Source organism: Paraburkholderia sp. BL18I3N2, assembly GCF_003001875.1.
GTDB classification, from domain to species: domain Bacteria; phylum Pseudomonadota; class Gammaproteobacteria; order Burkholderiales; family Burkholderiaceae; genus Paraburkholderia; species Paraburkholderia phytofirmans.
In genome coordinates, this window is sequence record NZ_PVNC01000005.1 from 1 (window position 1) to 56,825 (window position 56,825).

At 63.0% G+C, this 56,825-nt stretch carries 51 protein-coding genes and 3 pseudogenes (1 of these 54 running past the window's edge); 25 read left to right on the forward strand and 29 right to left on the reverse strand.

Features of this window, described 5'->3' with window-relative positions; genetic code table 11:
- Both B0G75_RS41345 and B0G75_RS15540 read right to left on the reverse strand, forming a co-directional pair.
- Positions 1-308, reverse strand: a pseudogene (locus tag B0G75_RS41345) (EmrB/QacA family drug resistance transporter); the annotation flags it as partial.
- Positions 309-629: 321 nt separating this feature from the next.
- A complete protein-coding gene (locus B0G75_RS15540) occupies positions 630-1,304 on the reverse strand; it encodes an antibiotic biosynthesis monooxygenase (protein WP_106306921.1) in 675 nt (224 codons plus the stop codon).
- Positions 1,305-1,783: 479 nt separating this feature from the next.
- On the opposite strand from B0G75_RS15540, the gene B0G75_RS15545 reads away from it, so the two are divergent.
- Positions 1,784-2,743: a LysR family transcriptional regulator gene (locus B0G75_RS15545; protein WP_106306924.1), complete on the forward strand. Its 960-nt coding sequence runs from the start codon at positions 1,784-1,786 to the stop codon at positions 2,741-2,743.
- Positions 2,744-2,797: 54 nt separating this feature from the next.
- Here the strand turns inward: B0G75_RS15545 and mug are convergent, their stop codons facing one another.
- On the reverse strand, positions 2,798-3,373 hold the full coding sequence (gene mug / locus B0G75_RS15550; RefSeq protein ID WP_106306927.1) for a G/U mismatch-specific DNA glycosylase: 576 nt from the start codon (positions 3,371-3,373) through the stop codon (positions 2,798-2,800).
- Positions 3,374-3,428: 55 nt separating this feature from the next.
- Positions 3,429-4,454 (reverse strand): GlxA family transcriptional regulator, encoded by a 1,026-nt coding sequence (locus B0G75_RS15555; RefSeq protein WP_106306930.1) that lies wholly within the window; start codon positions 4,452-4,454, stop codon positions 3,429-3,431.
- Positions 4,455-4,999: 545 nt separating this feature from the next.
- Between B0G75_RS15555 and B0G75_RS15560 the strand changes: the two genes are divergently transcribed.
- Positions 5,000-7,831, forward strand: coding sequence for a 2-oxoglutarate dehydrogenase E1 component (locus tag B0G75_RS15560; RefSeq protein WP_374956901.1), 2,832 nt, complete (start codon positions 5,000-5,002; stop codon positions 7,829-7,831).
- A 314-nt stretch (positions 7,832-8,145) separates the two neighbouring features.
- The gene (ilvB, locus tag B0G75_RS15565; protein ID WP_181309280.1) at positions 8,146-10,011 is read left to right on the forward strand and encodes a biosynthetic-type acetolactate synthase large subunit; all 1,866 of its coding nucleotides are present in this window, start codon (positions 8,146-8,148) and stop codon (positions 10,009-10,011) included.
- Between the two features lie 156 nt (positions 10,012-10,167).
- Here ilvB and B0G75_RS15570 read toward each other — a convergent pair whose 3' ends face one another.
- The 4 genes from B0G75_RS15570 to B0G75_RS15585 form a co-directional block, all read right to left on the reverse strand.
- Positions 10,168-11,787 carry an intermembrane transport protein PqiB gene (locus tag B0G75_RS15570; RefSeq protein WP_106306940.1) on the reverse strand — a complete coding sequence of 540 codons (1,620 nt, stop codon included), beginning with the start codon at positions 11,785-11,787 and terminating at the stop codon, positions 10,168-10,170.
- A gap of 163 nt (positions 11,788-11,950) precedes the next feature.
- A complete protein-coding gene (locus tag B0G75_RS15575; RefSeq protein WP_106307980.1) occupies positions 11,951-12,904 on the reverse strand; it encodes a DUF2950 domain-containing protein in 954 nt (317 codons plus the stop codon).
- 22 nt (positions 12,905-12,926) lie between these two features.
- A complete protein-coding gene (locus B0G75_RS15580; RefSeq protein ID WP_106306943.1) occupies positions 12,927-14,252 on the reverse strand; it encodes a DUF3300 domain-containing protein in 1,326 nt (441 codons plus the stop codon).
- Between the two features lie 486 nt (positions 14,253-14,738).
- Positions 14,739-15,230 (reverse strand): RidA family protein, encoded by a 492-nt coding sequence (locus tag B0G75_RS15585; protein ID WP_106306946.1) that lies wholly within the window; start codon positions 15,228-15,230, stop codon positions 14,739-14,741.
- 219 nt (positions 15,231-15,449) lie between these two features.
- On the opposite strand from B0G75_RS15585, the gene B0G75_RS15590 reads away from it, so the two are divergent.
- Positions 15,450-15,779, forward strand: a complete 330-nt coding sequence (locus tag B0G75_RS15590; RefSeq protein ID WP_106306949.1) for a hypothetical protein — start codon at positions 15,450-15,452, stop codon at positions 15,777-15,779.
- Between the two features lie 151 nt (positions 15,780-15,930).
- On the opposite strand, the gene B0G75_RS15595 is transcribed toward B0G75_RS15590, so the two are convergent.
- The 5 genes and pseudogenes from B0G75_RS15595 to B0G75_RS15610 form a co-directional block, all read right to left on the reverse strand.
- Complete coding sequence (locus B0G75_RS15595; RefSeq protein WP_258194491.1) at positions 15,931-16,947, reverse strand: aminoacyl--tRNA ligase-related protein; 1,017 nt, start codon at positions 16,945-16,947, stop codon at positions 15,931-15,933.
- A complete protein-coding gene (locus B0G75_RS41350; protein ID WP_258194492.1) occupies positions 16,948-17,073 on the reverse strand; it encodes a hypothetical protein in 126 nt (41 codons plus the stop codon). It abuts the gene before it with no gap.
- 387 nt (positions 17,074-17,460) lie between these two features.
- Positions 17,461-18,210: an aldolase gene (locus tag B0G75_RS15600; protein WP_106306952.1), complete on the reverse strand. Its 750-nt coding sequence runs from the start codon at positions 18,208-18,210 to the stop codon at positions 17,461-17,463.
- An 81-nt stretch (positions 18,211-18,291) separates the two neighbouring features.
- A pseudogene (locus B0G75_RS15605) lies at positions 18,292-18,486 on the reverse strand (amidohydrolase); the annotation flags it as partial.
- 64 nt (positions 18,487-18,550) lie between these two features.
- Positions 18,551-19,885 carry a PLP-dependent aminotransferase family protein gene (locus B0G75_RS15610; RefSeq protein ID WP_106306955.1) on the reverse strand — a complete coding sequence of 445 codons (1,335 nt, stop codon included), beginning with the start codon at positions 19,883-19,885 and terminating at the stop codon, positions 18,551-18,553.
- A gap of 164 nt (positions 19,886-20,049) precedes the next feature.
- Between B0G75_RS15610 and B0G75_RS15615 the strand changes: the two genes are divergently transcribed.
- From B0G75_RS15615 to B0G75_RS15625, 3 genes are all read left to right on the forward strand, one after another.
- Positions 20,050-20,655 (forward strand): DJ-1/PfpI family protein, encoded by a 606-nt coding sequence (locus B0G75_RS15615; protein WP_106306958.1) that lies wholly within the window; start codon positions 20,050-20,052, stop codon positions 20,653-20,655.
- Between the two features lie 566 nt (positions 20,656-21,221).
- Positions 21,222-22,337, forward strand: coding sequence for a glycosyltransferase family 4 protein (locus B0G75_RS15620; RefSeq protein WP_106306960.1), 1,116 nt, complete (start codon positions 21,222-21,224; stop codon positions 22,335-22,337).
- Entirely contained in the window at positions 22,334-23,164 is an 831-nt protein-coding gene (locus B0G75_RS15625) for a polysaccharide deacetylase family protein (RefSeq protein WP_106306963.1), read from the forward strand. The genes B0G75_RS15620 and B0G75_RS15625 overlap by 4 nt, the downstream gene beginning before the upstream one ends.
- Before the next feature lie 83 nt (positions 23,165-23,247).
- Here B0G75_RS15625 and B0G75_RS15630 read toward each other — a convergent pair whose 3' ends face one another.
- On the reverse strand, positions 23,248-24,801 hold the full coding sequence (locus B0G75_RS15630) for a phospholipase D family protein (RefSeq protein WP_106306966.1): 1,554 nt from the start codon (positions 24,799-24,801) through the stop codon (positions 23,248-23,250).
- A 161-nt stretch (positions 24,802-24,962) separates the two neighbouring features.
- Between B0G75_RS15630 and B0G75_RS15635 the strand changes: the two are divergent.
- Positions 24,963-25,396 (forward strand): annotated as a pseudogene (locus tag B0G75_RS15635) (recombination factor protein RarA); the annotation flags it as partial.
- Positions 25,397-25,484: 88 nt separating this feature from the next.
- Here the strand turns inward: B0G75_RS15635 and B0G75_RS15640 are convergent.
- From B0G75_RS15640 to B0G75_RS15665, 6 genes are all read right to left on the reverse strand, one after another.
- Entirely contained in the window at positions 25,485-26,432 is a 948-nt protein-coding gene (locus B0G75_RS15640; RefSeq protein WP_106306969.1) for a TauD/TfdA family dioxygenase, read from the reverse strand.
- Between the two features lie 77 nt (positions 26,433-26,509).
- Positions 26,510-27,883 carry an LLM class flavin-dependent oxidoreductase gene (locus B0G75_RS15645; protein ID WP_106306972.1) on the reverse strand — a complete coding sequence of 458 codons (1,374 nt, stop codon included), beginning with the start codon at positions 27,881-27,883 and terminating at the stop codon, positions 26,510-26,512.
- A 46-nt stretch (positions 27,884-27,929) separates the two neighbouring features.
- On the reverse strand, positions 27,930-28,823 hold the full coding sequence (locus B0G75_RS15650) for an ABC transporter ATP-binding protein (protein ID WP_258194531.1): 894 nt from the start codon (positions 28,821-28,823) through the stop codon (positions 27,930-27,932).
- A gap of 37 nt (positions 28,824-28,860) precedes the next feature.
- Positions 28,861-29,733, reverse strand: coding sequence for an ABC transporter permease (locus B0G75_RS15655; protein ID WP_106306978.1), 873 nt, complete (start codon positions 29,731-29,733; stop codon positions 28,861-28,863).
- 45 nt (positions 29,734-29,778) lie between these two features.
- The gene (locus B0G75_RS15660; RefSeq protein ID WP_106306981.1) at positions 29,779-30,639 is read right to left on the reverse strand and encodes an ABC transporter permease; all 861 of its coding nucleotides are present in this window, start codon (positions 30,637-30,639) and stop codon (positions 29,779-29,781) included.
- An 18-nt stretch (positions 30,640-30,657) separates the two neighbouring features.
- Entirely contained in the window at positions 30,658-31,725 is a 1,068-nt protein-coding gene (locus tag B0G75_RS15665; RefSeq protein ID WP_106306984.1) for an ABC transporter substrate-binding protein, read from the reverse strand.
- Between the two features lie 306 nt (positions 31,726-32,031).
- Between B0G75_RS15665 and B0G75_RS15670 the strand changes: the two genes are divergently transcribed.
- From B0G75_RS15670 to B0G75_RS15710, 9 genes are all read left to right on the forward strand, one after another.
- A complete protein-coding gene (locus tag B0G75_RS15670; protein ID WP_106307983.1) occupies positions 32,032-33,525 on the forward strand; it encodes an MFS transporter in 1,494 nt (497 codons plus the stop codon).
- Complete coding sequence (gene soxC, locus B0G75_RS15675; RefSeq protein WP_106306987.1) at positions 33,525-34,805, forward strand: sulfite dehydrogenase; 1,281 nt, start codon at positions 33,525-33,527, stop codon at positions 34,803-34,805. The genes B0G75_RS15670 and soxC overlap by 1 nt, the downstream gene beginning before the upstream one ends.
- A complete protein-coding gene (locus tag B0G75_RS15680) occupies positions 34,798-35,376 on the forward strand; it encodes a c-type cytochrome (RefSeq protein ID WP_106306990.1) in 579 nt (192 codons plus the stop codon). The genes soxC and B0G75_RS15680 overlap by 8 nt, the downstream gene beginning before the upstream one ends.
- A gap of 184 nt (positions 35,377-35,560) precedes the next feature.
- On the forward strand, positions 35,561-36,469 hold the full coding sequence (locus tag B0G75_RS15685) for a TauD/TfdA family dioxygenase (RefSeq protein ID WP_106307986.1): 909 nt from the start codon (positions 35,561-35,563) through the stop codon (positions 36,467-36,469).
- Positions 36,470-36,517: 48 nt separating this feature from the next.
- A complete protein-coding gene (locus B0G75_RS15690; protein ID WP_106306993.1) occupies positions 36,518-37,570 on the forward strand; it encodes an ABC transporter substrate-binding protein in 1,053 nt (350 codons plus the stop codon).
- 70 nt (positions 37,571-37,640) lie between these two features.
- Positions 37,641-38,471 (forward strand): ABC transporter ATP-binding protein, encoded by an 831-nt coding sequence (locus tag B0G75_RS15695; RefSeq protein WP_106306996.1) that lies wholly within the window; start codon positions 37,641-37,643, stop codon positions 38,469-38,471.
- Positions 38,468-39,346, forward strand: a complete 879-nt coding sequence (locus B0G75_RS15700; RefSeq protein WP_106306998.1) for an ABC transporter permease — start codon at positions 38,468-38,470, stop codon at positions 39,344-39,346. The genes B0G75_RS15695 and B0G75_RS15700 overlap by 4 nt, the downstream gene beginning before the upstream one ends.
- A 307-nt stretch (positions 39,347-39,653) precedes the next feature.
- Positions 39,654-41,060, forward strand: a complete 1,407-nt coding sequence (locus B0G75_RS15705) for a selenium-binding protein SBP56-related protein (RefSeq protein WP_106307001.1) — start codon at positions 39,654-39,656, stop codon at positions 41,058-41,060.
- Positions 41,057-41,737, forward strand: coding sequence for a hypothetical protein (locus tag B0G75_RS15710; RefSeq protein ID WP_106307004.1), 681 nt, complete (start codon positions 41,057-41,059; stop codon positions 41,735-41,737). Before B0G75_RS15705 ends, B0G75_RS15710 begins: the two co-directional genes overlap by 4 nt.
- Before the next feature lie 134 nt (positions 41,738-41,871).
- On the opposite strand, the gene B0G75_RS15715 is transcribed toward B0G75_RS15710, so the two are convergent.
- Positions 41,872-42,321 (reverse strand): ester cyclase, encoded by a 450-nt coding sequence (locus B0G75_RS15715; protein ID WP_106307007.1) that lies wholly within the window; start codon positions 42,319-42,321, stop codon positions 41,872-41,874.
- Positions 42,322-42,707: 386 nt separating this feature from the next.
- Here B0G75_RS15715 and B0G75_RS15720 point away from each other — a divergent pair, with 386 nt between their 5' ends.
- Positions 42,708-43,211: a DUF3455 domain-containing protein gene (locus B0G75_RS15720; protein WP_106307010.1), complete on the forward strand. Its 504-nt coding sequence runs from the start codon at positions 42,708-42,710 to the stop codon at positions 43,209-43,211.
- A gap of 34 nt (positions 43,212-43,245) precedes the next feature.
- Here B0G75_RS15720 and B0G75_RS15725 read toward each other — a convergent pair whose 3' ends face one another.
- The 3 genes from B0G75_RS15725 to B0G75_RS15730 are packed head-to-tail and all read right to left on the reverse strand — an operon-like array spanning position 43,246 to position 44,076.
- Positions 43,246-43,653: a DUF2784 domain-containing protein gene (locus B0G75_RS15725; RefSeq protein ID WP_106307014.1), complete on the reverse strand. Its 408-nt coding sequence runs from the start codon at positions 43,651-43,653 to the stop codon at positions 43,246-43,248.
- A gap of 17 nt (positions 43,654-43,670) precedes the next feature.
- A complete protein-coding gene (locus tag B0G75_RS40690) occupies positions 43,671-43,829 on the reverse strand; it encodes a hypothetical protein (protein WP_166799220.1) in 159 nt (52 codons plus the stop codon).
- Between the two features lie 40 nt (positions 43,830-43,869).
- A complete protein-coding gene (locus B0G75_RS15730; protein WP_106307017.1) occupies positions 43,870-44,076 on the reverse strand; it encodes a hypothetical protein in 207 nt (68 codons plus the stop codon).
- Positions 44,077-44,420: 344 nt separating this feature from the next.
- On the opposite strand from B0G75_RS15730, the gene B0G75_RS15735 reads away from it, so the two are divergent.
- Together B0G75_RS15735 and B0G75_RS15740 are read left to right on the forward strand one after the other, a co-directional pair.
- The gene (locus B0G75_RS15735; RefSeq protein WP_106307020.1) at positions 44,421-45,671 is read left to right on the forward strand and encodes an amidohydrolase family protein; all 1,251 of its coding nucleotides are present in this window, start codon (positions 44,421-44,423) and stop codon (positions 45,669-45,671) included.
- A 52-nt stretch (positions 45,672-45,723) separates the two neighbouring features.
- On the forward strand, positions 45,724-47,094 hold the full coding sequence (locus B0G75_RS15740; protein WP_106307023.1) for an MFS transporter: 1,371 nt from the start codon (positions 45,724-45,726) through the stop codon (positions 47,092-47,094).
- 114 nt (positions 47,095-47,208) lie between these two features.
- Here the strand turns inward: B0G75_RS15740 and B0G75_RS15745 are convergent, their stop codons facing one another.
- Positions 47,209-48,666 (reverse strand): NCS1 family nucleobase:cation symporter-1, encoded by a 1,458-nt coding sequence (locus B0G75_RS15745; protein ID WP_106307026.1) that lies wholly within the window; start codon positions 48,664-48,666, stop codon positions 47,209-47,211.
- A 237-nt stretch (positions 48,667-48,903) separates the two neighbouring features.
- On the opposite strand from B0G75_RS15745, the gene B0G75_RS15750 reads away from it, so the two are divergent.
- The 4 genes from B0G75_RS15750 (at position 48,904) to B0G75_RS15765 (ending at position 52,366) form a co-directional block, all read left to right on the forward strand.
- A complete protein-coding gene (locus B0G75_RS15750; RefSeq protein ID WP_258194494.1) occupies positions 48,904-49,455 on the forward strand; it encodes a FecR family protein in 552 nt (183 codons plus the stop codon).
- Positions 49,452-50,066: an OmpA family protein gene (locus tag B0G75_RS15755; protein WP_258194495.1), complete on the forward strand. Its 615-nt coding sequence runs from the start codon at positions 49,452-49,454 to the stop codon at positions 50,064-50,066. Before B0G75_RS15750 ends, B0G75_RS15755 begins: the two co-directional genes overlap by 4 nt.
- 37 nt (positions 50,067-50,103) lie before the next feature.
- Positions 50,104-51,588 (forward strand): CHASE2 domain-containing protein, encoded by a 1,485-nt coding sequence (locus tag B0G75_RS15760; protein ID WP_258194496.1) that lies wholly within the window; start codon positions 50,104-50,106, stop codon positions 51,586-51,588.
- Between the two features lie 334 nt (positions 51,589-51,922).
- Positions 51,923-52,366 (forward strand): hypothetical protein, encoded by a 444-nt coding sequence (locus B0G75_RS15765; protein ID WP_106307032.1) that lies wholly within the window; start codon positions 51,923-51,925, stop codon positions 52,364-52,366.
- Between the two features lie 27 nt (positions 52,367-52,393).
- On the opposite strand, the gene B0G75_RS15770 is transcribed toward B0G75_RS15765, so the two are convergent.
- Both B0G75_RS15770 and B0G75_RS15775 read right to left on the reverse strand, forming a co-directional pair.
- A complete protein-coding gene (locus tag B0G75_RS15770; RefSeq protein ID WP_258194498.1) occupies positions 52,394-52,822 on the reverse strand; it encodes an NUDIX hydrolase in 429 nt (142 codons plus the stop codon).
- Positions 52,823-53,063: 241 nt separating this feature from the next.
- Entirely contained in the window at positions 53,064-53,303 is a 240-nt protein-coding gene (locus B0G75_RS15775) for a hypothetical protein (protein ID WP_106307038.1), read from the reverse strand.
- Between the two features lie 209 nt (positions 53,304-53,512).
- Between B0G75_RS15775 and B0G75_RS41355 the strand changes: the two genes are divergently transcribed.
- Positions 53,513-53,836, forward strand: a complete 324-nt coding sequence (locus tag B0G75_RS41355) for a hypothetical protein (RefSeq protein WP_106307994.1) — start codon at positions 53,513-53,515, stop codon at positions 53,834-53,836.
- Between the two features lie 24 nt (positions 53,837-53,860).
- On the opposite strand, the gene B0G75_RS15785 is transcribed toward B0G75_RS41355, so the two are convergent.
- Positions 53,861-54,553 carry an NnrU family protein gene (locus B0G75_RS15785; RefSeq protein WP_106307041.1) on the reverse strand — a complete coding sequence of 231 codons (693 nt, stop codon included), beginning with the start codon at positions 54,551-54,553 and terminating at the stop codon, positions 53,861-53,863.
- A gap of 245 nt (positions 54,554-54,798) precedes the next feature.
- Positions 54,799-56,825, reverse strand: partial view of a catalase/peroxidase HPI gene (katG, locus tag B0G75_RS15790; RefSeq protein WP_106307043.1) — the 3' portion only. The gene runs 235 nt beyond the window's last position; 2,027 of the gene's 2,262 nt are visible here — the last part of the coding sequence; its start codon lies off the right edge, out of view; the stop codon is at positions 54,799-54,801.

The window sequence follows — 56,825 nt, forward strand, 5'->3', positions numbered from 1 at the left end:
ACGCCGAACCACGGCGCGAATACCATCGTGGCGACGTTGGTCGCCTCGAAGAGGGCGGTCAGCCATGTCCCGTCGTCACGTCCGATCGAGAACGCACCGCGAATGTCAGCGAGTGCAACAGCGGTGACCTGTTCGTTCAATATGGCGAGCAGTGACGCCAGCAGCATGCCGAGCAGGCCGATTGCAAGGCGCAGTGGCAATGTCGCTTCGGTCGGCGTTTGCTGTAATGGAGGCGTTGAAACCGGCGCCGACGACGGCGCGAGCTTCACTTCTCCTGTTCCAGTTATCGGTGCGTTGACGGTGTTCATAAAGGTCCGGCTACCCGTGTTTAATGCGGCATTTCGTGGGGAAATCTCCGTGTCGCGCCCGGCGCTCGCAAAGCATTGCTGCCGCGCATTGGGTTGATGAAATTCTAGGAGTAGGACCGGCTTTCTAAAAGCCGACACAGGTCGCGTATCAGGCCATTTCGTGCGCAAATCAGGCCAACGTCACTGTCGTTATGAAGACAGGGACAACGCGCTCACCCCAGGCAATGAATCTGCTCTTTAGGCAGAACAGCTTTTCATCAACCTGGGGCGGCGCGAGCAATCGCCTTGTTACGGGAATGCCGATATCGCGTTACGGCCGGCTCACGCCTTGGGCTGCACCGCTGCAAAGTATTGAGGCGCCTCTCGGCGATCGAACATTCCGTACTCCCGGACAATGCGGATGTGCCGTAGGCGCACAGACTTCGGCAGGGTCGTATTGCGCTCGAAGGCCTCAGCGGCCGCGAGGTCGTCCCACGTCGCTACCGCGATCACGTCGCCCGGTGTCATCAACGCGTCGAATGCGTCCCAGGCGACGAGGCCGGGTGCCTTCGTATCGAGTCCAAGCGCCTCGGCAACCGCTTGCGCACCTGCCAGCTTGGCCCAGTCCGGCGCGTACTGCGCGTCGAGTAGCGTGACCGCTTTGCCAAGTCCCGTTTCGGTTGCATCGAGGCGTTGCTCGACCAGCGTCTGCCCGGCAGGTACGCGTGTATCGGCGACGGTCTGGCCAATGCGCAGGCGATAGTCGGCAAACACGCGATCGCGCGCCGCCTGCTGCACCTTGTGATGGTTCGTCGTCACTCGCCAGCGTATCAGCGACTTCTCATCGCGCCAGCTCGATAGCGAAAGCAGCCATCCCTGGCGTGTCAGACTCGCGTAGCGGGTGTTGTCGACGAAACCTTCGATCGCTTCGAGTTCCGGACGCAGCATCTTGGCCATGCCGAGATAGGCGTCGAATTGTTCGGATAACGGATTGACTTCGAGCATTGCAGAAAACATGGATTCCTTGGTCTGGTTGGGGACGCCTGGTCGGGTGGCGGGACACGGAATCGCAGCGATGCAGTCGATTCATCAGCATGTGACTGTCGCGCGATGGCTGAGTTGATTGTCGGAGATGCAAAGGGCTTGTTGAAGCCCCAGCAGGCCGCGTATTGGGCCATTCAATGCGCGAATTCAGCCAGCCTCATCGCGGATAACCAGCCGCCGCGCCGATCCGGAAAAAGTCATTTTCCGTCTGCTCAACAGAGCCAATGCCGCTGAGATGGAATATCGCAAAGGCCGCTTCGTTTGCTGGTTTAGAGCGTTCGAAATCGGGCCATTTGTAGTCTTCTTCGAGTCAAGCGCGCAAAGAGAGCGTCACCATGCAAGGCATGGCGCTTAACATCGCGGCATCTTCCTGGCGCCGGATGGCGCGACGTCCCCGTGACGAGGGCGCAGGTCTATCGGCAAGCTGCAAACAGATTGAAGTTGGAATCAAGATGGACAGATTACGCGAGATGGAGGTGTTCGTAGCCATCGTCGACGGAGGCAGTTTCACTAGTGCGTCGGACAAGCTGGGCATGTCCGCTCCCGCGGTGTCGCGGGCGCTCACCTCGCTCGAAGCCCGTTTGGGTGCGCAGCTGCTTGCGCGAACAACCCGTTCAGTCCGGCCGACCGAGGCGGGTATGTCATACCTCGATGCCTGCCGCAAGGTGCTGGATGCCGTCACGGACGCCGAAGCCGATGTCGCGGCGTGTCAGGACAATCCGGTAGGCACGCTGACCATTTCCGCGCCGGTGCTGTTTGGCCAGCGCTTCATCGCTCCGTTAATCGATGCGTATGCCCAGCGTTATCCGGACGTCAGCATTAACGCGGTGTATGTCGATCGCACCACGCGACTTCTCGAGGAGGGCGTGGATGTCGCCATCCGGATCGGCCACCTGGGCGATTCGTCGATCTATGCCATTCCGTTGGGCTTTGTACGGCGTCGAACCTACGCGGCACCGGCTTATCTCGCGGCGCACGGCGAACCCGTTCATCCGAGGGAACTCGCCGATCACCACTGCGTGTCACTCACGGGCGTGACGAATCCTCTCGAATGGACGTTTTATGAAAACGGTTCGCGGCTTTCGGTCCGGGTTCAACCGCGAATGATCGTCAACCTGGCACCCGCGGCCGTGATGGCCGCCGTCGATCGCGTGGGAATCACGCAACTGTTTTCCTACCAGGCGGCCCCCGAGGTACTCAATGGAACGCTGCTGCCGGTCTTGACGGCATTCGAACCCGAGTCGACGCCTGTCAACTTACTGCATGTAGAGCGGCGCGGCGCGAGCGGTAAGATTCGGGCCTTCGTGGAGTTTGTGACCGAGACGTTGCGCAGAAACGTGCATCTTCAACAACACATGGAAACCGCGATAGCTGTGAATGAGACTTCTGGAATTTTGCGTTCGGTGAAATAGGGGGTGCCGAGGGTGCGAGTCTTTTCATGCGGGCTCGTCGATACTGCGAGTCGTTCAAGGGGACCCAGTCAAACCATTCGACCCGGCCGGCACGACGGCAAGACGAAGTTCACGGTAGGCAGCCACCAGCGCATCGAGGCTGAACGAGCGGTTCAGGCCGCTCGGATTGGGCAGCACCCATGCGCGTGCGCCGCCGAATGTGGCGGACTGCGGCCCCCACTCGATGTCGCGGCTGCCGGACATTGCGCCAAGCGCCATCTTGCCGAGGAAGGCCACGCATTGCGGCGCATAGCCTTCGATCTTCCGCTCGAACTCCGTAGCGGCCGCCTTGAATTCCCATGAGGACAGTTGGTCCGCCCGCGCGGTCGGACGCGAGACTACCGTTGTGAGACCACAACCGTGCTGGAGAAGCGTGTAGTCGTCGTTGGGCCCGATCTGTTCGGGAGTAAAACCCGCCAGATGAATGGTTCGCCAGAACCGATTACCTCGACCGGCAAAATGGCGGCCCGTCGACGCCGCTTGCATGCCCGGATTGATACCGCAAAATACAACGGATAATCCCGGCTCAAGCAGATCAGGAAGAGATTGGGGCAAATCGGCGCGAGTCACGGGTTGTGTAAGTCTGTTCATTACATAAAGTGCGTTCGAGGCGCCGGGTGGCAACCAGCCTGCGTAGATCCGCCACCTAGTCGACCATTTCCAGTTCCGCTGTTTCGACTTGCTCTTCCACGTCGGCCGATGTCCACTGCTTACCGGCCGTGCCACGGAATCGTTGGCGATACTGTCTGGGCGTGACGTTGAGCCGCCGGAAGAAAGTGCCTCGCATATGCGTGGCGCTGTGAAAACCACAATTGAACGCCACGGTCTTCAGAGGCGCATCGGTTTCCTCGAGCAATTTCCTCGCGGTGTCGACGCGAACCTGTTCGACAAACGCCGAGGGCGTCACCTTCGCATACTTCGCGAATAACCGCGAGAAAGTACGGCGGCTGACCGACACGGCGCTGGCAAGCTGTTCGATCGACAACGCTTCGGTTATGTGCTCGGTCACGTAGCGGAGCACCTTGCCGACGATCGGATCCTGCTCCTTCCGCACGCCGACGTAAGGACTGTATTGAGATTGTCCGCCTTCGCGCTGGATGTAGACCACCAGACGTTTCGCAACCCGCACCGCCAGTTCGTGCCCCCAGTCTTCGGCTACGAGCGAAAGACACAGGTCGATGCCCGCCGTCACACCGGCGGAGGTAAAGAGGCGTCCATCACGGATGAAGATCCGGTCGGGCTGCACGGACGCCTGCGGAAACTCGTCCGCGAGGCGGCTTGCATCCGCCCAGTGCGTCGTCACTTCCCTGCCGTCGAGCAGGCCCGCGTGTGCGAGCACGAATGCGCCGTTGCAAACGGAACCGAACCGGCTTGCGCCGCCTGCCTGGTCTTGCAGCCACTTCAGAAACTCGGGCCGCGGCTGGACGTTAGGCAAGCGCGGTCCGCCTGCCACCAGCAGCAAGTCGAATGGCGTGTCGAAGTCCGTATAGCCATGGGGAACCGTGAGTTGCATCCCGTTGGAGCAGGTCACGGTACCGGCCTCGTTTCCTACGAGAACGACCTCGTATTTCTGATGCTCGGGCAAAAATGTGTTTGCTTCGGCGAATACGTCCAGAGGGCCAGCGACATCCAGCGCCTGCACATCATCGAATACAACAATGGCGACTTTCATGGCGTGACCCTCGTTCCTTGTTGCTGGCGTTCATGCCCGCGTCCCTCGAGCGGACCGGTCGGCCCACCGCTCGCGATTCCGCACGCGCCCGGTAAGCGGCTTGCCCGCCCGCTCGCGACACAGGTGTCTCTTCGCTGGAGTCACTATAGGGGCGAAGCGCCACGGGATAAATGCGCTACCCCGAAAATCACTTGTTACACCAGGTAGGGGTATTCAAACCGGGAAATACTGCTAGAGAGGCGCGCGGACACGCTCGTTGGCTATCGCGCATGGCGCCATCGGCTGCGTGGCCCAAATCTCACCTCCATTGGCCAGCGAAAGCACCAACGATGCACCCAGTCGCTGCCCCGACTACCTATGCTTGTTCTCATCAATGCGGCTGGGAACGTAGAGCCCGGGCGCACCAGAGAATCTGTCGCCGGCGAAATGCAAGTCCGTCCCTGGCCCCTGGTTGCGCGCCGGACTGGCCAGGATGAGGCTACAGCCGCCTCACACATGTCACGGTCGAAGTTCAGACCATGACGCGAATGGAGGACAGATTCAACATGTTGATGGGAAAAATTCAAAGCTCTTTTCTGTTCGGGGGCAACGCGCCCTACGTCGAGGAGCAATACGAACTCTACCTGGCCGACCCGGCATCGGTCGCGGATGAGTGGCGCGCGTATTTCGATGCGTTGCGCGAAACCCCCGCTATCGACGGCAGCGACCGCGACGACGAGCCGCACGCGCCGGTCGTTTCCACCTTCGTCGAGCTGGCCAGGCGCTCGCGCGCCACGCAGATCACGCTCGATGACGGCCTCGCGATCGCCAGAAAACAGGTGGCCGTGCAGTCGCTGATTGCAGCGTATCGCATGATCGGCACGCGCAAGGCGAAACTGGACCCGCTGCTGTGGACACCACCGAAGGCTTCGATCGAACTCACGCCGGCGTTCTACGGCCTCTCGGCAGCCGACATGTCCACGCGATTCAGCACGGCCGACACGTTTCTTTTCGACGAAGACGCCACGCTGCAGGACATCGTGGCGGCACTGGAGCAGACTTACACGGGCACGCTCGGCGCTGAGTTCATGCATCTGACCGATGCCGGCGAGCGCCGCTGGTGGCAGATGCAACTCGAGTCGACACGCGCGAAACCTTCGTTCTCGGTAGCGGAGAAACACCGCTTTCTCGAACGTCTGACGGCTGCTGAGGGACTGGAGAAATACCTGCACACGCGCTATGTCGGGCAAAAGCGTTTCTCGCTGGAAGGCGGCGAATCGTTGATCGTGTTGCTGGACGAACTCGTTAGCTATGGCGCATCGAAGAAGGTCGCCACGGTGGTAATGGGCATGGCGCACCGTGGGCGTTTGAATGTGCTGGTGAACATCGTCGGCAAGCCTTTGCGCGCGCTCTTCGACGAGTTCGAGGGCAAGAGCGGCGACCCTCTGCCGGCCGGCGACGTCAAGTATCACAAGGGCTACAGCAGCGTCACGCAGACGGACGACGGGCCCGTCGATGTCGTGCTTGCATTCAATCCCTCGCACCTTGAAATCGTCAACCCGGTCGTGCAGGGCATGGCTCGCGCCAAAGGAGACGCTTCGCACGAGGGCGACGGTAGCGGTGTGCTGCCCGTCGAAATTCACGGCGATGCGGCAATGTCCGGGCAAGGCGTCGTGATGGAGACGTTGAGCCTGTCGTACACCCGCGGGCACGGCACGGGCGGAACCGTCCACGTGGTCGTCAACAATCAGATCGGCTTTACGACTTCGGATCCGCGCGATACGCGCTCGTCGTTCTACACCACCGACATCGCGAAGATGATCGAGGCGCCGGTTCTGCACGTCAACGCCGACGACCCGGAAGCAGTGGCCATGGCGGTGCGCCTCGCGCTCGACTATCGCACGACGTTCAGGCGCAGCGTGGTGATCGATCTCGTCTGTTTCCGCAGGCACGGGCATCAGGAACAGGACACGCCCGCCATCACCCAGCCTCTCATGTACCGCGCGATTGCCAGCCACCCGGGCGTGAGGACTGTGTATGCCCAACAGTTGATCAAGGAAGGCGTGGTGACGCCGGATCAGGTCAAGGATTGCTTCGAAGCGCAGCGCGAAAGCCTCGAGCACGCGAGAGAGAGCAACGCGGTCGAGGAAGCCGTCCAGCCGGACGAAATACCCGCATGGCCGAAGTTTCTCGAGGACTATGCCGGCCCGGTCCAGTACGGGCCTCCGTTGCCGGCCCAGGTGCGTGCGCTGGCGCAGCAGGTCTCGACCGTTCCGGATGGTTATGAGCTGCATCCGCTGGTCGGCAAGATGATCGCCGCACGCCGCGAGATGGCCGCGGGAAACAAGCCGCTCGACTGGGGCATGGGCGAGCACATGGCATTCGCCTCGTTGCTGGGCGCCGGGATCGATGTCCGCCTGAGCGGGCAGGATAGCGCGCGGGGCACCTTCAATCACCGTCACGCCGTTCTGCACAACCAGACGCGCGCGAGCCGGTCGGAGGGCGTCTACATTCCGCTGGAGCATATCGGCGAGGGGCAAGGCCGGTTCACCGTGACGAACTCCATTCTGTCGGAGGCGGCCGTGCTGGCCTTCGAGTATGGCTATTCGACGGTGAACCGCAATGCGCTCGTCGTGTGGGAGGCGCAGTTCGGGGACTTCGCGAATGGTGCGCAGGTCGTGATCGATCAGTTCATCGCAGCGGGCGCCGCGAAGTGGGGGCAACTCAGCGGGTTGACGCTGTTCCTGCCGCACGGACAGGACGGGCAGGGGCCGGAACATGCGTCCGCGAGGCTCGAGCGATATCTGCAGCTTTGCGCGCAGGACAACATGCGGGTAGTCCAACCGACCACGCCTGCGCAACTGTTCCACTTGCTGAGGATGCAAGCGGCTGTCTTCGATCGCCGGCCGCTCGTCGTGATGACGCCCAAGTCGCTGTTGCGTCATCCGGAAGCCGTCAGCACGCTCGACGATCTGGCCACGGGTGCGTTCCGCGAGATCCTGGTGGATACGCAGGCCGAGGCATCGCGGGCGTCGAGCGTGGAGCGCGTGATCGTGTCTTCTGGCAAGGTCTATTTCGATCTGCTGGAACATCGCCGCGCGTCGGGTGTTGCTGGTACGCCGCTCATCCGCGTCGAACAGTTGTATCCGTTTCCGTCCCGGCAGCTCGCCGCGGTGTTCGCGCGCTATCCGAATCTGAAGACGGTGGTCTGGTGTCAGGAGGAGTCGCGCAACCAGGGCGCGTGGAGCTTCGTCGAACCGCAGTTGCGCGAGATCGTGCCTTCTGCCGCGCAACTGCGATATGCGGGGCCGGCGGCTTCCGCGTCGACCGCACCCGGTTATCACGCGGTCCACGCGGCGAGGCAGGCAGCGCTGATTTCGAGTGCATTCACGGACTGACGGCGCGTGCGTAGTGCGGTGATGCCGGCGCATCACCGCAATGGCTCAAATCCGGCGTATCCTGGCCTGATACAAGCTCTTTTACGCGTGTGCGCAGCCTCGATCATTGTCAGAATGATAAAAGCCGTTTCTCACGATACTTCCAGACGCACATCAAAAAAGTGCTGGATGGGCTGCGCTTTGTACGGAGAACCCGTCGGAGCAATCGCCCATAAGCTGGCAAGGAACATACGCTGTTCTCGAGTTGGAAGGGGAAATCATCCTTAGATTTTGGCCGCTGATGTTCTCAGCGTCCGTTTCCATGCGAGCCAGCCATGACCCAAAACCCAAACGTTGCTTTAAACGCTCTCCTGAAACCGCCGGCTGCCGGCGAATCGATGTCGGGCGCCGACATCATCCTGCGCGTGCTCAGCGAGCAGGGCGTCGATACCGTATTCGGCTATAGCGGCGGCGCAATTTTGCCGACGTACGACGCTGTGTTTCGTTTCAACGAGATGCACGCGCAAACGCCCGAGCGCCAGATCAAACTCGTCGTGCCCGCCAATGAACAGGCCGCCGGCTTCATGGCCGCCGGCTACGCGCGGGCGAGCGGAAAGGTCGGTGTCTTCATGGTGACGTCGGGCCCCGGCGCGACGAACGCGGTGACGCCGATCGCCGACTGCAACGGTGATTCGATCCCCGTTGTCCTCATATGCGGGCAGGTGCCCCGTGCCATGATCGGCACGGATGCTTTCCAGGAAGCGCCCGTCTTCAACATCATGTCGGCGTGCGCGAAGCAGGTGTTTCTGGTCACCGACCCGGCAAAGCTCGAACAGACGCTGCGCACCGCATTCGAAGTCGCGCGCACCGGCCGTCCGGGTCCGGTCGTCGTGGATGTGCCCAAGGATATCCAGAACTGGACTGGCACTTACCAGGGGCAAGGTACGCTGGAGTTTAGAGGCTATTCCGACCGTCTTCGAATGGTGGCAAAAGGCGCCCGTCTCCACGAGGACAAGCGCACCGATTTCTTCGGTCTGCTGGCGCAAAGCAAACGGCCGCTGCTGTATGCCGGCGGCGGCATTATCACGGCCGGCGCGACCGCTGAGCTGCGCCGGTTCGCCGAGCGCTTCGGAATCCCCGTGGTGACCACGTTGATGGGTCTCGGCGCGATATCCGTGAAACACGAACTGGGCCTCGGCATGCTCGGCATGCACGGCGCTGCGTGTGCGAACTACGCGGTGGAAGATTGTGACTTCCTGATCGCGGTGGGCGCCCGCTTCGACGACCGGGTTGCCGGTGGCCGCCCTGACGCATTCGCGCCCGGAGCGCGGCATGTCGCGCATATCGACATCGACGAGGCGGAAATCAACAAGGTGAAGCGGGCGCATTGGGCGCACGTAGGCGACGCGAAGGAAACCTTGCTGTCACTGATGAAACACGGCCCCGCCGCGCAACCGCGTTTGGACTGGCTCGATCGTATCAAGGAACTGAAGCGGGTTTACGGTATGAACTACGACCGGAATAGTCCGGTAATTCAGCCGCAATTCGTCGTCGAAAAGCTCAGTGACCTGACCGGCGGGCGAGCTATCGTCACCACGGGCGTCGGCCAGCATCAGATGTGGGCTGCGCAATTTTTCGACTTCGTCGAGCCGCGCAGCTTCCTGACTTCGGGCAGCATGGGGACCATGGGTTTCGGGCTGCCCGCGGCTATCGGTGCTCAACTGGCGCGGCCGGATGCCCTTGTGATCGACATCGATGGCGACGGCAGCATCCGCATGAATATTGGCGACCTGGAAACGGCCACCACTTATGGCGTGCCGATCAAAGTTCTGTTGCTGAACAATCTCGGTGACGGGATGATCCGGCAATGGCAGCGTCTCTTTTACGAGGGCCGCTTGTGCGTGAGCGACAAGTCGCTGCATCGCAAGGATTTTGTCATGGCGGCACAGGCCGACGGGTTCGAGTTTGCGCGTCGCGTTGCAACCCTGAGCGAACTCGAGGACCAGCTTAAGGCCTTCATCGAATTTGACGGGCCGGCTTTCCTCGAAGTCATGGTCGACGAGAACGCCGATGTGTTTCCGATGGTGGGGCCGGGGCAAAGCTACGCGAATATGGTTACCGGGCCGTTTATTCCGTCCCGGGCCGAACCGGAAACCAAAGGGAAGGGCTCGCAGCGTCAGGCGGCTGCTGATATGTTCTAGCCATGCGTCGTGTGTGATTGTTCGGCAAAACCATTACCGTCACCACCTTGCAGGTTCAGGCCGAGAATGAGGCCGCACGCGGACGTGCCGGGCTATACCCCGGCGTCGACGCTCAACGAGCCGACCTCGCGATTCAGCGACTATCCGTAAGCGAACTCATGGCCTGTCTCCCGATTTGCCGCGCACCAGCGACTCCGGATGGCGCTCCAGATAATCGGCTAGCGCGTTCAGCGATTGCAGTGTGCGGGTCAACTCCTGCAGTGCCTGATGCACGTCAGACTGCAACGGCGAGTCCTGCTGCAAAGTCGCCTCGGCCGAGCCGAAGGTTTGGCGCGCGGCGGCGAGTGTGTCGCGCGCCTGCGGCACGACTTCGTTGTTGAGCCGGTTGAACAGCGCGTCGGCGTTTTTAAGCGATGTGTTCAGATTCGAGCCGATCTGATCGAATGGAATCCGGTCGAGCTTCTTCGCGATGTCGGCCACCTGCGTTTGCAACGCGTCGAGCGTGTTCGGAATGGTCGGCAGCTGGATCGGCTCGCTATGGGCGTCGAATTTGACGGGCGCGGCGTTGGGGAAGATGTCGAGCGCGATGTACAACTGTCCCGTCAGCAGGTTGCCGGTGCGCAATTGCCCACGCAAGCCGCGCTCGACGAGATGCCGCAACAGTTCGTGGCTGGCCGCGGTACCCGCCTCCGGCATCGTCGCACCACGAGAACGTCGGCGCAGCCGGTCCGGATACAGATCCAGCGTCACCGGCATGACGAAGCTGCGCGCGTCCGGATCGTATTCGACGCCGATGTCCGTCACCTGGCCCAGCACGATGCCCCGGAAGTCGACCGTCGCGCCCACCGACAGTCCGCGCAGCGACTGACCGAAGATCATCACCGTGCGTACCCGTATGCTGTCTGGCGCGCGCATGGCGTCCACCTCGTCGGCGGCAAGCCGGAAGTCGGTTTTCTCCGCGGCCGGCGTGCCCATCGGCTGACCCGGCGGCGTCTGGAAGGCGAGGCCGCCGACCAGAATCGCCGCGAGCGACTGCGTGTTGACGACGAAGCCGGTCGAATCGAGCCGCACGTTGACGCCGCTCGCATGCCACCAGCGCGAATTCGAGCCGACGTACTGGTCGTACGGCGCGGCGACGAACACCTGCATGGTCACGCCCGTGCCGTCCTTGTCGAGCGAAATGCCGTAGACCTGGCCCACCTGCACGCGCCGGTAGAAAATCGGCGAGCCGATGTCGATCGAGCCGAGCGAATCGCCGTGTAACGTGAAGCGGTGGCCTTTCTGATCGGCGGTGATGGGCGGCGGCGTCTCCAGTCCGACGAACTCGGTTCGCCTCTCCGTGGAGCGGCCAACGTCCACGCCGATATACGCGCCCGAGAGCAGCGTGCCGATGCCCGACACGCCGGCGGCGCCCACGCGAGGGCGAACCACCCAGAAGCGGGTGTCCTTGACAGCGAACTTCTCTGCCTGCTTTGTTAGTTGCACGGCGATCCGTACGTGCGTGCGATCCTTCGACAGCACGATCGACTTCACCGAACCGATTTCGACGTCCTTGTACTTGACCTCGGTCTTGCCGGGCTCGAGGCCTTCGGCGTTGTCGAAGACGAGGGCGATCGCCGGACCGCGCTCCGTGACCGCCTTGACGACCAGCGCGACACCGATCAACGCCGCGATCAGCGGCACGACCCAGACGAGCGAGGGCAGCCAGCTGCGCCGCGGCGCGATATCGGGATCGGGCAACTCGGGCGGCAGGGCAGGTCCTTGTGGGCTACTCATTGCGAGGCTCCGAAGCGTGGCTGGGCGGGGCCTGCCTGTCGCTCGCCACGTGGGCCCGCAAGCGGGCGCGGATCGAACTGCAACGCCATGTTCATCGATAGTTCCGGGACGCCATACGCCGGGCGCCCACGCGCGGTTGCGCCCGGCGGTGCCGACGCCGCGCTCAGGGGTTCACGGCCTCCCACGACGAGTCCGGATCGAACCATTTGAGCGCAGCGGCGGCCGCCGCCGAATTCGGGCCGAGGTTCTTCTGATAGATCTGTCTGTCCTGATTGACGATGAAGCTCATCACACCCGTCTTGCCGTATTCGGCGGGCCACGCGACGACGGCGTAACCCTTGGTCATCGCGCCGTTCTCGACGTAGTTCTGACTGCCGCCTTTCGCATGCGGCCCTTGCGCGGTCAGAATGCGGAAGTGATAGCCGTAATAACCCTCTTTCGAGATGTTGCCGGTATGCGGCATCGCCGCGGCGAGCGGGCCGAGCGGACTCTCTTTTTCACCCGACGCGCTCGGCCAGTACAAGCCGTCGTGCTGGCCCGGTGTGCTGAGAATGCGTTGCGCGTAATGCTGGGTGGACGCCTGATAGTCGCCTTGCGCATCGAGAATGGCGAGCGATATCAGCATGGCCGCGTTCTCGTTGCGGCCGATGCGGCGTGTCGCGATCTCATCGCGGGCGACAGCGGGATCGAAGCGCCAGCCCTTCGACGTCTGCACGAGCGGAATTGGCAACGTCCAGCCACTGGTGCCGACCGACAGATGCTTGCTCGCATGGCCGTTCAGCGGAGCTGGATCATCGACGATCTGGTGTCCCTTCGACCATGCGCCAAGAAAGTCGTAGACATCCTGTTCACCGATGTTTTGGGTCGGAATGAAGCGGGTGAAGTCCTTGCCGAGCACATGCTGCATGGCGGGATGGTCGCTGCTGGCGAGCGCTTCGACGAACGCGTCGACAGCGGCCTCGGGCGTTGGATACACGGCTTGTGCATGCGCCCCGGACGCGCCGCTCAACAGCACGGCGAACCCGAGGGCGGTAGCGGCGCGGCGCGGGCCGAGCGCGAGAACAAAGGCTGCGGCCAGACGTGCGCCGGGAATGCGGAACATGCGGATGCGGATCATGAGCGGCTCCTGTGAGATCGGTTCAATGCCGGCCGAAGTGACGCTGGCCACCGCCGCCCGCGCCGAAACCGCCGCCGCGTTGCTGGCCACCGCCACCCGCGCCGAAGCCGCCGCCGGCGCGTTCGCCACCGCCTCCCGCTCCCAGATTGCCGGCCCGTTGCTGACCGCCGCCGTTCGCGCCGGGACCGCCGCCGCGGTTGCTGGCCTGCGCCTGCCGGCTGGCTTGTCCGCGCTGCACGTCCCGCTGCGCATCGCCGCCATTGCCCGCGCCACGCAACGCGTTGTCGCGGTTCACGTTCTGCGCGCTGTCGCGAATGCTGCCGGCCGTGTTGCCGCCCTGGTGGATGCCCTGCACGCGCTGGCTGGCGGTTCCACCCAGATTCTGGCCGGTACGGTTCTGCAAGGTCTGCTGTGCCTGCGCACGCGAGGCCGCCGTTGCCGACGCATCGCGCCCGCGATACGCATCGCGTTGCGCGCTGCCCACGTTGGCCGAGGTATTGCGGTTGAAGGTGGAATTCCGGTTCCAGTTGGTCGTGCTGCTATTCACGTCGAGCCGCCGGTTCACATTGATGTTGTTGTACTGATTGACGTTGATGTTGACGCTGTGATTGTTCCAGTTGACGTTGCTCCACAGCGAACTGGTGATCGCGACGCCGACGCCGAACGCGAGACCCGCGGCGAGACCGCTGGCAACGGCATAGCCCGGCGGGGGCGGCACATACACCGGCGGGTAGGCTGGATAGGGCCACGCGCCATAGACGACCGTGGGGTTGTATGTGGGCACATAGACGACCTGCGGGTTGACCGGCACGATCTGGATCGTGCTCTGCTCGACCACCACTTTCTGCTGTGGGGTGGTCTGCAGGTTGCCGGCCTTCTGCGCCTGTTTGCGCAGTCGCTGCACGGAGTCCATCACGTCGTTCGGCTGCGCGAGAAAAGCGTTGCCGAGTTGCGCGACCCAGTCGGGTTTCGACGCCATGGTGGCCAGCACCTGGGGAAACGCCACCAGCGATTGCACGCTCGGGTCCCACGGTTCCGACGCGACCGCCTTCACGGCGTCGTCGCCCTGGAGTTTCGGATTGGCCTTCGACCATGCCGCCGCCGCCGGCACGTCTTGTGGAAAGGTCGAGGCCATCAGCACTTGGGCGAGGAGCGCGTCGGGGTAGAGCGCGAGCGGCGCGGTCAGCGAGTCCAGTTGCTGGTTCGAGATTTTCGCCGGGGTCGGCGCGGCGGTTTGCGCATGAGCGGCTGGCGCCGCGACGTCGAGCAATAGCGGCGAGCCCGCCAGTGCGGTCAATGCGGCTAGAAGAATTCGCGATCCTCTCTGGTATGCCCTGGAGCGTTTCACGATCAGCTCTCCCTTGTTGGAAGTTGTTTGTGGCGCAGTGGTGCGGTGCGTGAGACGCCGACGCCGGGACCGTGCCCCGAAGTAGCCGATCGCTCAAGACGGGGTGGATCACCAGTGCAGCGCTCGGTGATGCAGGAGCCGCGAGAATCGAACTTAAGACGGACTCCGAATTGTGTTGCGAGTAACGCGCTTCTGAATTATCCGATCCATGTATTCGTGGCGCATTCATGACGACACGCGGAACGCGCCGCATGCGCAGCGTGAGTGATGCATACATGCGAGACACCGTGAATCGCAATGGCACGATCACTAATAAACCTTTCCGCCGAGGTGTGCAAACTTTTGGTCAAAAAATTCTGGTTGAATTTCCTTTGTCGATGGATTAACGGCGTAATGCTTGCCGGATTTTTTCGACGGGTGGCGCTTCTGACAAGCCGACGCGCACGCCGGAAAAGAGCACACGCTGACGGCCGGCACGTTGACGCCTTAAAGAACCTCGAAGATCGCTTCAACCTCGACGGACGCCGCGGCGGGCAGGGTGGCGACGCCGACCGCCGTGCGCGCATGCCGGCCGCGTTCGCCGAACACCTCGAAGAAAAGATCGGACGCCCCGTTGATTACTTTCGGCACGTCCGGATAACCAGGCGTCGCATAGACGAAGCCGCCGACGCGGTGGCAACAGACCACGCGGTCCAGGTCGCCGTCCAGTGCGAGCTGCAATGCCGCCAGCAGGTTCAGCGCGCAGATCTGCGCGGCTTGCTGTCCGGCCTGAAGGTCGTGAACCTCTCCGACCGGGCCGCTGAATTTCACTTCGCCTTCCCACTCGCAGATTTGTCCAGAGAGAAAAACCAGTTGGCCTGAGCGTGAAAACGGTTTAAATGCGCCGCGCGGAGCGGGCACGTTCGGCAGGGCGAGGCCGAGCGCGTGCAGGCGGGCGAGAGCGGTGCCGGGGGCGTCGTTCGATGTGGACGTGGTCATGGCGGTGTCGAAGGTTCGATTGAGGTTAAAGCCGGCGAATGTTCGGGCATCTATAGCGTGGATCGACGCGCGCCGGCCGGATAGCCTGATCATGACACGGCCGCGCGCAGCTTAAAAACGTGTTGATGAGGCTCAACGCTTCTACACGAGGTAATGGCAACGGTATATCCATGCGCGTGAGCGTATGATTTCGCAACCTCTGCGAAACAGGAGTCGCCCATGCAAACGCGTGTCCATCTTCTCTTCATTACCGTCCTGGCCGCTGCGCTGAGTGCCTGCGCACAGACCGGCCCCGTCGAGTTCTCCGCGTCGGGCGCGGACGCGCCGACGCTCAACCGCGCGGACGACATGGACTTTGGTCCGATGGACAGGACGATCGAACAATGCAAAGCGGTGTCGCGCAACGCGGGCCCAGGGCAATGCGCGAAAGTCCGTGCGTACGAATCGTGCATGAAGACCAAAGGCTATATCACCGTGCTCGGACCGGAAAATCCGCAGGGCTGCGGCGATCCGGAATGGGAAAAGGATGTACGCAAGTGGCTGCGCTGAAGCAGTTCATTGGACATTCAGTGCGAAAGCCAAAGTAGCGCGAGTTCGGGCGCGCGGCGTATCCCGGCTGTTGACATGGCGCACCCCGTTGTTAAGCGAGCCTGCCTGCCCTGTACCCTGAAGCACGTGCCGAAATGCACACGCGCCAGAGCTATCGCGCGCAAAGCGTCACAATCTCCGCCGCCGACGCATCTTGACGCGCAAGAGTGCGCCGGTCCATCCACTCGAAGCGGCCCGATGCGAGTGCTTTGCCGCTGACCACGACGCGTTGCCGGCATGCGATCAACTCGGCATCGGCGAGTTTCTTTCCGGCTTGCGCGAGGCGATCGTCCATCAACACGCTCAACCCCGCAGCCTGTAGTTCGCGCCGCAGCGTTTGCGCAGCCTCTTGCCGTTCCTGACGCTCCCAGTCAATGACCGTGAGTACAACGTCGAAGGTGTTGAACGACTCGCTGCCCCAAAAGCCGCGCTCGTCGCGCTGCCGGCTGAGCAGGAGCATGGCGAGGCGTGAGACGCCCACGCCGAAACAGCCCATTCTGACGAATTCGCCTTTGGCGTTCACCAACCCCATGGCTTTGGAGTAACGGTCGCCCAGGTCGAAAATGTGCGCGCATTCAAGCGATGTCTGCCCGTCGGTCTCCTCTTCGCCAAGTTCGCTGAGGACATGAAACTCTTCCGAGCTCTGGCCGCCGATTTCCCCGTTGTCGCTCGACTTCACGATGGCGTCCAGCCCCAGTCGCCGGAAGATGCGCAGATAGGCTTCGCGTACGGCCTCGTACGCTGCGCGTGCGCCGTCTTCCGTGGCATTGAAGGAATAGCCGTCTTTCATGATGAACTCCTTGGCGCGCGCGAGGCCGCCGCGCGTCCTCAGTTCGTCGCGGTATTTGTTGCCGAACTGATAGAGGCCCAGACTCATGTCGGTCCGGTTGTAGTGCGTCCTGACCATCTGCGTGGCCAGTTCTTCGCAAGTGGCGCCGAGGCAGTACAACCGGCCGGAACGGCTCGTGAGCCGCATCAGCTCGTCGCCGTATGCGTCGAGCCGCCCGGTTTGCCGCCACAGGTCGGCGTCCTGCAGCAGGCTCATCTGGATTTCGCAAAAGCCGGCGCGTTCCATCTCCTCGCGCACGACACTCTCCACGCGCCGCTGCGCTCTCAGACCGAGCGACATTCAGGAGTAAAGTCCCGCGGCGTCCTGATGGACGAGGCATGCCTTGCGGGCAAGATCGGTCAGTTCCAGGCGGGTGTTGTCCTGCTCGAAGGAACTGTTGGCGAAGAATTGCTGCGAGAATTTCATGATGTGCTCCGGATTCAGAATTCAGCGTAAAAACAGGCCTGAAATGAAAAAACGCCCGCAAGGGGCGTCCGGATCATCGATTCTCATGCAAGGCGCAGGTGCTTAGCCTTTTTCGCGCGCATATCGAGTTCTCGAGCAGACTCCGGCCGCCATAGCGGGCACTGGAGGTCGTTGCGGGAGAATGCTCAAAATGTGCATGATGTATTGCTGCTCGTGCTGTGCTCGTTTCTATCGATAGCGGAACTTGCCGCGCCGAAGTGATCGAGGCGGATCGCCGGTTGGCTTCGCTTCCTCGTCGTTCATTCATTGCTACTCTGCACGAAACGCGGCGCGGCCGCAACCCTGGTTCAAGTGCGGTGACTGTTCTGCGCGTGCCGGCATGTGCCGCTATACCGGTTCGCCCAGCGTGCGCCTCAACGCCTCGAAGAACAGTTTCGACTGCGTTCGCTCGCTTTGCACCTGATGTGCCACGCGAGTCGCGAGGGCAGGGTTCACCGGCTTTAGCGCGCGCCCCGTGGAAAGCGCCAGCACCTGGCTTTGGCAAGCCCGCTCCAGATAGTAAAGATCATCGAACGCATAGTCGATGCGCTCGCCGCACACCACGACGCCGTGGTTGCCGAGGAACGCGATGTCGCCGCCATTCATCGCGTGCGCGATGCGCCCGCCCTCTGCGGCGTCCAGCGCCAAGCCGTTGTATTCGCGGTCGAGGGCGATCCGGCCGTGAAAGCGCATGGCGTTTTGCGACAGCGTGGTATCGAGTCCGCAGTCCTCCGTCAGCGTCGACGCCGTGGCATAGGGCATATGCGTATGCAGCACGCAGTTCTTGCCCGCGATGTTGTGGACCGCCGCGTGGATGAACATGGCGGTAGGCTCGACCTCATGCCGGCCGGCGACGCGATTGCCGAGACCATCCACGATGACAATGTCGTCCGCCTGGATTTCATGCCACATCAAGCCGCGCGGATTCAGCAGAAAGAGGCCCTGCTCGCCGGGCAATGCGATGCTGAAGTGGTTGCATACGCCTTCGCCCAGGCCGTGATGCGCGGCCGCGCGCAGTGCGAGGGCAAGGTCTCGCCGCAAGGCGGCGACTTGCGGGGCGTGAAAGAGGGCGTCTTCAACAACCGGGGTAGCTTTCATGATGGTGTCTGCGTTCGTCGTGGTGAGGAAAAGGCCGGTGGCGCCGGCCTCCCGACAAACATCAGCGAGCGGACAGCGGCCTCAGGGGAGTGGTAACGCAAGCCTCGCTATTTCCGCGAAGTATTGCGCACCGGTCAGCAAAATATCGTCGTTGAAATCATACGTTGCATTATGCAGCGGCACGCCGCCGGTCTTGCCCGTATCCCCGTTGCCGATGAAAGCGTAGTTGCCCGGCACGACGTGAAGGAAGGCGCCGAAATCTTCGGAGATCGTCAAGGCCGTGGATCGATAATTTTTCTCGGCGGCGCGTCCGTCGACGTGACAATGGTCGGTCGCCGCTTCAATAGGTGTAAGAGGCGATCACGTTTTTAACCTTTTCCAGCGACTCCCGGAGTACGGGCAAATCAACCGACCCAAGCGCCACGCGAATCGCGTGGGGTACATGCTCCGAAGTCGAGAAAGGCTCGGCCGTCGAGACAGAGATTCCCTCGCGCACGAGCGCCATCGCCACCACGTCGGCGCGGACCTCTTCCGCGAGAGGAAGCCAGACGAAGTAGGACGAGGGATGGCAAACGCGCCGCAGTCCGGCGAGAACCTCGGCGGCCATCGATTGCCGGAGCGCCGCATCGCGACGCTTCTCCATCTCCAGACGCGTGACGGTGCCGTCGTCGAGCCAGCCGCAGGCAATGGCGGTCATCACCGCGGCCGTGTTCCAGGTGGTGGCCCGGATCGCACGCTCGAGCGGTGCGACCCAGCGATCGGGCGCGGCGACGAAGCCGACTCGCAGGCCGGTGGCGATGCTTTTCGATAGACCCGAGACGTACACCGTCGTTTCAGGCGCGAGTGCTGCCAACGGCAGCGGCGGGTTCTCCGCGAGGAAGGCATACGCGGCGTCCTCGATGATGAGCAGCCCGTGCCTGCGGGCAATCGACACCAACTCGTGCCGCCCCTGCGCATTCATGACCCAGCCTAGCGGGTTATGGAGTGTCGGCATCGTGTAGATGGCGCGCACTTTTCTGGCTCGGCACAAGCGTTCGAGCGCGTTGAGGTCGGGGCCCTGGTCGGAAACCGGAATCGGCGCCAGTTCGAGCCGGATCGTTTCGGCTAGCACCTTGAATCCCGGGTAGGTCAATGCGTCGACCGCGACGACATCGCCGGGCTTCAGGAGCGCCAGAACGGCTGCGGTCAAACCATGCTGCGCGCCGTTCACGATCACGACCTGAGCGCCTTCGACGGCTAGTCCTCGAGACGAGAGGTGACGCGCGACGATCTCGCGCTCATGCGTGCGGCCTCCATGGGGCTGATAGCGCAGTAACGCATCCAGATCGCCGGAGGACGCGAGCTGGCGCAAGGCGCTTCTGAGCAGTTCGGCCTGGCCGGGGAGCGACGGATTGTTGAAATTGAGGTCCGCCAAACCCGCGTCGCCGGCGTGCTGGTCGATGCCCAGGCGCGCCGGCAAGGCAATTTCCCGCACGAAAGTGCCGCGGCCGGTTTCGCCGCTGACCAATCCCATCGCGTCCAGCTCGGCATAGACCCGCGACGCGGTGACAAGCGCAAGTCCCTCCTGCGCGGCGAGCTGGCGGTGAGTCGGCAGGCGCGTGCCGGGCGCGAGGCGTCCGGCGCGGATATCGATCGCCATTCTGTCGACCAGCAGTTTGTAGCGGGGCGTGGGCATGCGCGAATGTATCCATGACAATTATTTGATTGTATTGATTTTCGGCCATACGATGGCACATCGCAACTCTGTTCGCGCAGTCGCGGGACTGGCCGGGAGCCAATTGGCGCGGCCTCATGAAGCGACGGCAAACAGTCAGCGCCCCCTGGCTTACGGACGACATCATGCACATCGCCATCCTTACCTTCGAAGGCTTCAACGAACTCGACTCGCTCATCGCACTGAACGTGCTCAACCGCGTCAAGAAACCGGGCTGGCGCGTGTCGATCGCCTGTCCCACCGCGCGGGTCAAGTCGATGAATGGCGTGGTCATCGAAGCACAGGCTACCTTGCAAGAGGCTTGCGATGCCGATGCAGTCATCGTGGGCAGCGGCGTGCGCACACGCGATGTCGTCGCCGATAGTGAGTTGATGGCGCAATTGCGACTCGATCCATCGAAACAGCTGCTGGGCGCGCAATGTTCCGGCACGCTGGTTCTTGCCAGGTTGGGGCTGCTCGACGGCGTGTCGGCCTGTACCGATCTCACGACCAAACCGTGGGTTCAGGAAGCCGGGATCGATGTGTTGAATCAGCCCATTTTCGTCAGCGGAAACATTGCGACGGCCGGAGGGTGTCTCGCGTCGGCTTATCTTGCCGCCTGGATCATCGCCCGTCTGGAAGGGATCGATGCAGCGGCGAGCGCATTGCATTACGTCGCGCCCGTGGGAGAGAAAGAGGACTACGTGTCCCGCGCGATGGCGCGTATCACGCCGTTCCTTAAGCGGACCTGAAGCCTGCATAAGTCATAAGGGAACAAACCGCCTGCGCGGTCTCCAGATTATTCCTCGTATGGAATTCGCCATTTAAATCGCATTGCACATTGCGGCGGCCTAACCCGCCGCAATCCCATCCGTCTCGACCGCTCGAAACCGCGGTCGCCGCTGCGGTAAAAAGAAGGCTTCTCCAGCGCCTTCAACGCGGCCTGAACGTCGCTGCCCAGTCAAGCATTTTCTGCGTTCTCCGCTTTTTTCCAGCGTTTCCACTGCGCAAAAACCAACACTTGTTCCTCGACAACGTTTGCGGCGGTTCCATCCGCCCCAATCGGTATGTTTCGCTATTTACAAAACAGGAGGCTACCGAAATACTTCTGCAACGACTTGAAAGTTCCCTGTCAACGAGAAGTCATGCCAGTCCGTTGAACATGGACGTCACCCGTCGCGGGTCGACGCAACTTCTAATTCGCTTCCCCCCATGAACACAGCGTTTGCCCTAGGGTCGCAGCAGTCCGGGGAAAATATTACCAACGATTACAATCCGGGCCGTCGTTCGCAGGTTGGTCTGGGAGGTCAGTTCGCGCATGAAAGCATTGAGTGTTCTCCACAGCGAGTCGTCGCGGGGGTGGGGAGGCCAGGAAGTTCGCACGCTCAAGGAGATGATCGCCTTGCGGGAGTTGGGTCATAGCGTCGAACTCGTGTGTCCGGAAGACGCGCGTCTCGGTATACGCGCGCGTGCCGATGGCTTTGCCGTGCATCACGCGCGTATGCGGGCGGGGGCCGATCTGCGCTCCATGCTCACGATCCGCTCGCTGCTGGCGCGTCGCCGCTTTGACGTGCTGAATACGCACAGCGGCCACGACAGCCTCGTCGCCGGCATGGCGGGGCGGCTCGCGGGGACGCCGTTCATCGTGCGCACGCGGCATCTGGCGTTGCCGATCACGTCGCTTGCCACGTACAACTGGATTCCTCATCGCGTGGTCGCGGTCAGCCATCATGTGCGCGACTATCTGATCTCCGCGGGCGTGCAGGAAGACCGCGTGGAGACGATCTACGACGGCATCCTGAAGCCGGAAGCGGCGACTAGTTCCACGTTGCGCGATGAACTCGGACTGGACGCCGATGCGGTGGTCGCCGGCATGGTGGCGATCATGCGCGAGAAGAAGGGCCACGAGGATCTGATCGCAGCCGTCAGGCCGATGCTGGCCGAGCGCCCCAACCTGCATGTCGTGATGGCGGGCGACGGCGTGTGGTTCGAGAAGATCAAGGCGATTGTCGACGGCATGGGTCTCATGCATCGCATTCACTTGCTCGGCTTTCGCACGGACATTACCAACGTGCTGCGCGGCTGCGATCTGTTCGTCTTGCCCACGCATCAGGAGGCGCTCGGACAATCGTTTATCGAAGCGATGGCGGTGGGTTTGCCGGTGATCGGCACGCGCGTGGACGGCGTGCCCGAGTTGATCGACGACGGCGTGAACGGCCTGCTTGTGCCGGCGCATGACATCGATTCATTGCGCAGCGCGCTTGCGCGTCTGATCGACGATGCGCCGCTGCGCGCGCGCCTGGGGCTCGCCGCGCGTCTGAAGACCGACAACCGCTTTACGGTGGACGCCATGGCAAACGAGACCATCGACTGCTACATGCGCGGCATCTATGCCGGGCGCGCTTACTACGATGAAAGGCGGGCGGCGGCATGACGAAGTTTGCGCGCGCGGTGCCCGTGCTGATGTATCACCACATCAGCACGTCGCCGGGCATGATCACCGTCTCGCCGGAACACTTCGCCGCGCAAATGGCGTATCTGGCCGGCGCGGGTTATACGACCATCGGCAGCGCGCAACTGTCGGCCTATCTGGCGGGCGAGCCCTTGCCGAAGAAGGCCGTCGTGCTGACTTTCGACGACGGTTATCTCGACAACTGGGTGCACGCGCATCCGGTTCTGCAGGCACATGGATTGACCGCGCTGTGCTTTCTGGTGACGAGCTGGATCGGCGAAGGGCCGGTGCGTGCGCACGCGCGTTCGGGCGGCGCGCTGCCTGCGTTGCTCAATCATCGCGATGGCGAGGTGGCGATCGAAAACGGTGAACCCGATCACGCGATTCTGCGCTGGTCGGAGATCGACGCGATGCGTGAAGCCGGCACGTTCGAATTTCACAGTCATACGCATAGCCACGTGCGGTGGGATCGGGTGTCCGCCAATGCGGAGGAAAAGTGCGCCGGGCTGACACGCGATCTCGCCAGCGCACGTGCCACGTTCGAGCAAAAACTGGGCACCGTGTCGGATCACCTGTGCTGGCCGCAGGGATACCACGACGAGGACTATCGGCGCATCGCAACTGAGGCCGGCTTCCGGCACTTCTACACGTGCGAGACGGGTTCGAACTATTCAGGGCGCAACGATGGCGCGGCGCGCTCGATCACTCGCCTCGAAGTGCGTGACAGGCCGGCTTCGTGGCTGGCCTCGCGGTTGTGGGTGCATACGCGGCCCGCGATCAGCCGCGCGTATCTGAGGATCAAGCGGTAGCGCGCTGGAGTCTGGTTCGGCGCCGCCGCAGGACCCGTTCCCCATCCCTGCGGTTGCCAGGGGCGCCCCATGCCGGCTGCCCGTCACAACTGCGACTCGATCGGCAACAAACCCAGAAACCAGATGCCGACGCGCTTCATGCTCGACACACCAGGTTCGCCGAGTTCCCTGACCGTGCCATCCGGCGCGGTGTCGATCCATACGATCCTGCTCTTGCCGTTGGCGTCCGTACGGGTTTCGAGCCGCCACGCGAGCTGATCCAGCTTCGCCTCGACGCCGTCCGCGACTTGCGCGGCGAGTGGGGCGCTTTCGCAGTACACGCCGATTTCCGTATTGAGCGTAATCGACCGAGGGTCGAGATTCATCGAGCCGATGAAGATGCTGCTTCTGTCGAACACATAGGTCTTCGCATGCAGCGAGGCTTTCGAGGAACCCAGAATCGATTTCTTCTTCTCGTCCGCGTCCTCGCCCGGCGCGGGCTTCAATTCATACAGATGCACGCCGGCGTCGAGCAGATCTTTGCGATAACGCTGATATCCCGCGTGAACCAGGGCGACGTCGGTGGCGGCGAGCGAATTCGTCAGCACCGTGACGCGCACGCCGCGCTGAGTTTGCGCGCGCATCCATTCCACGCCCTTTTTGCCGGGGACGAAATACGGCGAGATGACCAGCACTTCCTTCGCCGGCTCGACACTCAATGCATGGAACTGCGATAGCAGATGTCCCTGCGGGTCGTTGGGCGAGCGGGTGATCTTGGCGGGATCGTCGTAGAGGAGCGTCGCCTTGCCCCAGGAGAAGTCGGCGTCGCGCGCTTGCAGCGTGTCGCGAAGGCGTGCTCGCGCCTGCGTGACGTACGGCGAATCGTACTCGGCCGCGACGAACGCCGTGAGCTTCGCGCGATGGGCCGGCAGCGCGTCCGCATCGGCGGCGTGTCCGGTCAGACTGGCGATCGGGTACGCGGCGTCCGAGTTCCAGAACTCGTCGAAGGCATTCGAGACCTTGTGCACCACGGGTCCGAAAGTCAGCACGTCGAGGTCGCCGAAATCGACCTCGCTGGATGCGCCGAAGTACTCGTCGCCGATATTGCGGCCGCCGAGAATCGCGGCCTGGTTGTCCGCGATCAGCGCCTTGTTGTGCATGCGCCGGTTGACCCGGCTGAACTCGAGCGCGGTCCCCAGCTTCTTGAAGGTCCGGTTGGCAATCGGATTGAAGAGCCGTATTTCGATGTTGGGGTGTGAGCTGATGGCGAGCAGAACTTTATCGTCGGCGCCCGTGCCCAGATCGTCCAGCAGAACGCGAACCCTGACGCCGCGATCGGCGGCCTTGAGCACGGCGTCGGCCAGGTGGCGCCCGGTCAGATCGTCGTGCCAGATGTAGTACTGCAGGTCGAGGGTGCGCTCGGCTGTCTCAGCCAGGACGATGCGGGCGAGCAGGGCATCGACGCCGTTGGGCAGCAAATGGAACGCGCTGTTGTCGGGATGCTTGCGCTCCTGCGGGATGAAGGCGGTGGCGAGACGCGTGCTGTCCGTGTCGGTCAGTGCGTGCGTCGTGGTGCGGCCAGTCTGCGGCGGCAAGCTCGCGCAGGCGGACAGCAGCATGATCAGCAAGACTGCAACGAGACCGCGGAGCGTCGCCATGGTTGTGCCCTTCGAACGTGCGTGTCCGTAAGATAGCCGCAAGCGTGAGGCGCGTCGAGTGGAGCGAAGCTGCCGCGCACCGGCGTGGATAGCGGCGATGGGATCGGTGCAAGTTGAAGCCTTGCCAATGCCGCAACGGCGGCCGGGCAAGCGACGAGGTGGGCAACGCGGATCCGCGAGCATTGCAGCTCGCGCTGAACCGGGCCGAGGTCTATGAACGGCTCGGCTCGCCGAAGGCGAACTGGCGCTCGCTCAAGCGCTCGTGTGTGTCGCTGTCGCGCCGAAGTCGCACGCGGTCGGCATGGCATGGCGCTCGGCGCTGTCATTCGTGTGCGGCGATCGCGCGCGGGCGGTGCCGCTGCATATTAGAAATGCGCCGACGCAACTCATGAAGGATCTCGGCTACAAAAAGGACTACCGCTACGCGCACGACGAACCGGATGCATACGCGGCGGGCGAGCATTGTTTTCCCGACGATGTAGCCGAACAACGCTGGTATCGGCCCGTGCCGCGCGGACTGGAATCCCGCATCGGCGACAAGCTCGATCACCTGCGCGAACTCGACGCGCAGGAGCGCGAGAAACGGAAGCGCTAGCGCGCATCGCACGCTGCCGAGCCGGCCGACAGCGCGGGTCACCACTGCATCTGCTGCCGGTTGCCTGCTCGCGAGCCGCGCCTTTGCGTCAGTTGAGCGCGACCGCTGCAGCGGCGCTCACCGGTGAGCCCTCAAGGGCCACCGATTGCGCGCCGTCCGGACCGACGGGCACGTCGCCGACGAGCGTCGTGCGATACAACTGCCGGTCGAAGTCGAGATCGAAAATATCCGTGGGCGCAAGGTGAGCCGTCGCCCGGTTGTCCCAGAACGCGACGCTGCCTGTCTCCCATTTGAATCGCACGGTGAACTCCGGCCGCGTGACATGTTCCCAGAGCAGTTCGAGCAACACCTGGCTTTCGCGCGGGCTCACGCCGACGATCGACTTCAGGAAACTCGGGCTCACATAGAGCGCCCGCTCGCCCGTTTCCGGATGAACCCTGACCAACGGATGTTCGGTGACGAGCGTGCGTTGCTCGACGGCTTTGTTGAACGCTTCCGTGCCGCTCGCGCCGGCCGGCGGCGTGAAACGATGCAGCCCGCGCAGACTGTCGACGAACGCACGCAGCGGTGCGGAAAGCTTCTGATAGGCAGCGACAAGGTTGGTCCACTGCGTGTCGCCGCCATAAGGCGGAATCGTCACGCCGCGCAGAATCGACGCCCACGGCGGATTGAGCGCGGCCGTCACGTCCGTGTGCCAGCCGGTCCATGGGCGTTGCAGCGTTTGTCCCTCGAAACGCGTCGCTTTGCGGTACTTCGAAATCGAGTAGATCTCCGGATGACCGTCCACGTGACCGAATACCGGATGCCCCAAGGTCAGTTCGCCGAACTGTGCCGAGAACGCGACGTGCTGCTCGTGCGTGAGGAACTGCTCGCGAAAGAATACGACGCGCCACTTCAGCAGCGCGGCGCGAATCTCAGCGATCTGGCGCGCGTCGAGCTTCTGCGTGAGATCGACACCGTGGATTTCCGCGCCGATATGCGCGGAAAGCGGCGTGACCTGAACGGACTGTATGTCCTGCACTGCGGCTGCATTCATGAAAGGCTCCTGATGTCCTGATGTCCTGATGTCTTTGTGAAGAGACGGTGTCCGGCGGCGTGCATGCCGTCGCCAGATCAGCTTGCTATCGCGGCTACCTGCTGCGCCGTTGACGCATAACGATTCACAGGGCGCGGCAGCCCGAGGTTTTCGCGCAGTGTGCTTCCCTCGTATTCCGTGCGGAACAGTCCGCGCCGTTGCAACTCCGGCACCACCAGGTCGGCGAATTCCGTCAAGCCACCCGGCAACCATGGCGACATGATGTTGAAACCATCGGCGCCTTCTTCTTCGAACCATTGCTGCAACTGATCCGCAATACTCCTGGGCGTGCCGACCACCTGCTGATGTCCACGCGCGCCCGCGATGCGCAGATACAGATCGCGAATCGTCAGGTTCTCGCGCCGCGCGAGGTCGAACAGCAGCCGTTGACGGCTCTTGCCGCCGTTCGTTTCCGGCAATTCGGGCAACGGCCCGTCGACGGGATACTGCGAGAGATTCATGCCGCCCGACATATTCGATAGTAGCGAGAGACCGACGGTCGGGTGGATCAAGTCCTGCAGCGCGGCGAATTTTTCCTCGGCTTCCTCCTGCGTGCGGCCGACAATCGGCAAAATGCCCGGCATGATCTTCAGATGATCCGGCGCGCGCCCATATTTCGCGAGACGTCCTTTGACGTCGCGATAGAACGACTGCGCTTCATCGAGTGTTTGATGCGCGACGAAGATCACCTCCGCGGTTTGCGCGGCGAGCTCGCGCCCGGCCTCGGACGCGCCGGCTTGCACGACGACCGGCCAGCCCTGCGGCGAACGCGCGACGTTCAGCGGTCCGCGCACCTTGAAGTGCTTGCCCGCATGGCCGAGCACGTGCAGCTTGTCCGGGTCGAAGTAGACGCCGCTCTCCTTGTCACGGAGAAACGCATCGTCTTCCCAGCTATCCCACAGACCCGCCACCACGTCGTAGAACTCGCGCGCGCGCTCGTAGCGGACCGCATGCTCCGGATGGCGCTCGGAGCTGAAATTGAGCGCTTCGGATTCCGTGCTCGACGTAACGAGATTCCAGCCCGAGCGGCCGCCGCTCAGATGATCGAGCGAGGCGAATTTGCGCGCGAGGTTATACGGTTCGTTGAATGTCGTGGAGACCGTCGCGATCAGGCCGATGTGTTTCGTCACGACCGAGAGGGCCGACAGCAAGGTCAACGGTTCGAAATGATCGGCGCGCGCGGTGCGGGACAGCGAAGGCAGATTGGTGTCGCGTACGCTCACGCTGTCGGCGAAAAAGATCGCGTCGAATTTGGCGCGCTCGGCGATCTGTGCAAGTTCCGCGTAGTGCGCGAAGTCGAGTCCGCCGCTCGCATGTGCATCGGGATGGCGCCATGCGGCGATGTGATGGCCTGTCTCCATCAGGAAGGCGCCCAGTCTGATCTGCCGCTTCGGCCGTTTTTCGCCGCTCATCGTCTGCTCCGTGAAGATTCGTTGTGTGTGGGGGAGAGCGCGTGCTTCACCATGCGAGCCGCCATTCGGTGATCGGCGGACTCACGGGCGGACTCACTGCTGGAATGCGCGTGCCGTCGTGCAGCTCATCGTCACCGCGGCCATCGCGGTCCACGCGTGATTCACGTCGCGTGCCGTCGTGCCCGGCGAAGTCGGCCAGCACTTCGTCGCGCAAGCGGATGAAGCGTGGATCGTTGCGCTCGCGCGGACGCGGCAACGCGACGTCGACGATCCGCTTGATGCGGCCCGGCCGCGGCGCCAGCGTGACGACGCGGTCGCCCAGGTAAAGCGCTTCGTCCACATCGTGCGTGACGAGGATCATCGTGATGCGTTCGTGTTCCCATATGCGCTGCAACTCGTTCTGCAAGCGGCCGCGCGTGAGCGCGTCGAGCGCGCCGAACGGTTCGTCGAGCAGCAGCACGCGCGGACGATTCACCAGACCGCGCGCGATCGCCACGCGCTGCGCCATGCCGCCGGACAATTGATGCGGGTACGAGTTTTCAAAGCCCTTGAGCCCGACCAGGCCGATATGTTCGGCCACGGCTTCGCGTTTCTCGCGTGCGGAAAGCGGCGCATTACGCAGCGCGGCGAGAATGTTTTGCGACGCCGTAAGCCACGGAAACAGCCGGTGATCCTGAAACACGATCCCGCGTTCGAGCGACGTATCGCGCACCTGGTCGCCCGCGACGACGATCTCGCCGCTATAGTCGGTGTCGAGTCCCGCAATCAATCGCAGCAGTGTGGATTTGCCGCAGCCGCTCGAACCGAGCACGCTGACGAACTCGCCGGCGCGCACGCGCAGGCTGATGTCGTCGAGCACCGCGAGCGGCGTGCCGCCTTGCTGCGCGTAGTGCTTGCTGACGTGAAGAATGTCGATGCTGTCGGAGAGCGTGGAAGAAATCATGAGCGGTCCGGAGAGTGAATGGTCATCTGCAGGTTCAGCGCCTGGCCGACTGGAACCGGCGCGCAAAGATTGCCCGCTCCACGGCGCGCGCCAGCGCGTTCAACGCCCAGCCGGTCACGCCGATCACGATCACGCCGAACAGCACCAGATCCATGCGGAACTGCTCGCTGCCGTCGATCAGCGTGTTGCCGATGCCGCTGCCGGCCACCAGCAGATATTCGGCGCCCAGCGTGGCGAGCCACGAATAGATCAAGGCGAGATAGATGCCGGTGAAAATCGACGGCAGCGCGGCCGGCAGAATCACGGCGCGGATGAGCTGCCATCGCGAGTAACGAAAAGCGCGCGCGACTTCGATATAGGCGCGCGGCACCGCGTGGATGCCGTCGCAAGTGTGCGCGGTGACGGGCAGGAGCGCGGCGAGCGAGAGGAACACGACTTTCGCCACGTCGCCCAGACCGAACCACACGGAAATCAGCGGGATCCACGCAAACAGCGAGATCTGTTTGAAGGTGTCGAAGCTCGGTCCGATCATGCGTGTGGCGAGCCGCGAGAAACCGAGCACGCTACCGAGCAGCAGGCCGCCCAGCGTACCGATCACGAAGCCGCTCGCCTCGCGCGCGAGCGAGGCCGGGAGCGCTTTCAAAAGCGCCCCGCTCTCGATCTGCTGCCATGCTGTGGCGAGAACCTGAGCCGGGCTGACGAGCAGTCCGCTTTTGCTCACGTGCGCTGCCGAAACGATCCACCAGATCGCAATCGCGACGACGGGCAAGACGGCGCCGCGCCAGTCGACGCGTGTCAGCAGCGGGCGGCGCGGTCGGGCCGCGCGTCGGAAGGAAGCGGGCGCGCTGCAATCGCAGGCTGCGCCGGCGGACTGTTCGGGCTGGCCGGAACGCTTGAAGAGCTTCATCGTAGTTTCCTCGCGTGTGGCGCCATGTGCGCGTCGTTCATGCGATCACTCGCGAAATGCCGATGGCTGTCCGCGTCGCAGGCGCGCTTCGAGCGCATCGAGCGCACGATTCACCGCGTAACCGATCGCGCCGACCACGACCACCGACGCCATCACCAGATCGAGTTGAAAGAGTTGGCGTCCGTAGACGATCAGGTAGCCGAGTCCTTCGGAAGACGCCACCAGTTCGACGACCACCAGCGCGAGCCAGGCTTTGGTGAACGCGAGCCGCACGCCCGTGGCGAGCGTCGGCACGGCGGCAGGCAGCACGAGATAGACGATCCGTTGGCAGCCGCTGTACTCGAACACGCGCGCGACTTCATTCAACGCGGCGGGTGTCTGGCGGAATCCCTGCAGGGTGCTCAAGGTGACCGGCACGAGCGCCGCATGCGCGATCAGAATGTATTTGAGCGGTTCGCCCACGCCCACGAGCAACAGCAAAAACGGCAGCCACCCGAGCACCGGAATCTGCACTAGCGCATTGAAGCTCGGCAGCACATAAGCTTCGAGCGTGCGCCACAACCCCAGCGCCGCGCCGAGTGCGAAGCCGAGCAGCGTGCCCGCGCCGAAACCGAGCAGCACGCGCTGCAGGCTGACCAGCGTGTTGCGCGCGAGGTCGCCGCTCCTCGCCAATTCGACCAGCGTCTCGAACACGCGCTCGGGCGGCGGCAGAATCTGCGGGGCGATCCAGCCGCGTTCGCAACCCACGGCCCACAGTGCGAACAGCAGCGCGGGCAACACCCACGGAGCGAGCCGCCACGCGAGCGCGCGCAGGCGCGGCTCGCGAAACAGCGGAACGTGTGGCGTTTGCGGCGTACTGGCAGACGCGAGCCGTTTGCGTTCGACGTGGATTGCGGTTTCGCTCATCGTGATCGCTCCGGTGGGTTAGCTGAGCGGTTTGCCGGCGGCGTCGTAACGCGTCCAGTAGTGGTCGAGCTTTTGCGTGCGCAGCGCGTTGTCGAGATATTTCGTTTCGAACCAGCCATCGACCTCGACCGGCTGGCGAATCAGTTTCAGGTTCAGCGCGTCCGTCGCGACGGCTTTGTAGCGCCCCACGATGAACGGATCGATCAACGGCGAGTTGCGGTCCTTCAACTTCTGATTGGCGAACTCGGCCTGCCATGACGAATAGGGCACGCCGCTTTTGGCCCACAGTTTGAAGAGCGCATCGCGGTTCGCTTCGTCGGAGGACCACTGCGCGCCTTGCACGAACACGTTGACGACGCGCTGCACGATATCCGGATGCGCATGATCGAAATCGTCGACCACGAGCAGATGCGATTGCCGCGTGAATTGCGGACCGTCGTTCTGCGATTCGTAGACCACCTTTGCGAGGCCTTGATCGCGCAGCTTGTACACGTGGTAATCGTTGACCGACGCGTCGATGCCCTTGGAGGCCAGCGCCGCGAGCGAGCTGGCTGTATCCAGATTGATCACGCGCAGATCGCGTTCGTTCAGCTGATTGGCGGCGAGCGCGTTGTCGGCGACGAGTTGCAGATTGGTGCCGCGAAAGATCGACACGCGCCGGCCTTTCAGATCCTTGATCGAATGCACATCCGAATCGGTGGGTACCGCCACCTTGATACCGGTGCGCACGCCCGAGGCGAGTAACAGGTGCGTTTTCAGGCCGTTGGCGCGGGCGAGCACGGCAGGCAGATCGCCCTGGAAGGCGAAGTCGAGCGACTTGTCGGCGATCGCCTCGTTGACCGCCGGGCCGGCACCCTTGAAGAACAACCACTCGACCTTGATGCCGTCGGCGGCGAATTCCTTTTCGAGCGACTGCTGCAATTGCACTGTGGCCGCCGGCGAGCCGCCGAAGGTGGGCGGATCTCCCGTGCCTTGTTGCGCCACACCGATACGGATCACCGCGGGCTTGTCGGCATGGGCGTAAGCCGCGGCAAGCGAGAGGGTCGCCACGGCGACGAAAGACTTCAGCAGACGGAAATAGCGCATGCGCAAATACCAATCGAGGGATGGGAGCGGGGATAGAAGCTCAGGTCGGCGGATAACCGGCGCGCCGGCCGCAGGTTCACCTGCCGCAGGAACTACACGTTAGATTCGCGTGCGCTCGAATCCAACCAATCATTGCAGATAAGAAAATCTGCAGAAGTGCGAACCGTGCCGCCCATAGCGCCGCTGCATGGCGCACCGCGAAGCAAGCGCGGAAATCCCGATTTGCATAGTTGAATTCGTCGTTTTGCCGGCGTGTAGCGGATGGCTACCATGCAACGCTTCAGCCATTCATGCGAAGTCCGAATCATGTCCACTGTTGCCTTTCCACCGACCACCGTCGACACTCAAACGCCCGCCGAAAGCGCGGCGCGGCCCGCCGTCATTCGCAGCGCGCAAGACGTTTCACGCATCGTCAACGCCGGCGCCGCGAAGGGCAGCAATGCGCGCGTCGTGATTGCGATCGCGCTCGGCGGCGTCTTTCTGGATGCTTACGATCTGACCTCGCTCGCTTACGGCATCAAAGACATCGCGCGCCAGTTTTCGCTGTCGCCGGTACAGGTGGGCTTCGTTTCATCGGCCATTACTTTTGGGGCGATTCTTGGCGCGCTGTTCGGCGGTTATCTGACGGACCGTATTGGCCGTTATCGTGTGTTCATGGCCGACATGCTGTTCTTCGTGGTCGCGGCGATCGCAGCCGGTCTTGCGCCGAATGCGTGGGTGCTCGGCGGCGCGCGCTTTCTGATGGGTTTCGGCGTAGGTCTCGATCTGCCGGTGGCGATGGCGTTTCTCGCGGAGTTCTCGCGCGTGGCGGGCAAGGGCAACAAGGCGGCCAGCGTCGCCGCGTGGTGCCCGGCGTGGTATGCGGCCACGAGCACCTGCTATCTGCTGATTCTCGGGCTCTATGCAATTCTGCCTGAGCATCAACTTGGCTGGCTGTGGCGTCTGACGTTGGCCTTCGGCGCTGTGCCCGCCATCGCGATCATTCTGGTCCGCAGCCGCTATATGAGCGAATCGCCGGTTTGGGCAGCGAATCAGGGCAATCTCGACGAGGCCGCGCGCATCCTGAAACGTTCGTACGGCGTTGATGCTGTGGTCGAGAAAAGCGACGCCCCGGTTAAAGCGCCGCGCGCCGCTTCATGGCGCAACTACGGCGTGCTCTTCAATACAACGTATCGCCGCCGCACGATTCTCGCCGCGGTGATCGGCAGCGCTTCTTCGTTCGGCTACAACGCGATCATCTTCGGCTTGCCGGTGATCATCACCAGCTTCTTTCATCAGGGCCCGCTCACGACGATCATCGCCGCGCTGGCGCTGAACCTGGCATTTGCGTTCGTCGGCGGTCTGATCGGCGTGCGTACCGCGCCCACTGTCGGCGCGTGGAAAATGACGGTGCTCGGACACGCGCTGCAGTTCGCCTCGCTGATCGGCCTCGCGCTGATCGGCAAACCCGGCAGCGGCGCGCTCGTCGTAGTCGCGATCCTGCTGCTCGGCGGCTATCTGTTCGGGCAAGGTTTCGGACCCGGCTCCCATTCGATGACGTATGCCTCGCTGAGCTATCCCACGTCGTTGCGCGGAATCGGTGTGGGTTTCAATCAGACGCTGGTGCGTTCCGCGTCGACGGTCTCGCTGTTTCTCTTTCCGGTGCTTGCCGCCGCGCTCGGCACGAAGGTGTTCTGGCTCATCGCAATCGCACCGCTGAGTTCGCTGCTCACGTTGCTGGTGATCCGGTGGGAGCCGTCGGGCTATGACATCGACGGCGAGGATTACGACGTCGAGCCGGCTTTGGCGGGGACGCGTTAATGTCCTCGCCTATCGCCCAGCCGGATTCACCGCCGCCGTCGCGCGCTCGCCGTCGCGTGCTTGGCCGCCTTGCGCTCGGCAGCCTCGTTGCCTCGCAGGCCGCATCGGCAAGTGAATTGCTCAAGCCGCTCGAGGTCGCGCCGTCGAGTCGCGTGCCCGGCGCGCCCATACTGGAGCATCCGTACGGCGTGCCGTCGCCGCATGAGGCGGATGTCGTACGGCGCAGCGCACGCGCGTGGCCGCTGCCCGGCGCGGCTTCGTCGATGACGCCGCTCGCCGAATTGCACGGCGCGCTCACGCCCAATGGTCTCGTCTACGAACGCCATCACGGCGGCGTGCCGGACATCGACCCCGATCAGCACAGGCTGGCGATTCACGGACTCGTGCGGACGCCGAAACTGTTCACGATGGACGACCTGCTGCGTCTGCCATCCGAATCGCGCATTCATTTTCTCGAATGCTCCGGCAATACCGGCAATGAATGGAACGGCCCGAGCGGCATGCCGGTGCAACTCACGCATGGTCTGCTGTCGTGCTGCGAATGGACCGGCGTGCGTCTTTCTACCTTGCTCGAAGAAGTAGGCGGCATCTCGGTCTCCGCAAGCGGAACAGCGGGCCGCTGGTTGCTGGCGGAGGGCGCCGACGCCGCTGCGATGACGCGCAGTTTGCCGCTCGAACGGATACTCGACCGCGCGCTCGTGGTTTACGCGCAAAACGGCGAACGCTTGCGCCCGGAGAACGGTTATCCGTTGCGGCTGATCGTCCCCGGCTTCGAGGGTAATACCAACGTCAAGTGGCTGCGTCGGCTGAAGGTGGTCGACGCGCCGTTGCAAACGCGCGAGGAAACCTCGAAGTACACCAGCCTGCTCGCGAACGGCACCGCGCGACAGTTCGCGTTCGAGATGGATGCGAAGTCGGTGATCACGCGGCCGTCACCTGGGCATCGTCTGACGACGCACGGTTATTACCCGATCACCGGCCTCGCGTGGTCCGGGCGCGGCACGGTTCGCAAGGTCGAAGTCTCGACCGATGGCGGCACGACCTGGCGCACCGCGCGTCTGGTCGGCGCGATTCATGATCGCGCGTTGACGCGCTTCGAGGCGGACTGGCATTGGGACGGCGGCGCGGCCGCGATTCTCTCGCGCGCCACCGATTCGACCGGCTATGTGCAGCCGACACGCGCTGAGCTCGTCGCCGCGCGCGGTCTCAACTCGCAATATCACTACAACGCGATTCAGCAATGGCGTGTCGAGGCAAGCGGCGAGGTGCGTAATGCGTGAGGCGCTTTTTGGGCACAAGTCCACACGTGTGGCGCTGGCCGCGTTGCTGTCGCTGACGGCGCTGACGTCGTGTTCATCGGTCGCGCCGTCAGCGCGCAACGCCGAGGCGAACCACGACATTGGCACGCCTCTGACCGCGCAAGACCTCGCCGCCTGGAACATCGACGTCGCGCCGGATGGCCGCGGCCTACCGGCGGGCAGCGGCGACGTCGCCACAGGCGCGCACATCTTCGCCGCGAAATGCGCGGCGTGCCACGGCGCACAGGGCCAGGGCGGCCTCGGCGATCAGCTGGTAGGCGGGCAGGGCACGTTGACGAGCGCGAAGCCGAAACGCACGGTGGGTAGTTACTGGCCGTATGCGACCACGCTGTTCGACTACATCCGCCGCGCAATGCCCTACACCGCGCCCGAATCGCTTTCCGCCGACGAGGTGTACGCGCTCAGCGCATTCCTGTTGAACCAGAACGGCATCGTGCCGGCAAATACGCGGCTCGACGCGGCGTCGTTGCCGCGCGTGGTCATGCCAAATCGCGACGGTTTCGTCGCCGATCCGCGTCCTGGGCGGCTTTGACGGCGCCTGGCGGACACACATCAGGAATGGGCCGGCTGCCCGCAGCGCGTTAAAGCATCGGGTTTATCACTTCAGCAGATATCAGTATCGGATTTGCTTCGTTGTCGGCGCGCGCGCGCGCCGGTAAATTCGTCTGACTGCGCCCTTGCCGGCGTTTCCGAACAGATTCGACCAAGAGTTTCCTGTGACGACTGCCTTTGCACCCACCGCCGCCAGCGAGACTGGCCACGTCCATCAAGCCCAGTCCATCGAGATTCGCGCTTTCGACGCCCCCGTCGGCGCCGAAGTGCTGGGCCTCGACCTCGGCCAGCCGCTGAACGACGACGAGTTCCGCCGCATCCACCGCGCGCATCTGGATCATCACGTGCTGGTGTTTCGCGATCAACGCATCACGCCGGATCAGCAGATTGCCTTCAGCCGCCGCTTCGGTCCGCTGCAGATTCATGTGCTGCATCAGTTCCAGTTGAACGGCTATCCGGAAGTGCTGATCGTCTCCAACATCCTCGAGAACGGCCAGCCGATCGGTCTCGGCGATGCCGGTCATTACTGGCATTCCGATCTGTCGTACAAGGAGAAGCCGAGCCTCGGCTCGCTGCTGCACGCGCAGGAATTGCCTTCGGAAGGCGGCGACACGCTGTTCGCCAACATGCATCTGGCGTACGACACGCTGCCCGCGCATTTGCGTGCCGCCGTGGAAGGGCGTTCGGCGGAACACACGTATCTGGCGAAATACGCGGAGTTGCAAAAACGCAGCCCGTGGCGTCCGAATCTCTCCGCCGAGCAGATCGCGCAGGTCAAGCCGGTGGTGCATCCGATCGTGCGCACGCATCCGGAGACCGGACGCAAGGCGCTCTTTGTCAGTGAGCATTTCACCACCCGCGTGATCGGTTTGCCGGAACACGAGAGCAAGCAATTACTCGATGAACTCTTCGCGCATAGCGTGCGCCCGGAACATTTGTACCGGCATCAATGGGCCGAACACGACATAGTGTTCTGGGACAACCGCTCGTTGATGCATCTCGCAGCCGGCACGCCGGATCATCTGCGCCGCAAACTGTATCGCACGACGATTGAAGGCGACGTGCCGTTCTGACGGCAACGTAGCCCGCTTTACCAACATCACACGCTGACCGGAGTTCCGATGCTCGTCATGTTTCGCCCGACCGCCAGGCGGTCGTCTTTTGCTCGCCGTTTGACCGCGACGCTGCTGAGTTTGTCGACGGCGGTGGCCGGACTCGGCGCAGCCGTGCCCGCGCATGCCGAAGGGCAGATTCGCGTGGCCGAGCAGTTCGGCATCGTCTATCTGCTGCTGAACGTGGCGCGCGACCAGCAGTTCGTCGAGAAGGAAGGGCGCAAGCAGGGACTCGATATCAAGGTCGACTGGGTCAAGCTCTCGGGTGGCGCCGCCGTGAACGACGCGCTGCTCTCAGGTGCGGTGGATATCGCCGGCGCGGGCGTCGGCCCCTTGCTGACGATCTGGGATCGCACGCATGGCAAGCAGAATGTGAAGGGCGTGGCCTCGCTCGGCAATCTGCCGTATTACCTGATCAGCAACAATCCCGACGTCAAGACGATTGCCGACTTCACCGGGAAGGACCGCATCGCGGTGCCGGCCGTCAACGTGTCGGTGCAATCGCGCGTGCTGCAATACGCGGCGGCCAGGCGCTGGGGCGACAAGGATTACAACCGGCTCGACAAGTTCACGCAGGCTTTGCCGCATCCCGACGCGGCCGCGGCGATCATCGCGGGCGGCACGGAAATCACCGGCCACTTCGGCAATCCGCCGTTTCAGGAGCAGGAGCTGGCGGGCAATCCGAAGGCGCACATCGTGCTGAATTCATACGACGTGCTGGGCGGCCCGAGTTCGGCGACCGTCCTGTACGCGACGGAAAAATTCCGCGACAACAATCCGAAAACGTATCGCGCGTTCGTTGACGCACTGGCCGACGCCGCGCGCTTCATCACGGCGAATCCCGATGCCGCGGCCGATATCTACATCCGCACGAATCAGTCGAAGATCGACCGCAATCTGCTGCTGAAGGTCATCAAGGATCCGCAGGTGCAGTTCAAGGTCGCGCCGCAGAACACGTTCGGGCTCGCGCAGTTCATGCATCGCGTCGGTGTGATCAGGAACGAACCGAAGTCCTGGAAGGATTATTTCTTCGACGATCCGGCGACCGCCACCGGAAGCTGAACATGAAGACATACGCGAGCATTGCCGGATATTTAACGGCCCGAGCGGCCGGCTTACAGGGAGCGATCTGATGGTGGCCAATCCTACTGTGCTGTTTCCGGATCGGGTTGAAGCAGCCGCGCCTGCGACCAGCGAAAAACTGCTCGCGGTCGAAAACGTCAACCTCGAATACCGCACGCGTGAGCGGATCGTGCGCGCGACCCATGACGTGAGTTTCGACGTCTACGGCGGCGACCGTTTCGTGCTGCTGGGTCCGTCCGGTTGCGGCAAGTCCACTTTGCTCAAGGCGGTAGCGGGTTTTATCGAACCGACGTCGGGCAGCATCTCGCTCGACGGCCAGATTGTGCGCGGTCCGGGCGCCGATCGCATTGTCGTGTTCCAGGAGTTCGACCAGTTGCCGCCGTGGAAGACCGTGCTGCAGAACGTCGCTTTTCCGCTGCGTGTCGCGAAGAAGCTCTCGCGCGCCGAGGCCAACGAGCGGGCGCTGCATTATCTGGAGAAAGTCGGGCTCGCGTCGTTTGCGAATGCTTATCCGCATACGTTGTCGGGCGGCATGAAACAGCGCGTAGCGATTGCCCGCGCGCTGGCCATGCAGCCGCGCGTGCTGCTGATGGACGAACCGTTCGCGGCGCTCGACGCGCTGACTCGCCGCAAGATGCAGGAAGAACTGCTGCGTCTGTGGGAGGAAGTGAACTTCACCTTACTGTTCGTCACGCACTCGATCGAAGAGGCGCTGGTGGTGGGCAATCGCATTCTGTTGCTGTCGCCGCATCCCGGCCGTGTGCGCGCGGAACTCAACAGCCATCAATATTCGCAGGACAGTTTCGGACGCAGCGATTTTCAGCGCAGTGTCGCGCGTATTCATCATCTGTTGTTTGAAGAGACGGAGGCTGGGCAATGAGTTCTTCCGCCACTTTGCTGCCGCCGGTTCGCGAGGAGTACGAGCGTCCGCTCGAACCGCTCGGTGAACTCGTGCTCGAAGCTCCGCTGCCGCTCGGCAAGCGCATTTTCGCGCAGAGCTGGTTGCGCAAGACGCTGATTGCGCTGCTGTTGATCTGCATCTGGGAAATCGCCGCGCGTGCGATCGACAACGATCTGCTGCTGCCTACATTCGGCGCGACGTTCAGTGCGTTCGTACAAGGCGTGTGGTCCGGCGAACTGCTGCAAAAAACCGCCGTGTCGATGTCCGTGCTGCTGCGCGGCTATCTGCTCGGCGCGGCGCTCGCCTTCGTGCTGACGTCGCTCGCGGTGTCGACGCGTCTGGGCCGCGACGTGCTGTCGATGCTGACGGCAATGTTCAACCCCTTGCCCTCTATCGCGCTGTTGCCGCTTGCGTTGCTGTGGTTCGGCCTCGGCACCGGCAGCCTGTTGTTCGTGCTGGTGCATTCGGTGCTCTGGCCGCTCGCGCTGAACACCTATTCCGGCTTTCAATCGGTGCCGGCGACGCTGCGCATGACGGGCCGCAACTATGGGCTCACCGGCATGCGCCACGTGCTGTTGATTCTGGTACCGGCGGCGTTGCCGGCGATTCTGGCGGGCTTGCGGGTGGGTTGGGCGTTTGCCTGGCGCACCTTGATTGCCGCTGAACTCGTGTTTGGCGCGAGTTCAGGCAGCGGCGGCCTCGGCTGGTACATCTTCCAGAATCGCAACGAGCTGTATACGGACCGCGTTTTCGCGGGCCTCGCCGCCGTGATCGTGATCGGCTTGCTGATCGAGCACCTGGTGTTCGACACGCTCGAACGCGTGACCGTGCGGCGCTGGGGCGTGCAGCACTGAGGGATCGTCAAGGCGCTGAACGCGCACGCCGTACCGGACGGGCGGCGGCGCATTGCATTGACGAGTACGATAGTGCGGCAGGGCGCGTGCATACGACTAACGCTGCGCCGCACAAAACCTGGCAAAAACTCCCGGTTGCTCTCGCTGCCGCCGTGAACTACAAATCTAAAGCTGCGCCACGGTCCGCCGCCAACGGGCCGTGCATCTCACTGACACACGATGTTCCGTAACAAGGCGAGCGACCCGTCCGTGACGGTGAATACGCGAACGCCCTGGTCCAGAACCGGTTAGACAAGGAGAGCTCGTCATGGGTATGCGCCCAGATCCCACGTTCCATGCGTCACCGAAACTCGCGATGGAGGCGCCCGCGGAAGAGTACGCCTACACGGTGCTTCTCAGCCCCGACTTCTCGCAACCCGACGCGCTCGCCGTGATCGACGTGAAGCCTGGCTCGCCCACTTACAGCCAGGTCGTTCACACCGTGCCGGTGCCGTACAAGGGGGACGAGTTCCATCATTTCGGCTGGAATGCCTGCTCGTCGTCGCTTTCGCCGTTGACCGGCCACGCGTTCCTCGAGCGACGCTATCTGATCATTCCTGGCATGCGGTCTTCGCGCATCTACATCGTGGACACCCATCCGCATCCGACCCAGGCGAAGATTCACAAGATCATCGAGCCCGAGGAAATTTTCCGCAAAACCGGCTACTCGCGCCCGCATACCATTCACTGCGGGCCGGAGGGGATTTACGTCAGCACGCTAGGCGGCGCAGGGGAAGATGGCACCGACGGGCCGCCGGGCATCTTTATCATGGATTGCGAAACATTCGAGGTGCTCGGCCGCTGGGAGATCGATCGCGGGTCGCAGGAGAAGCACTACGATTTCTGGTGGAATCTGCCGCGCGACTATATGGTGTCGAGCGAATGGGCGTTGCCGCCGCAATTCGAGAACGGCATCGTCCCCGAGGATCTGCTGTCGAACAAATACGGGCACCGCATCCACTTCTGGGATCTGCGCGGTCGGCGCAATGTGCAGACGCTCGATCTCGGCGCGAACCATCAGATGGCGCTCGAAGTGCGGCCCGCGCACGATCCGAGCCGCGAGTACGGGTTTATCGGCGTGGTGGTCGATACGACGAATCTGGAAGGCTCGATCTGGACCTGGTGGCGCGAAGGGGGCGAGTTTCACATCGAGAAGACCGCGACTATTCCACCCGAACCGGCGGCCGCCGAACAGTTGCCGCCGTTGCTGCAGGGTTTCGGCGCCGTGCCGCCGCTCGTCACGGACATCGATCTCTCCATCGACGACAAATTCCTTTATGTCGCCTGCTGGGGCACCGGCGAGATGCGCCAGTACGACGTGACGGAACCCCGCAAGCCGAAGCTCACGGGCTCGGTTCATATCGGCGGGATCGCACGGCGCACGCCTCATACGAACGGCAAGAACTTCGCGGGCGGCCCGCAGATGGTGGAGATCAGCCGCGACGGCAAGCGTGTCTACTGGACCAACTCGCTCTATTCGACGTGGGACAACCAGTTCTATCCTGACGGCGTGCCGGCGGCGCAGGTCATGGCGCGGGCCGAACCTGGCGGCGGCCTCACGTTGGCCGACGACTATTGGGTGACGTTTCCGGACGGATACCGGGCTCATCAGATCCGGCTCGAAGGTGGAGACTGCTCGACCGATTCGTTCTGTTACCCGTCGGTGGGCGTTTGATTGGGGGAGGCTGGTCGCAGACCGGCCTGTGGCTGGCCATTCTGGCAAGCGGCCTCTATCACGGGATCAACCCGGCGATGGGGTGGCCGCTCGCCGTGTCGAGCGCGCTGATGGAGCGGCGCGCGCGGGCGCTGTTCAGCGCGCTCGTCTATCTCGCGGTGGGGCACGTGCTGGCCGTGTTACTGGTGATGCTGCCGTTCGCCATGCTAACCATCCTGCTCGCCTGGCAGCGCGCGATACAGGTCGGCGCCAGTGTGCTGGTGATCGGCTTCGGCGTGTTTCTGCTGATCCGGCGTCGCCATCCGCGTGTCCTTGCGCGAATTCCGCCGTCACGGCTCACGCTGTGGTCGTTCGCCGTCGCCATTGCGCACGGCGCCGGACTGATGCTCGTGCCGATCTATCTCGGGCTGTGTAGCGCTTATGACATGGATCGAGGGCATCGGGCCGCGCAAACCCTGATCGAAGCCAATCTCGGCATGGCGCTGCTCGTGTCGGGCGTGCATGCCTGCGCGATGATGGTTGCCGGTGGGCTTCTGGCCTGGCTGGTCTATCGTTACCTGGGGTTGAAGTTCGTGTCGCGCAGCTGGTTCAATCTGGATGCGGTGTGGGCGTTAAGTCTTGTTCTGATTGGCGCGCTCTCGCTGGCGCTCAATGCCGCGGTGGTCGGCGAGGTGTGAGCGGCGCGTGTGGGCGTTTCTGCTGGCGGACCCTTTGTCTAACTTCCAACACAACGGGCCGGCGTGTACCGGCCCGTTGTATCGTCAGGTGCATATGGCGACGTTGAGCGATACCAGAAGCACCGCGTCGTCGATCACGCTGGCTTGATGAGGCCGAGTTGCTGCAGGGCGGTGACGCCGTCGTCGAGTCCGATTTCTTCAACGATCATGCCGTCTTTGAGCCGTAACACGGTCGTGCCGGTAAAGCGCATGGTCCGGCCAGTCGCCGCAGGCAACGATCCGATGAGGAAGTCGCGGAACGCCGGACCCGTATGTGTGCCGCCACCTTCCCAACGGCCGACGACATAGTCCCCCTCGGCGATGAGATCGGCGGCGCCCCAGAAGTTGAGGTCCGGGAATGCTTCACGAAAGCCGCTCATGAAAGCCTTGATGTCTTCGCGGCCACGGCGCGGTTCGTGCAGCGAGTATTGAAGAAGCATGTCGGGTGCGGCGAGTTCGTCGACGATGTCGAGGTTGCAGGTCTTGCCCCAGAAGTCGGTAAACCAGCGGCCCACGACGGCCTTGTTGTCATCTTCCCTGGACATGGTGAATTCCTCATTGAATGTGGTTGAACGAGGGAAACGCCATCGCTGCCCTCTGTGATGAACAATATGGGCGCAGGCAGTCGGCCGCCTTCCGTTTCTTGCTGCAATACTCGCGTCGAACGCGGTTGCCGAGCGCATTTCGCCGATGGCCGCGCGAACAGATTTCAAAGCGGCGTGGAATAGATCGCCATGGTGAAGCGTTGTATCGGCAGCCCAGATGAACCGGTCGCCTGCACAACGACAGGTTCGTCAACGCGCGTTTCGAGCTCAGCCGAAACCTGCGCCGCCCGAACCGCCGGCGGTTCCCATCGACGTGACGCCGAGTGTTTGAAGAGAGGCGAGCCAGTTACAGGCTTTCACCGTTTCGAGTCAGAAGGAGCATCGCCATGATTCGTTTGTCACGCAGAACCCGCCATTCGATCAGCGTTATGTGGCTGTCGGCCGTGGTCGCCACGTCGGCCGGCGCCGCGCCGATCGACCCACCCGATGGGCGCGCGCTCCTGAGCACGACCGCGTCCGGCGTGCAGATTTACTCGTGTGAATACGATGCGAATCACACGCTCGGCTGGGTGTTCCGCAGTCCGCGCGCAACCTTGTTCGACGCGGCCGGGAACGCGGTGATCGAGCATTCGGCGGGACCCTCGTGGGAAGCCCGCGACGGCAGCCGGATCGTGGGCCATGTTCTCGCGCAGATGCCGAGCGAAGCGCCGAACGGCGTGCCACAGCTGTTGCTGGAAACACAGTCCACGGGCGCGAAAGGCATGTTGAGCGACGTGCGTTATGTGCAACGCACGATGACCGCAGGCGGCGTTGCGCCGACCGCGCCATGCACCGTCGAACATGCGACGGGCAGTTCGCCTTACATCGCCACTTATACTTTTTTCAAGTAGCAAGCGGCGACGGATATCGTGTGCGCGAGGCGGATCATTGGTGCGTTGTTTTCGAGCGGGCTGAGTTCGCAGGCGGAATCAGCCGCCAGGTCAGCAACACCACCAGACCGAAAGCGACGTATAGAAGCGTGAACACCCAACCCGGCAAATCGTAGTAGAGCAGGCGATTCACCCAACGCTGGATGAAGCCTTGCGCGATTCCTTGCCCATCCAGCGAACCCGTACGCAGCCAGTCCTCGAGCGTCGTCAACGGGCAAGCGATACCCAGCAGCGACAGCGTGGCGACGATAACGATCGCCGACAGATGAACGAGCCGGAAAAGCCGCTGGCGTACCCACTTCCAGCCAAGGGCCGAGCCCAGCCAGATCGCGACGAACCCGCACACGATGAACAACGCCAGCAGCGCGTGCACGACAAGCACCGCATCGGCCAGCCCGATCATGATCGGCTAGCGCGTCTTCAGCGCCGGTGGCGCATCACTTCCCAGCAGTCGCGATGGTCCATCCGCCTGAGCTGCCGCCGCCTGCTCATCTCGCGCCAATAATGTCCGGCGACCAGTAGCATGGCGACGCTCAACCCGCATAGACCCACGACGATTCCCGCCGCTGATTCGGCCATGCAACACTCCTTGACTGTGCAACTGATCAAGCGATACGTGTTATTCGTCGTTCAGGAGACGAGCGGCGGCCTTCAGAAATATTTGTCCGTCAGCGGTAATGAGCGGGCGTTGTTGCCCGGAAGCGAGGTCTTCCAGCGTGACGAGTTGGCGCTCCAGAAGCGCTTCCAGATCGGCACCGTCCAGACTCAGCAGATCCGGTGCATCCTTGAGCAACATGAGGGTCGCAAATTCGTGTGGACTGAGCATCGTCGTCTCCTGGCTGAGCTTGTTGCCTGGCTGGGAACCTGATCCGTTGGCCTCGCTTGGCGAGCAGGATCAATTCGGTGGTGTCGGCTGCGCGATGTCATCGTGCATTTGCACGGCATGTCGCGCGCCGAGGTGCCCATCTTAATGCTCAGGCCCACGAAAGATCAACATATGGGAAAAGCTTTTTTCGATCCGCTTTGCGTCATGGGTTCGTCAGCGCATACTTAATGCGTGCGAGATCTGTCCTGACGAATAGTCTGGCAGCGCTTCCAAACGCCAGCCTCGCTACTCGAAGCGAGGCCCGTGTGCCGGGCGCTGCGATCGAAACCTGAAGGAGATAACAGTTGACCACCTTCGTCCTACGTAACGGCGCGCTTCTCGATCCCACCCGTCCTGATCTGCTGGAAGGCTTTGAAATTCTCATCGAGGATGGCTTCGTGCGCGAAGTGTCCGACAAGCCGATCAATAGCAGCAAAGCGCATGTAATCGACGTCAAAGGCAAAACGATCATGCCGGGTCTGATCGATCTGCACGTGCATGTCGTTGCTATCGAATTCAACTTGCCACGCGTGGCGACGCTGCCCAACGTGCTCGTCACGCTGCGCGCCGTGCCGATCATGCGCGCGATGCTGCGCCGCGGTTTCACCACCGTGCGCGACGCGGGCGGAGCAGGGTATCCATTCAAGCAGGCGGTCGAGTCGGGACTCATCGAAGGTCCGCGCCTTTTTGTGTCCGGCCGCGCGTTGAGCCAGACGGGCGGTCACGCCGATTCGCGCGCCCGCTCCGATTACATGCCGCCCGATGCCCCCTGCGGATGCTGCGTGCGCGTGGGCGCGCTCGGCCGCGTGGCGGACGGCGTCGATGAAGTGCGCCGCGCCGTGCGCGAGGAACTGCAGATGGGCGCGGACCAGATCAAGATCATGGCGTCGGGCGGGGTGGCTTCACCCACCGATCCCGTCGGCGCATTCGGTTATTCAGAAGACGAGATCCGCGCCACCGTCGCCGAAGCAGAGGGACGCGGCACGTATGTGCTCGCGCATGCCTATACCCCCGCGGCAATCGCGCGCGCCGTGCGGTGCGGCGTACGCACGATCGAACACGGCAACCTGATCGACGAGGAGACCGCACGCCTCGTCGCGGAGCACGGCGCGTATGTCGTGCCGACCCTCGTCACTTACGACGCCCTTGCAAGCGAAGGCGAGAAATACGGACTGCCGCCGGCCAGCATTGCCAAAGTCGCGGACGTGCATGGCGCCGGTCTGCACTCGATCGAAATCATGAAGCGCGCCGGCGTGAAGATGGGCTTCGGCACGGACCTGCTCGGCGAGGCGCAGCGGCTGCAAAGCGATGAGTTCCGGATTCTGGCCGACGTCATGTCGCCGGCCGAAGTGATCGCGAGCGCGACGCTCGTCGGCGCGGAAGTGCTCGGCATGCAGGACAAGCTCGGCAGAATCATGCCGGGCGCGCATGCGGATGTGCTGGTGGTCGACGGCAATCCTTTGAAGTCCGTCGATTGCCTGTTGGGTCAGGGCGAGCATATTCCGTTCGTCATGAAGGATGGCCGGATCTTCGTCAACGAACTCGAAAGCGCTTGACCGTATGAGCGCGCGTGCGCGCCGCCCCTCGTGTCCTGATCGGAGCCTGCCCATGTCGATGATTGCCGCCCGTATCGAGCGATTGCCGTTTTCAGGTTTTCACCGCCGTCTGCTGCTGATGGGCGGCCTCGGCTACACCTTCGACGCGATGGACGCCGCCGTGCTCGCGTTTCTGCTGCCGGTGCTGCGCACGCAATGGGGACTGACGAGCGTGCAGACGGGCGTGCTGGGAAGCGGTACGTTCATGGGCTATTTCGTCGGCGCGATGCTCGCGGGCATGCTCGGCGACATCATCGGCCGACGCAAGGTCATGATGTATGCGCTCGTGATTTACTGTGTCGCCTCTCTTGCCAGCGCGTTCGCGAACGATTGGGGCTTTTTTCTGGCGACGCGTATTGTCGCCGGCCTGGGGACGGGAGCCGAGAGCGCCATCGTCGCTCCGTTTCTTTCGGAGTTCGTGGCGCGACGGTATCGCGGCAGTTTTACCGGCAGCCTCGCGGGATTCTTCTCGTTTGGCTTCGTGGCGGCCGCATTGCTCGGTTATCTGGTGATCCCGCTCGCACCCAATGCATGGCGCGCGGTCATGGTCATCACCGCACTGCCCATCGTGATGCTGCTCTGGTGGCGCCGCGCGTTGCCCGAGTCGCCGCGCTGGCTCGAGGCGCGCGACCGGCACGCGGAAGCCGATGCGATCGTGTCGCGGATGGAAACGGAAGTGCTGAAAGCCGGCGTGCAGCTGGAGCCGTTGCCTGCCGCGCGCGAGGAAGCGGTTCCTCTCGCGGCCGGACGGGCTTCGATCATCGCGAACGTCAAGGCGTTGTGGGCCGCGAAGCTCGCGCGCATCACGGCCATGACGTGGCTGATGTGGCTGTCCATCACGTTCAGCTATTACGCGTTTTTCACGTGGATTCCCGGCTTGCTGGTTCAGAACGGAATGACGATCACGCGAAGTTTTTCATATTCGCTCGTGATTTACATTGCGCAGATTCCCGGCTACTTTTCGGGCGCGTGGCTCAACGAGAAGATCGGCCGGCAGGCGACGATTGCGTCGTACATGATATTGGGCGGCATCTCCGCGCTCGGACTTGCGTTGACGGGCACGGATACCGGCATCATGGTGTCGGGCATCCTGCTTTCGTTCTTCATGAACGGCACCTATGCCGGCGTTTATGCCTATACCCCGGAAGTGTTTCCCACCGACGTGCGCGCGACGGGCACCGGGCTCGCGTCGTCGATTGGCCGGCTGGGCGCGATCGCCGCGCCTATCCTCGTCGGGTACGTCTACCCGCGGCTGGGTTTTGCGGGCGTGTTCGGTGCAACGACGCTGGTCCTGCTGATCGGCGCGATGGCGGTGTTGCTCATGGGCGTACCGACTCGCGGAAGATCGCTGGAAGACATTGCAGCAGGGCAAATCAACCCGTGAAAAAATCAGGCGCGACTATCGCGACGACCAGTCCGCCTGCGCGCCGTAGCGCAAGCTAGCGTTCAATCCACTTGGGGCTGAACGCGAAGCACCGCGTCCAGCCCACAAAAACCCTTAAGCGCGGGTCGGCGCGACGGCTGCGCGCGGCCGCAGCGTCGCCATGATCAGATACGTGCCGCCGCCTATCAGCACGCCGAAAAACCAGCCATAGGTATTCCACGAGACCGGCAGCAGCGTGGTGAAGTTCGGTAGAAAGGTCGAAAACACGCTGCCGATCGCTGCCGCGATCAACGCGTTGACGTTCCAGCCGCCTTCGTAACGGTACTCGCCGTACTCCTGATAGAGCGCTGCGACGTTGATGTTGCCCTTGGCCACCAGATAGTAGTCCACCAGAATGATCCCCAGCAGAGGGCCCATCGTCGCGCCGATGGCGTTGACGAAGTGTGCGGCGTTGCCTTCCCACGGCGCGAACGGGTAGAGCACCAGCGCGATGGTCGCGGCAATATAGCCGCCTTTCTTGAAGCTGATCTGCCTCGGGAAAACGTTGGAGATGTCGAACGCGGCCGAGACGAAATTGGCGACCACGTTGATGCCCAGCGTGGCGACCGCGAAGGTCAGCGCCGCGATGAGCGCCAGTACCCAGCTGTCGAACTTGGCGGAGATCTGCTCGGGGTGCAGCAGCACCTCGCCGTACACCTTGAAGGCGGCGATGGTGGTGATGCCGGCCACCAGCGAGAACGCGATCAGATTGACCGGCAGGCCCCACAGATTGCCTTTCTTCACGGCATCGCGATTCTTGGCGTAGCGCGAGAAGTCACAGAAGTTCAGGTACAACGCCGCGAAGTAAGTGATCCAGGTCGCGCCCACTGCCATCAGCGCCCAGAACGAGCCCGGCTCGCCGCTGACACCGGCATCTTTGGTTTTGTCGAGCAGCACGTCCATCGGAATGCCGTGCGAGAACGAGAAGCCGCCGGCCTTCACGCACAGCCCGATCGCCAGAATCAGCATCGCGACCCACACCGCCGGGCCGGCCCAGTCCTGAAACTTGCGCACCGTCTCCATGCCTTTCTGGATGATGAGCAACTGCAGCGCCCAGATGACCACATAGCAGATCACCTCCAACCCTGAGTGGCCGAGGAAGTGCGTGCCCTTGTAGAACGCCATCATGCTGTCGTTGCGGATGAGCAGCGCGACCAGCGCACCCGCGGCCGCCGCCGTCTGCGCGCCGTACCAGAAGCAGGCCACCACGGCGCGCACCAGCGCCGCAAGATTGGCGCCCCACACGCCGAAGGACGCGCGCGCCAGCACCGGATAAGGCACGCCGGTCTTCTCACCGGCGTAGCCGATCAGGTTCATCAGCGCGAAGATCACCAGCGAGCCGATTCCGATCGCCAGCACGAAGTTGGTGAACGTGCCGCACAACAGGAACAGGCTGGCGGCGAGGTAGTAGCCCCAGAGGCTGTGCACGTCGGAGGTCCAGACGTTGAAGATGCTGAAGGCACCCCAGTTGCGCACCCTTGAAGGGGCAAGATCTTCGTTGTAAAGGCCGGGCGAAGGGTCGCGGATTTCCATCTTTCATCTCCTTTGAGTTCGTGGAACTGAGGAAACGCCGCCGGAAGTCCCCGGGCGGCAATACCCCCGCGTCTGACGCAGGCTCGTATGCAAGAACTGTATGCAGTTTGATGCGCGGTTCTGAATGGGTTAACCCTTAAGCGAGAGGCATGCCGGCGCGAACCGGCTGCCAATGGAGCGTCTCTGGGCGATATGCGCGGAAGCGCACAGAGTGACCCGGGGCGCAGCGCTAGTCTGATGGATGCCGCAGAGAAGTCTCGCCGACATCAGGGAGCCGCGCTGTCGCGCGGAATGCAGCGTTTACGCCATCAGGTGCCACCGATGCGTCTCCAAGCCGCTCACTATGCGTTGCTCCTCGCCTGCGGATGCCTGACTCTCGCGGATGCATTTGCCGACGATGCCGCCGGTGTCGTCAAGACGGTCAAGGGCACCGTGCAGATCGAGCGGTCCGGAGCAAGTTCGGGCGCGGCTATCGGCAGCGAGGTGTATGGCAAGGATCGGATCGTGACCGGCCCGCAATCGTCCGTCGGCATCACGCTGCGCGACACCACCCAACTCTCTGCCGGCGCCGATACCATTCTCGACCTCAATCAGTTCGCCTTCAATACCACGACCCATGGCGGCGTGCTCGACGCTTCCGTCAAACGTGGTTCTCTCGCCGTGATCTCCGGCAAGCTGGCGAAGGCGAATCCGGATGCCGTTCGTTTCAGTACGCCGACTACCACGCTCGGCGTGCGCGGCACCGAGTTCATCATCGAAGTCGGCGATAAAGGGGAGGGGGCACGTTGAAGGCCTCGATCCGACGTTACGGGCTGGCATGGGCAGCGGCATTCGTCATGCTGGCTTCGCTGGCCGCGTGTAGTACTCCGGACAAAATTATTTTATTGCCGGATCCCGACGGCAAGGTCGGCGCGGTCGTGGTCCACAGCGCCACCGCAGAGCAGACCATCGACAAGGCTTACGCCGGCGTCGACGTCACCAAAGGCGGCAGCATCGAGCCAACGGTGGATAGCCAATCCACCGTGCAGGCACGTTATGGCGAGTTGCTCGCGGCCCGGCCGCCGCGGCCCATGACATTCACGATCTTTTTTCTGTTCGACTCCGCCACCGAATTGGCCCCGGCGTCGGCCGCCACGGTGCAGAAACTGAAAACCGTCCTCGCGACCTGGCCCGCGCCTCAGCTCGTGGTGGTCGGTCACACCGATCTGGCAGGCTCGCAGGAATTCAATGACAGACTTTCCATGCAGCGGGCACAAACGGTTGCCGCGTTCCTCATCAAGCAAGGTATTCCTGCTCAACGGATCGAGACCGCGGCCCGCGGCAAGCGCGAGCCACTGGTCCCTACGGCGGATGGGATTGCCCATCGCATGAACCGGCGCGCAGTCATCACCATCCAATGACCCGCGCCAGTCTGGGTGCTGAATGGCCTTGCCGTCGATGAAACGCTATTTCGCCCCACAGGTTGCGCGGATCAGGCGTCTGCTGAGGAGGGCCCAAGGGCGCCCGGTGGCGCTGGCGTTGCTGTTCGGCCTGAGCCTGCTCAATCTGACCAGCGAATGGCCGAGCGACATTCCGCGCCCGGCTTTCGTCGACGCGCTCGACGCCGCGCTGCCCGATTCCTTCAAAACCGCCCGGCAAATTCTGTTCAACCAGTATCAGCGTCACTACCCGCGGGTGCCGACTGCGCAACCCGTGACCATCGTGGAGATCGACGAGGAGACGCTGGCGAACGTCGGTCAATGGCCGTGGCCGCGAGACCGGCTCGCGGCTCTGGTCGACGCGATCGACGCACTGAAACCGCTGGCCATCGGCCTCGACATTTACATGCCCGAGCCGGATCAGACCTCGCCCGACAAGATTGCCGCCGCTCTGCCGAAATCGGCGGCGACGCTCGCCGCCGGCTTGCGGGCGCTGCCGAGTCACGAAGCCATTCTCGCGCGCTCGCTGCGTGCGGCGCCCACCATACTGGGCGCCGCACCGCTCGATCATGCCGGCCTCGGCGCCCGCACCGACATGCGCAGTGCGCCGATCCTCGTGCATGGCGCCGACCCGCTCGACTCGGTGCAACGCTTCGACTATGTGCTCGCCAGTTTGCCGGAATTGCAGGCGGCGGCTCACGGACAGGCGATGCTGAGCGTGGCGCTCGAACAGGGCGTGGTTCGGCATATTCCGCTCATCATGGGTTTGAGGGAGAAGCTTGTTCCCAGTCTGCCGATGGAAATGCTCCGCCTCGCCACCGGATCATCGGCGATCGACGTCTTTGCCGACACATCGGGCGTGCAGGCGGTGGGCGTCGCGGACGTGCAGGTGCCCACGCAGCCCGGCGGTGACATCTGGTTGCATTTCGCGTCCATTCGCTCGACGCTGAGCCGCTACGTGTCGGCACGCGACGTCCTGCAGGGGAGCGTCGATCCCGCCCGGATCCGCAACAAGCTCGTGCTGGTCGGCCTGACCGGCGCGGGCGTGACCGACATGCGCACGACCGCGCTGGGGGAGCTGGTGCCGGGTATCGAAATTCAGGCGCAAGTGATCGAGACGATTGTGGAGGAGCGTTTTCTGCGTCGGCCCATCTGGCTGAAATGGGCGGAAAGCGCCTTCATCATGACGTTCGGGCTGCTGATCATCTGGTATGTGCCGCAGCGTCAGTCGCGGTTCGCGGTGTTCATGCGAACCGTGCCGAAGGGCTCGACCGTTCTGGGCTTATTGCTGCATCTGCTCAATGTGCTGTGCTGCTTTCTGATTTTTATCCGGTTCGGGCTGCTGGTCGATGCAGCCTCGATTTTCATTATCCTGTCCGCCGTCATGGGCTGCTTTCTTACGCCCGCATTGCTTCATGCCGACGAACCAGGCAGGAGGGAAAACGCGCCGGCGCAGCGGCGTGAAGAAGGCGGTGATCGCACTGGCAAAGCGCCAGGACCTTGAGGAAGACTCTGATTGCAGGTGAAGCGCGCCCCCCTGAATGATGTCGGGTTGCAGCACATCCGGCTGCAATTCTACGAGTCATCCAGGCGAGCACGAAACGCCATTATTCCATCGAATCGTGGCGTCTGGGTGACCACGCGAATTATCGCGATGGTGGCGAAATTCTCGTTGAGCGCGCGGGGCGAGCGCGTCTCGCCACGCTGCAATGCAACGAATCGAACTCCATTTTGCTGCACTACGTCAAGGCGTAGTCCACCGATCTGCCACGTCCGGCACCCACGCCGCAAAGTAACCGTATATACTGTTTATACCGTTATTTTTCAGGGAGATTTTGATGAGTGAACCGAGCGTCAAGAAAGCAACGAAGAAGACCTTTCACTTCCCGAAGGGTGCCGATGCCGCGTCCGAAACCGAGAGCGGCGTGGCCGAACCCGCCGCGACCGTCGCGGTAAAGAAGAAGAGCGCAAGCGCAAAGAAAGTGTCGAAGGCTAAGAAGGTTGCAGCCGACGCGGCGGTGCCTGTCAAGGCAACCGTGGCGGTCAAGGACAAGCGCGCGAAGAAAGAGAAAGTCGTGCGCGACAGCTTCACGATGCCGAAATCGGATTACGACAAAATTGCTGCGCTGAAACAGAAATGCCTGGCTGCCGGCGTGTCCGTGAAGAAGGGCGAAATCCTGCGTGCTGGATTGCTTCTGCTCGAATCCGCGGCGCTGAAGCGTCTTCTGGCAGCGGTGTCCGCCGTCGAGCAGGTCAAGACTGGCCGTCCTGCGAAGTCGTAGGTTTCGACGAGCACCGGGGTGGTTCGATCAGCGAGCGACGTGGCTTCCGAGATCCACTGCCGGGTGGCAGCCGCTGGGCAGTCTCGATGCGCCGTTGGACGCCATGGTCAGCACTTCAACGATCCCCTTCGTTGAAGTGCTGACCGGCAGCGTGCCCACCTCCGTCACCCTCGCCCAGGTACAACGCGTAATTTCGTTGCTGGGCATCGGTTCGTCGCCATCGGCAAGCGTCGCGACAAATACGTGGTGGCAGGTGTGGATGCCGGTGAAGCCGAACAGGTACCGCATGTCCATCGCATGAAGGCGCGTTTCCTCCATCAATTCGCGCAGCGCGGTCTCACGCAGATCTTCCCCTGCCTCGGGCTTGCCGCCGGGTAGCGACCAGCGGGTGCCTTCCCGGCTGACCAGGAGGATTCGCCTGCCAAGCTGGCAGACAACAGTTGCTCGTTGCTTCACGGTGTCTCTCATGTTTTTTGCCGCGTTATGCCGAGCACGCCGCATGCCCGGTTCGGGCGCGGCGGGCCGCACAGCGGTCACTATCGTCGGGATGGCGGCAAAATCTCCGCGCCATGCCGCCCGTCCGGGCCATGGACGGTGCAACCATCGATCGTCGTTTTAAAGTGTGACAATAGTGTGGCGCCGGTGCAGCGGAGACCCTCGTGTGCAGCTTGGCGCCGACGATCGAGGGCGATTGAATTCACGCGACGTCGGTAGTGATCCGGTTGCGTGCGGCGGTATCCGCGAGGCTTTCCAACGCCTCGCTTCCGTCCTTGCGAGCGGCGTCTTCAACCGCGAAGGTTGTTTCGCTGAAGGCGATCAGTTTGAATCCGCTTCCCTTCGCGCGCGGAACCGTGATGCCCCAATGCCAGCCTCCGGCTTGCTCGAAGACATGCAATACGGGGACGGTTGGAGTGTGTGAAGACTGAGAAGTCGTCATGGCGCATTCTCCCGTCATATTGCGGCCGTGAGTGCACAATTGCAGTTGCCCCTTCTTTAGTCTACAGGTATTTTGCTGCACCGCAATATGTCGACCGTGGTAAAAATGTCGAATCGTGAGCGTCACAATTTTGAAAAGATTCGCCGCTCAGCAAGATATGCGAATATGAATTGACGAATTATCGATCCAACATGATCTACGGGGGCTCCATGAGTAGCCATTCGCTCATTTGGGCAGCGGTGCCGCACAATAGCGACGGCGTCGTCTTTCAGATTCGCATCGTCCACGGACTTCAACGTTTCCATGTATCGCGCCGCGCGCTCGAAGATGCGTTCGATCTCGAACCGCGCGCTTCGGACGCGAAGCAACTGCAGCATTTCTATTCGCATCTGACGCGCATCCTGGCTCGAGCCAGCGAGAAGCGTTCGATCTGCGGTTTAGATACGGTGCCACTTCAGGCGGCCGATTTCACGTCGACGAGCAGAGACTCGTTCACATCGAGTCGACATGCCATGGCACGAAGCGCGGCTTAAGCGACGGCACTGACGAGACTGCGTCTACAGCCAACGCCAGATGCCCGCGGCCCAGCCGGTGAGCGGGATATGTGCCCAGGTCGCCGCGAGCCAGACGACCAGGCCGCCCAACAGCGCGTGCATGCCGAAGCCGCCCAGCTGCGCGCGGCCGGCGGCGATCGCGGCGAACGGCAGGTAGCTGGTCTGCGATTCCCATGCGGGCCACAGGTCCGGTTGAAGCCGCTGCTTCTTCCGGTCCTGCAGCGCGGCGCCGACGAGCGCGAGAATCACCATGGCCGCTGCGAGGACGACGTTCTTGGCCACCGGAAACACGGCGATGTGACACAGCCCCCACAGCGCGATCGACCACATCATCGGGTGGCGCGTTACCGCGAACACGCCGCGCGCGGTGTCGGGAAACGCACCAGGCCGGCCGCCTGTAGGCAGCGCCGGATTACGGATCAGGGAACCCATCAGCAGGACCGACGCAATCAGCATCAGCACGGTCGCAATCGCCCAGAGCACGTCTCCTACCGGCCATAGCGGTGCGGAGAGCGGCGCCTTTGCGTAAGCCACGATCAGCCAGCCGAGCGTCACGAACGCGATCAGCGAATACACACCCAGGAATGCCGCTTCGCCGATTGCGCCGACCAGCGGTCTGCGCAGCGGATGGGAGAGGAGAAAGTGACTGCCCAGAAAGGCGATTGCCGCTGCCGCAACTGCGCTGGTGCTTCCCATTGATCGGGCTCCTCAGGTCGTTGACCGTAGCGCCGTCATTGTCGACGGCGCGCTGCATGGGCTCTCGACCTTGAAGCAAGGTTTTGCCCGTCCGCCACTCTCGCACACTCCACCATCCTGCCGCACAAAAACAAACGGTGCGGCTCCGATACAACGGAGCTCGCACCGTAACCTGGCAATCTATCTTCACCCGATTGGGTAGCGTTGCGTCAGGGCTGCAACCCTGACGCAAGCGCGGCGCCCGTTCAGGCGAGGTCGAAGCGGTCGAGGTTCATCACCTTGACCCACGCGGCGACGAAGTCGCGGACGAATTTCTCCTTGCCGTCCTCGCTTGCATAGACCTCGGAGAGCGCGCGCAACTGGGCATGCGAACCGAACACCAGATCGACGCGGCTGCCGGTCCACTTCACCGCACCGGTTTTGGCGTCGCGCCCCTCGAAGACGTTACGGGCCGGCGAGGTCGGTTTCCATTCCGTACCCATGTCGAGCAGATTGCGGAAGAAGTCGTTGGTCAGCGTTTCCGGCTTGTCGGTAAAGGCGCCTTGCGGATTCTGCCCGGTCCCGACGTTCAGCGCGCGCAGCCCGCCGATCAGCACCGTCATTTCAGGCGCTGTCAGCGTCAGCAATTGCGCCTTGTCGATCAGCAATGCCTCAGGCGAGACCTTGATGTTGCTCTTCAGATAATTGCGGAAACCATCGGCAACGGGTTCGAGCGCGCCGACGGATTCCACATCGGTCTGGTCCTGCGAGGCGTCCATGCGTCCCGGTGCAAACGGCACCGTCACCTGATGCCCGGCGCTCTTTGCGGCTTGCTCGATGCCGGCACTACCGGCCAACACGATCAGGTCGGCGAGCGACACCTTCTTGCCGCCGGACTGCACGCCGTTGAACTCGCTCTGGATGCCTTCGAGCGTCTTCAGCACCTTCGACAACTGCTCGGGCTGGTTGACGGCCCAGTCTTTCTGCGGAGCGAGACGAATGCGCGCACCGTTGGCGCCGCCGCGCTTGTCCGAGCCGCGGAAGGTGGACGCCGACGCCCAGGCCGTCGACACCAGTTGCGACACGGACAGTCCCGACGCCAGGATCTTCTGCTTGAGCGAGGCGATGTCCTGTTCGTCGACCAGCGGGTGGTCGACTGCCGGAATCGGGTCTTGCCAGATCAGTTCCTCGGCGGGCACTTCCGGTCCGAGATAGCGGGCGCGCGGTCCCATGTCGCGGTGCGTCAGCTTGAACCATGCGCGCGCGAAGGCATCGGCGAGCTGGTCGGGATTTTCCAGGAAGCGCCGCGAAATCTTCTCGTAGGCCGGATCGAGGCGCAGCGAGAGGTCGGTGGTGAGCATTGTCGGGCGCTGCTTCTTCGAGGGATCGTGAGCGTGCGGGATCGTCTCGTCGGCACCCTTGGCGACCCATTGGTTGGCGCCGGCCGGGCTCTTGGTCAGTTCCCATTCGTACTTGAACAGGTTCTCGAAGAAGTTGTTGCTCCACTTCGTCGGCGTGGTGGTCCAGGTGACTTCAAGGCCGCTCGTGATGGTGTCGGCGCCCTTGCCGGAGCCGTAGCTGTTCTTCCAGCCTAGCCCCTGCTGCTCGAGCTCCGCGCTCTCGGGTTCGGGACCGACGTTATCGGCCGGACCGGCGCCGTGCGTCTTGCCGAAGGTGTGGCCGCCGGCGATCAACGCGACGGTTTCCTCGTCGTTCATGGCCATGCGACCGAAGGTTTCGCGGATGTCGTGCGCGGCGGCAAGCGGGTCCGGGTTGCCGTCCGGGCCTTCCGGGTTGACGTAGATCAGGCCCATCTGCACGGCGCCCAGCGGATTTTCCAGGACGCGTCCGTTGTCGTCGCGGCTGACCTCTTCGCCGTGCTTTTCCACGTCGGCGACGATTACGCCGCCGTCGTCTTCATTGCCCGCGGCGCCCTTGCCATAGCGGACGTCGCCGCCCAGCCAGGTCTTTTCGTTGCCCCAGTAGACGTCCTGATCCGGCTCCCACGTGTCGGGGCGGCCACCGGCGAAGCCGAAGGTCTTGAAGCCCATGGTTTCGAGCGCGACGTTGCCGCTCAGGATCAGCAGGTCGGCCCAGGAAATCTTCTGGCCGTACTTTTGCTTGATCGGCCAGAGCAGGCGGCGCGCCTTGTCGAGGCTGACGTTATCGGGCCAGCTGTTGAGCGGTGCGAAACGCTGCTGGCCGCGCCCGGCGCCGCCGCGGCCATCGCCGATGCGGTACGTGCCGGCACTGTGCCAGGCCATGCGGATGAAGAGCGGACCGTAGTGGCCGA

Excerpts from the sequence above, each read along its gene's own strand:
- B0G75_RS15560 (WP_374956901.1), top strand. The coding sequence starts at position 5,000 with ATGTTGATGGGAAAAATTCAAAGCTCTTTTCTGTTCGGGGGCAACGCG.
- B0G75_RS15590 (WP_106306949.1), top strand. The coding sequence starts at position 15,450 with ATGCAAACGCGTGTCCATCTTCTCTTCATTACCGTCCTGGCCGCTGCG.
- B0G75_RS15660 (WP_106306981.1), bottom strand. The coding sequence starts at position 30,639 with ATGAGCGAAACCGCAATCCACGTCGAACGCAAACGGCTCGCGTCTGCC.
- B0G75_RS15715 (WP_106307007.1), bottom strand. The coding sequence starts at position 42,321 with ATGTCCAGGGAAGATGACAACAAGGCCGTCGTGGGCCGCTGGTTTACC.
- B0G75_RS15575 (WP_106307980.1), bottom strand. The coding sequence starts at position 12,904 with ATGATCCGCATCCGCATGTTCCGCATTCCCGGCGCACGTCTGGCCGCA.
- B0G75_RS15700 (WP_106306998.1), top strand. The coding sequence starts at position 38,468 with ATGAGTTCTTCCGCCACTTTGCTGCCGCCGGTTCGCGAGGAGTACGAG.
- B0G75_RS15705 (WP_106307001.1), top strand. The coding sequence starts at position 39,654 with ATGGGTATGCGCCCAGATCCCACGTTCCATGCGTCACCGAAACTCGCG.
- B0G75_RS15640 (WP_106306969.1), bottom strand. The coding sequence starts at position 26,432 with ATGAATGCAGCCGCAGTGCAGGACATACAGTCCGTTCAGGTCACGCCG.
- B0G75_RS15785 (WP_106307041.1), bottom strand. The coding sequence starts at position 54,553 with ATGGGAAGCACCAGCGCAGTTGCGGCAGCGGCAATCGCCTTTCTGGGC.
- B0G75_RS15600 (WP_106306952.1), bottom strand. The coding sequence starts at position 18,210 with ATGAAAGCTACCCCGGTTGTTGAAGACGCCCTCTTTCACGCCCCGCAA.
- B0G75_RS15720 (WP_106307010.1), top strand. The coding sequence starts at position 42,708 with ATGATTCGTTTGTCACGCAGAACCCGCCATTCGATCAGCGTTATGTGG.
- soxC (WP_106306987.1), top strand. The coding sequence starts at position 33,525 with ATGTCCTCGCCTATCGCCCAGCCGGATTCACCGCCGCCGTCGCGCGCT.
- B0G75_RS15555 (WP_106306930.1), bottom strand. The coding sequence starts at position 4,454 with ATGAAAGTCGCCATTGTTGTATTCGATGATGTGCAGGCGCTGGATGTC.
- B0G75_RS15750 (WP_258194494.1), top strand. The coding sequence starts at position 48,904 with ATGGATGCCGCAGAGAAGTCTCGCCGACATCAGGGAGCCGCGCTGTCG.
- B0G75_RS15665 (WP_106306984.1), bottom strand. The coding sequence starts at position 31,725 with ATGCGCTATTTCCGTCTGCTGAAGTCTTTCGTCGCCGTGGCGACCCTC.
- B0G75_RS15765 (WP_106307032.1), top strand. The coding sequence starts at position 51,923 with ATGAGTGAACCGAGCGTCAAGAAAGCAACGAAGAAGACCTTTCACTTC.
- B0G75_RS15775 (WP_106307038.1), bottom strand. The coding sequence starts at position 53,303 with ATGACGACTTCTCAGTCTTCACACACTCCAACCGTCCCCGTATTGCAT.
- B0G75_RS15655 (WP_106306978.1), bottom strand. The coding sequence starts at position 29,733 with ATGAAGCTCTTCAAGCGTTCCGGCCAGCCCGAACAGTCCGCCGGCGCA.
- B0G75_RS15760 (WP_258194496.1), top strand. The coding sequence starts at position 50,104 with ATGAAACGCTATTTCGCCCCACAGGTTGCGCGGATCAGGCGTCTGCTG.
- mug (WP_106306927.1), bottom strand. The coding sequence starts at position 3,373 with ATGAACAGACTTACACAACCCGTGACTCGCGCCGATTTGCCCCAATCT.
- B0G75_RS15585 (WP_106306946.1), bottom strand. The coding sequence starts at position 15,230 with ATGACCACGTCCACATCGAACGACGCCCCCGGCACCGCTCTCGCCCGC.
- B0G75_RS41350 (WP_258194492.1), bottom strand. The coding sequence starts at position 17,073 with ATGAAATTCTCGCAGCAATTCTTCGCCAACAGTTCCTTCGAGCAGGAC.
- B0G75_RS41355 (WP_106307994.1), top strand. The coding sequence starts at position 53,513 with ATGAGTAGCCATTCGCTCATTTGGGCAGCGGTGCCGCACAATAGCGAC.
- B0G75_RS40690 (WP_166799220.1), bottom strand. The coding sequence starts at position 43,829 with ATGGCCGAATCAGCGGCGGGAATCGTCGTGGGTCTATGCGGGTTGAGC.
- B0G75_RS15680 (WP_106306990.1), top strand. The coding sequence starts at position 34,798 with ATGCGTGAGGCGCTTTTTGGGCACAAGTCCACACGTGTGGCGCTGGCC.
- B0G75_RS15690 (WP_106306993.1), top strand. The coding sequence starts at position 36,518 with ATGCTCGTCATGTTTCGCCCGACCGCCAGGCGGTCGTCTTTTGCTCGC.
- B0G75_RS15645 (WP_106306972.1), bottom strand. The coding sequence starts at position 27,883 with ATGAGCGGCGAAAAACGGCCGAAGCGGCAGATCAGACTGGGCGCCTTC.
- B0G75_RS15595 (WP_258194491.1), bottom strand. The coding sequence starts at position 16,947 with ATGTCGCTCGGTCTGAGAGCGCAGCGGCGCGTGGAGAGTGTCGTGCGC.
- B0G75_RS15740 (WP_106307023.1), top strand. The coding sequence starts at position 45,724 with ATGTCGATGATTGCCGCCCGTATCGAGCGATTGCCGTTTTCAGGTTTT.
- B0G75_RS15610 (WP_106306955.1), bottom strand. The coding sequence starts at position 19,885 with ATGCCCACGCCCCGCTACAAACTGCTGGTCGACAGAATGGCGATCGAT.
- B0G75_RS15620 (WP_106306960.1), top strand. The coding sequence starts at position 21,222 with ATGAAAGCATTGAGTGTTCTCCACAGCGAGTCGTCGCGGGGGTGGGGA.
- B0G75_RS15730 (WP_106307017.1), bottom strand. The coding sequence starts at position 44,076 with ATGCTCAGTCCACACGAATTTGCGACCCTCATGTTGCTCAAGGATGCA.
- B0G75_RS15570 (WP_106306940.1), bottom strand. The coding sequence starts at position 11,787 with ATGAGTAGCCCACAAGGACCTGCCCTGCCGCCCGAGTTGCCCGATCCC.
- ilvB (WP_181309280.1), top strand. The coding sequence starts at position 8,146 with ATGACCCAAAACCCAAACGTTGCTTTAAACGCTCTCCTGAAACCGCCG.
- B0G75_RS15545 (WP_106306924.1), top strand. The coding sequence starts at position 1,784 with ATGGACAGATTACGCGAGATGGAGGTGTTCGTAGCCATCGTCGACGGA.
- B0G75_RS15695 (WP_106306996.1), top strand. The coding sequence starts at position 37,641 with ATGGTGGCCAATCCTACTGTGCTGTTTCCGGATCGGGTTGAAGCAGCC.
- B0G75_RS15540 (WP_106306921.1), bottom strand. The coding sequence starts at position 1,304 with ATGTTTTCTGCAATGCTCGAAGTCAATCCGTTATCCGAACAATTCGAC.
- B0G75_RS15625 (WP_106306963.1), top strand. The coding sequence starts at position 22,334 with ATGACGAAGTTTGCGCGCGCGGTGCCCGTGCTGATGTATCACCACATC.
- B0G75_RS15670 (WP_106307983.1), top strand. The coding sequence starts at position 32,032 with ATGTCCACTGTTGCCTTTCCACCGACCACCGTCGACACTCAAACGCCC.
- B0G75_RS15725 (WP_106307014.1), bottom strand. The coding sequence starts at position 43,653 with ATGATCGGGCTGGCCGATGCGGTGCTTGTCGTGCACGCGCTGCTGGCG.
- B0G75_RS15745 (WP_106307026.1), bottom strand. The coding sequence starts at position 48,666 with ATGGAAATCCGCGACCCTTCGCCCGGCCTTTACAACGAAGATCTTGCC.
- B0G75_RS15615 (WP_106306958.1), top strand. The coding sequence starts at position 20,050 with ATGCACATCGCCATCCTTACCTTCGAAGGCTTCAACGAACTCGACTCG.
- B0G75_RS15630 (WP_106306966.1), bottom strand. The coding sequence starts at position 24,801 with ATGGCGACGCTCCGCGGTCTCGTTGCAGTCTTGCTGATCATGCTGCTG.